Here is a 56716-nt window from a genome sequence, read left to right as displayed (position 1 = left end):
GGGCCGCCCGTCCTGCATGCGGCGCACGAGCCAATATTCGCGCGGATGGGTGGAATGGGTGCCGTGAACCGCGCCGGGCCTCAAGATCGTGACCGGTTTTCGGGAATGATCGAGCAGCGTGCGCTCAAGCGCGGCCTTGCGGGTGGCATAGGTGGCCGGGCCGGGTTCGACGATTGGCTGCGTTTCGGAAATGGGATCGGGAAGTTCGGGGAAGCCCCTCACCTCCGCATCATCGAGCGAACGGCCGGAATGGTCCCGATAGACGCCCGACGAGGAGACGACGACGAATTGTCCGACCGCATCCTGAATTTCCAGGAGCTGGCGGGCGTGCGCCTCATCGAAGGCCACCACGTCGATGACGGCATCGGCCCCTTCCCCGACGGCTTTCGCGAGCGCGCCGGGCTGATCGCGGTCGATGGTCATGAGACGCGCGCCGAGCCGCGTGAGATCGTCCGGCTGGGCACGGCGGCCCCGCGCCGAGATCGTAACCTGCCATCCGGCATCGAGGAGCTCGGCGGCGATGGCGCGGCCGATCTGCCCCGTTCCCCCGATGATGAGTGCGTGTTTTGCCATCCTGCCTTCCGCTCACCATTATTGATGGTGCACGCCCGGATGGGGCGGACAACCCCGGAATTCTGGACTAAAGACAGCGGCCATGACCGCACTCGACCTTGCCAGCTCGAAGACCGCGCCCGCGCCCTATGCCTCGCGGCGGACCTTCGCTATCATTTCGCATCCGGACGCCGGCAAGACCACGCTGACGGAAAAGCTGCTCCTGGCCGGCGGCGCCATTCGGGCGGCGGGCAGCGTGAAGGCGCGCGGCGAGCGACGGCGGGCGCGCTCGGACTGGATGGACATCGAGCAATCGCGCGGCATTTCCGTCACGTCCTCGGTGATGACGTTCGAACGCGACGGCATCACGTTCAACCTGCTCGACACGCCGGGCCATTCGGACTTCTCGGAAGACACCTACCGCACGCTTTCGGCCGTCGACGCCGCCATCATGGTGATCGACGCGGCGAAGGGCATCGAGGCGCAGACGCGCAAGCTGTTCGAGGTGTGCCGGCTGCGCGACATCCCGATCATCACCTTCATCAACAAGGTGGACCGCGAGGGCCTGGACCCGCTGGAATTGCTGGACGAGATCGCGACCGGGCTGGCACTCGACCTCGCCCCGATGACCTGGCCGATCGGGCTCGGCACCGATTTTCGCGGGCTGATCGACATCGACGGCAAGCGCGCGCTGCTGCCCGACCAGCGCGGCGGCGCGCAGGTGACGGAAGTGGCGTTTTCCGACCCGGCCGAGCTGGAAAAGAGCGCGGGCATCGAGCCCCACATTCTGGGCCCGACGATGGAAGGGCTGGAACTGGCGGAAAGCGCCCTGCCCCGGTTCGATCTGCAGAGCTTCCTCGAAGGGCACCTCTCGCCAGTGTTCTTCGGCAGCGCGCTGAAGGAATTCGGCACCGACCGGCTGCTGGCGGCGCTCGCGCATTTCGCGCCGCCGCCGACCACGCGCCCGGCCTCGGCACGCGAGGTCTCGGCCTCGGAAAACCCGGTGACGGGCTTCGTGTTCAAGGTGCAGGCGAACATGGACCCCAACCACCGCGACCGCGTGGCCTTCGTGCGGCTGTGCTCGGGCAAATTCCGGCGCGGCATGAAGGTGTTCCACGTGCGCGAGAACCGCATGGTGACCATCGCCGCGCCGATCTTCTTCTTCGCGCAGGAACGCGAGACGGCGGACGAGGCCTTGCCGGGCGATATCATCGGCATCCCCAACCATGGCATGCTGCGGGTGGGCGACACCCTGACCGAGGGCGAGCCCCTGCGTTTCGAGGGCATTCCCAACTTCGCGCCGGAAATCCTGCGCCGGGTGATGCTGGAAGACCCCATGAAGGCCAAGCAGCTGACCCGCGCCTTGCAGGACATGGCCGAGGAGGGCGTGACGCAGGTGTTCCGCCCGCTGATCGGCGCGCAATTCATCGTGGGCGTGGTGGGGCCGCTGCAGCTCGACGTGCTCGCCTCGCGCATGGACAAGGAATACAACGTGCCGATCCGCTACGAGGCGGCGCCCTATGTGACGGCGCGCTGGGTGACGGGGGAGAAGGCCGATGTCGAGCGCTTCCAGGAGAGCAACCGCTCCTCGCTGGCCGAGGACCGCGACGGGGCGCTCGTGTTCATGGCCCGCAATTCCTGGGCGCTGGATCAGGCGCGGCAGGACTGGCCCTCCCTGAGTTTCGTGGATACCCGCGAGCGCGGCTGATCAGGCCCAGCGCTCGACGAGGAATTCGACGAAGGCGCGCACGCGCGGGGCCAGCAGCCTGCGGTGCGCGAAGACCGCGTGGATCGGCACCGCCGGACGCTCATATGCGGCGAGCAGCCGCACGAGGCGGCCCGCCGCCATGTGACCGGCGACCTGCCAGCCCGGGACGCGCGCGATGCCCGCGCCGCCCAAGGCCCCCGAAACCAAAGCATCGAGATTGTTGGTTCGCAGGCGGCCGGGGATGGGCACGCGCCGCGTTCCGCCCTGTTCGAAGCGCCAGTCGGCATCCCCTCGCGCATCGGCGAACACGAGGCAATCATGGCCGGCGAGATCGTCCGGGACCTGGGGGGTGCCTTTGCGGGCCAGATAGTCGGGCGAGGCACATACGACACGACGAACCTCGCCCAGCCGGCGGGCGATCAGGTCGGAATCGGGAAGCTCTCCGACCCGGATGGCGAGATCGAGCCCCTCCTCGGCCAGATTCACGGTGCGGTCGACGAGCGTGAGATCGATCGACACATCGGGATAACGGCTCAGGAAATCCGGCAACAGCGGCGCCACGCGCAGCCGGCCGACGAGCGTCGGCGCGCTGATGCTGAGGCGGCCGCCGACACCCGTTCTGTTCGCCCCGAGACTGGCCTCCGCCTCCTCCATCTCGGCCAGGATCTGCCGCGCTTTCTCGTAGAAGATGAGCCCCTCCTCGGTCGGCGCGAGGCGGCGGCTGGTGCGCGTCAGGAGGCGGGTGCCGAGATGCTCTTCCAGCGCCGCGAGCTTGCGGCTTGCGGCGGGCAGCGTCAGACCCATGGTCCGCGCGGCCGCCGACAGGGAGCCGTTGTCGAGCGCACGGACAAAGACGCTCATGGCTTGCAGCCGGTCCATTCGCCATCGATCCTTGCAAAAAATGAAAGCAGGCTTGCGACAGGAGCGGATTTACGCCGCGCCCGCAACCTGACGATATGCCGGGCATGACACACACCGCTTCCACATCCCTCGACCGCGGCACGCTCTGGATCATGGCCGCCGCGACCGGGCTCGTGGTCGCCAACAATTATTACAACCAGCCGCTTCTGGTGGAATTCGCCAAGACGTTCGGCGTGGCGGAAGCGGCGGCCGGGCCGATCGCGGTGCTGACGCAGGCGGGCTATGCGCTGGGGCTTCTGGTGTTCGTGCCGCTGGGCGACAAGATCGAACGCCGCAAGCTGATCCGCATCATGCTGGTGGCTTCGGCCTTCGCCCTGCTCGCCATGGCGCTGGCTCCATCGCTCGCGTGGCTCAGCGTGGCGGCCTTCCTCGTCGGCTTCACCAGCATCGTGCCGCAATTGCTGACGCCGTTCGCCGCGCATCTCGCGGGGCCGACGCAGCGCGGACATGCGGTGGGCACGGTGATGTTCGGCCTGTTGTGCGGTATCCTGCTGTCGCGCACCGTGTCGGGCTTCGTGGGCGCGCATTTCGGCTGGCGGACGATGTATGTCATCGCCACGCTGATCATGGTGGCGCTGGTGCTGATCCTGCATGCGCGGCTGCCGAAGGACGAGCCGGCCTTTCGGGGCAGCTATGGCAGCCTGATGGCCTCGCTGTGGACGATGCTGCGGACGGAACGCGTGGTGCGGGAAACCTCGGCCATCGGGGCGCTGCATTTCGGCGCCTTCAGCGCGTTCTGGACCACCCTTGCCTTCCACCTCCACGCAATGCCGCAGCAATATGGCAGCGATGTCGCGGGGTTGTTCGGGCTGGTGGGCGTGCTGGGGGCGAGCGTTGCCTCCTATGCCGGCAAGCTGGCCGACCGGCAGAGCCCTCGCATCGCCGTGCTGGCCGCGAGCATCGTCAATGTGGTGGGCTTCGCCATCTTCGCGGGCTTCGGCGGGTCGCTGTGGGGGCTCGCGCTCGGCGTCATCGTGCTCGACCTCGCAATGCAGGCCGGACACGTCTCCAACATGACGCGCAATATGGGCGTGAACCCGGAAGGCATGAGCCGCACCAACACGCTCTATATGTGCATCCGCTTCACCGGCGGCGCCCTGGGGTCGGCCTTCGGCGCGCAGGCCTGGCATTTGTGGGGCTGGCTCGGCGTGTGCGGCACGGGGGCCTTGCTGTGCGTGCTGGCGATCGGCGTTCTGTTCCTGCCCGGCAGCAAAGCGGAGCCGGCCTGAACCAGGCTGTCATCAAGACTGCATCCGCGATTGCGTATCGTCTCGTTTTGGAACACGATTCAATATGCGGGCGGCAGGGGCCGCTCCTCGTTCCGGATGGAGCTCACGGTGAGTGTGGCGCTGGTTGCCTGCGTGCTTCTCGTCCTCGGTCAGATCCTCAGCGTGTCGCTGGCCGATTGGCGGCTCCATCGACAAAGCCGCTCGCTCGGCACCTCCCGCCGCGCCGGGCCGGTCAGCGTGGTGGTTCCGCTGCGGGGCATCGAGACCTTCTCGCGCGATACGCTGAACGCGGCCTTCGGCCTCGATTATCCGGATTATGAACTGATCTTCTGCGTGGCGCGGGCCGACGACCCCATCATCGGGCTGGTGGAGCGCGCGATCGCCGCCAATCCCGGCGTGCCGGCGCGCATCCTGACCGGCGACGACCCGATCAGCGCCAACCCGAAGCTCAACAATTGCGTGAAGGGCTGGGACGCGGCGCGGCACGACTGGATCGTGCTGGCCGATTCCAACGTGCTGATGCCGCCGGACTACATCCAGCGCCTGATGGCGTCGTGGCGCGCGGACACCGGCCTCGTCTGCTCGCCGCCGCTGGGCTCGCAGCCGCAGAATTTCTGGGCGGAGGTGGAATGCACGTTCCTCAACACGCTGCAGGCACGCTGGCAATACACCGCCGAAAGCCTCGGCATCGGCTTCGCGCAAGGCAAGAGCATGCTGTGGCGGCGCGCGCTGCTGGAGGCGCATGGCGGCATCCGGGCGCTGGCCGCGGACATCGCCGAGGATGCGGCGGCGACCAAGATCGTCCGCCGGGCGGGTTTTCGCGTGCATCTGGCCGACACCGCGTTCGAGCAGCCGCTGGGCGCGCGATCGGCCAGGCAGGTGTGGCTGCGGCAATTGCGCTGGGCGCGCCTGCGCCGCGTAACCTTCGCCCCCGTCTACGCACCCGAGATCCTGACCGGCGCGGCCGTGCCCATGGCGATCGCGGCGCTGGCCGCCTCCACCGCGAGCGCGGAGGCGGCTGTGGCGGGCGCGCTGATCGTGATGGTGCTGTTCCACGCCACCGAAATGCTGTTGGCGCGCCGTGCGGGCTGGCATGTGAGTTGGCGCACGCCGTTCGCGCTCATCATGCGCGACGCCTTGCTGCCGGCCTTGTGGATCGGCGGCTGGGTTGGCGGCACGGTGGTGTGGCACGACCAGGCGATACAGGTGAAGAAGAACAGCCTGAAGGAGACGCCCTCGGCCGCCTGAACCTGCTCAGGCGAAGCGGCGGGAGGCGTCGATCGTCAGGCCGAGACCGACCGAGCCGAAGATATCGCCCTCGACGATGCGGGCATCCGGCACGCCGGCCACGATGGCGCTGCGGACATGGGCGAGGCGCGTCGAGCCGCCTGTCAGGAACAGCGCATCGACATCGGCGGCGGTGATGCCGGCCTGGGCGAGGCAGCGCGCGATGCGGGCACCGATTCGGCCGGCAAGCTCGGCGGTGTTTTCGAACAATTCGTCGCGGCTGAAGGCGACATCGAGACCGCGCTCGATCCAGTTCATGGGAATCTCGGCCTGCGGCGCATCGGTCAGCGCGATCTTGGCACGCTCGACCTCGCCCGCGAGCGTATGGCCGCGCCGCTCCTCGATGACGGTGACGAGGCGTTCCAGGCGATCGGGATCGCGCGCCTCGCGCTGGACCTGACGGATCTCGGTGAGCCGCTTCGGATCGTAAAGCCGGTTGATGCTGTGCCACGAGGCGAGATCGTGGAAATAGCTCGACGGCACGTCGAGATCGGCGCGCTTCATGGCGCTGCCATAGCCCAGAAGCGGCATGACCTGACGCAGCGACAGGTGCCGGTCGAAATCCGTGCCGCCAATGCGCACGCCGTCATTGGCCAGGATATCGGCCGCGCGGTCGGGCAGGTTGCGGCGCTCGGGGCCGAGGCGGACGATGGAAAAGTCGGACGTTCCGCCGCCGATGTCGGCGATCAGGGCCAGTTCCTCGTGATCGACCTGGCGCTCGTAATCGAGCGCGGCGGCGATCGGCTCGTACTGGAACAGCACGTCGCGGAAGCCGACCTCGCCCGCGATCTCGCTAAGGGCGGTTTCAGCGCGGGCATCGCCGTCCGGATTGTCGTCGACAAAATGGACCGGGCGACCGTGGACGACCTGCGTGACCTCGCCACCAGCGGCGTGCTCGGCCCGCACCTTCACGTGGCGCAGGAAATCCACGATGACCTGCCGGAACGGCGCACGCTGGCGACCGATCTGGGCCATCTCGTCGAGCAGCGAGGAACCGAGAACGGATTTGATGCTGCGGAACAGCCGGCCCTCCTGCCCCTCGACATAGGCGTCGATGGCGGCGCGTCCGATGACGGGCGCGTGCACCGGGCTGTAGAAGATGGCGCTCGGCACGGTGAGATGGGCACCCTCCAGCGCGAGCAGATGCGGCGCCGCGCCCGGCGTGATGCCGAGCGTGGTGTTGGAGGTTCCGAAATCGAGGCCGCAGGCGGTCATCGCGGTTGCCTTTGTTCGCGCACAAAAAAGCCCGTCGGCCCCGGTGTCATCCGGGTCCGCACGGTTCGTTCTGTTCTCTGATCCCGCCCGGACGTGCCGGAGAGGAGCGCTCAGCCCCGGCCGCGTGCCTTGCGGGCGGCGTAGCGCGCATCGCGCTTGGCCTTGAGCGTGGCCTCATCGGCCATCACACGCGCGGCCATGGAGGCGAGCGAGGATTCCTTGGCCTTCGCCTCGGCGGCGGCGGCTTCCTCGGCGGCCTGACGCTCGAGTTCGAGCTGGGCCTCACGCTCGGCACGCTCGCGGGCGCGCTGCTCTTCGATCAGGCGCTGCTCTTCGGCGCGCTTGGCGGCCTTCTCGGCCTCACGCTTCTCGCGGGCTTCCGCGACGGCGCGGCGCTCGGCGAGCTTCTTCTGCATTTCGGGATCGTCCTCGGTGGGACGCTTCTTGAACTTGTCCAGCAGCGCCTTGCGGGCTTCTGCGGCGGCACTCTGACGGTCAGCAAATGTATCGGTTACTTTGGCCAAGTTGAATTCCAGCTGCGAATGTTGACGTATGCCGTGCTAAGGAGATCGCGGATTTGATCCCGCCCCTCGCGAAGCGGCTGTTTCACCACTCCGATTCACGATCAGGGCCGTGACATAACGTGTCTTGACTCAAATTTCGAGGGCTACGGCCCTACAGAACGGTAATCTCGGCTCGAATATGGCATTTCCCTCGACTCATCCCGCCCTCGCCCATGCGTTGGCGAACCACGGCTATTCCGACCCCACGCCGGTGCAGGCCGCCGTACTCGATAACGATGCGCGCGGACGCGACATTCTCGTTTCGGCGCAGACCGGCTCCGGCAAGACGGTGGCCTACGGCCTCGCGCTCGGCGACACGCTGCTCGACGCCGAGGCGGAGCGGCTGCCCTATGCCGCCGAACCGCTGGCGCTGATCGTGGCGCCGACCCGCGAACTCGCCCTTCAGGTGGCGCGCGAGCTGGAATGGCTCTACGCGGACGCCGGCTCACGCATCGCAACCTGCGTCGGCGGCATGGACCCCAAGACGGAACGCCGCCGACTGGCGGGCGGCGCGCACATCGTGGTGGGTACGCCCGGCCGCCTGCGCGACCATATCGAGCGCGGCGGGCTCGACGTCTCGCACCTGCGCGCCGTGGTGCTGGACGAGGCCGACGAGATGCTCGACCTCGGCTTCCGGGAAGACCTCGAATTCATCCTTGAGACCACGCCGCGCGAGCGCCGCACGCTGCTGTTCTCGGCCACCATGCCGCGCACCATCGCGACCATGGCCAAGCGCTACCAGCGCGAGGCGCTGCGCATCGAGGTGGCCGGCGACCGGGGCGGCCATGCCGACATCGAATATCGCGCCATCCGCATCGTGCCGACCGAGGTCGAGCATACGGTGGTGAACCTGCTGCGCCTGACCGACGCGCCGGTGTCGATCGTGTTCGCCAACACGCGCGCTTCCGTGAAGCATCTGCACGCGGCCTTGTTCGAGCGCGGCTTCTCGGTGGTGGGCCTGTCGGGCGAAATGAGCCAGAACGAGCGCAACCACGCGCTCCAGGCCCTGCGTGACGGACGCGCGCGCATCTGCGTGGCGACGGACGTGGCGGCGCGCGGCATCGATCTGCCGGGCGTGGGCCTCGTGATCCACGCCGAGCTGCCGCACGACCCCGAAGTGCTGCAGCACCGCAGCGGACGCACCGGGCGCGCGGGCAACAAGGGCATCAGCGCGATCCTGGTGCCGCTGTCGCGCCGCCGCCGCGCCGAGAGCCTGATGGCCGGCGCGGGCGTGGTGCCCGTGTGGAGCGGCCCGCCGACCGCCGAGGAGATCCGCGCGCTCGACCAGAAACGGCTCATTGCCGACCCGCTGCTGAGCGAGGAGACGTCTGAGGAGGACGTCGAGATGGCGCGCGCGCTGCTGGCCGACCGTTCGCCGGAAGACATCGCCGCCGCGCTCGTGCGGATCTGGCGCTCGCGCCTGCCCGCCCCGGAAGAGGTGTTCGACCCCGGCGAGCGCCGCGACAGCCGCAGCGCGCCCGGCGAGCGGGGACCGCGCGAGGCGCAGTCCAGCCGGGCGGAAGCCTTTGCCGGCAGTTCGTGGTTCGCGATGCGCGTGGGCCGTCGCGACAATGCGGATGCACGCTGGCTGCTGCCCCTGATCTGCCGTCGTGGCAACATCACCCGCCAGGAAGTGGGCGCGATCCGCATCTTCGAGCGCGAGACCAAGTTCGAGGTTTCGGCCGGCGCGGCACAGCGCTTCGCACACGCCGTGCGCAAGATGGGCGAGGACGACATCGAGATCGCACCGATCTCGGGTGCGCCCGAGCGGGGCCAGAGCGATCGGGGTCAGGGCGAGCAGGGACGGGGCGAGCAGGGACGGGCCGAGACGCCGCGCCGCCCGCCGCAGAAGCCCGGTCCGCGCACGCAGAAGCATGCGCGCCACGCCGAGGAGGCGCGCCCCGAACGCCGCGAAAAGCCGAGGCATGATGGCCCCCGGCATGACGGGCCCAAGCACGACCGTCCGAAGCCGGGCGCACCGAAGCGCCCCGGCCCCAAGCCGAAGGCGCCCCGCCGCTGAACTCCGAGGAGCGAGCCATGAGCAAACCCGACCTGCTGATGATCAATCGCGTGCGCGACTTCGTGGAAGGCGCTCTGACGGGGCATTTCAACGTGCACCGCCTGTGGGAGCTGGACGAGGCGGCGCTCTCCGAACTCGCGCCGCGGGTGCGGGCGCTGGCGGGCTTTGGCGGCAAGGTGGACCGGGCCTTCATGGAACGGCTGCCGGAACTGGCGATCATCTCGACCTCCAGCGTGGGCTATGACGGTATCGACGCCCCGGCAGCGGCGGAGCGCGGCGTGGTGGTGACGAACACGCCCGACGTGCTGACCGAGGAAGTGGCCGACCTCACCCTCGGCCTGCTGCTGGCCACGGTGCGCGACATCCCGCGCGCCGAGCGCCATCTGCGCGAGGGGCATTGGCCGTCCGGCCCGTTCCGCCTGACGGCGACCCTGCGCGGGCGGACCGTGGGCATTATCGGCCTCGGCCGCATCGGCAAGGCCATCGCCAAACGCTGCGAAGGCTTCGATCTGCCGATCGCCTATCATGGCCGCCGCCGGCAGGCGGATGTGGACTACACCTATTTCGAATCCTCCATCGAGATGGCGCGCAGCGTCGACATCCTGATCTCCGTCATGCCGGGCGGGGCGGCGACCCAGCACATGGTGGGCGAGGAGATCTTCGAGGCGCTGGGGCCGAACGGCATCTTCATCAATGTGGGGCGCGGTTCCTGCGTGGATGAGAAGGCGCTCATCACGGCCTTGCAGAACGGGACGATCCTGGCGGCCGGGCTCGACGTGTTCGAGCATGAGCCGAACGTGCCGGACGCGCTGCTGGCCCTCGACAACACGGTGCTTCTGCCGCACGTGGCCTCGGCCTCCACCGCGACGCGCGATGCGATGGCGCAGCTGATGGTGGACAATCTCATCGCCTGGGCGGAGGGCCGCGCGCCCGAGACGCCCGTGCCGGAAACGCCCTGGCCACCCCAGCGCTAAGTCGGCGCGAATGCTAAAGCTGAGCACGTATTAGTTACAAATTGAACGCAATAATGAAGGGCAATGTAAGCGGGAACGGGTAATTTTGCCCGTCATCCGGTGGTGCCATGGTCCTAACGCGTTCCTACCCTATGCCCAGAGACGAGCAGGCCCGGCTGGAGGCTCTCGGCTCCTACGCCTTGATGGACACGGCGCCGGAAGAGGAATTCGACCACCTCGTCCGGCTTGCCTCCCAGATATTCCAGGTTCCGACCTCACTTATCTCGCTGATCGAGAACACGCGGCAATTCTTCAAGGCCCGGATCGGCTTCGACGCCTGCGAGACGGGCCGCGACGTGTCTTTCTGCGCCCATGCCATCGTGGGCACAGGCGTGCTGCTGGTGCCCGACGCTACGAAAGACCCGCGCTTCGCCAGCAACGCGCTCGTGACCGGCCCGCCCTTCATCCGCTTCTACGCCGGCGCACCATTGATCACGCCCGACGGCCAGCCGATCGGCAGCCTGTGCGTCATCGACGTTGTGCCGCGCGACGACTTCACCCGGGAAAAGGCCGAGATGCTGGTGGGCCTGGCCGGGCTGGTGATGGACCGCCTGGAAATGCGCCGCCTGCGTCTGGAACAGGCGATCTCCACCTCACGGTTCGCCAACATCTCTTCGACCTCACCCGACGCCATCGTCTGTGCGGACCACAACGGGACGGTGACTTTCTGGAACAGTGCGGCCGAGACCTTGTTCGGCTTTTCCGCGCAGGAAGCCGTGGGCGGCACGATCGACATCATCGTTCCTCCCGGAAGCCGAGGCGGGCACGACCGCGGCATTGCGCGCGTGGCGGCCGGGGCGAAGCCGACCCTGATCGGCAAGACCATCGAACTGACGGCGATGCACAAGAACGGGCGCACCTTCCCGATCGAGCTTTCGCTGTCGATGTGGAACGACAATGACGGCCCGGGCTTCGGCGCCATCATGCGCGACATCACCTGGCGCCGCGAAAACGAGGACCGCCTGAGCCGCCTCGCCCATCGCGACGCGCTGACCGACCTGCCCAACCGCGCAGCCCTGTTCAACCGGCTGCAGGAAACGATCGCTCACGGGACGAATGCCGGCGTGCTGCTGCTCGACCTTTCCGGGTTCAAGGCGATCAACGATCTGCAGGGCCATGATTGGGGCGACCAGGTGCTGCGCGAAGTGGCGGACCGCCTGCGCCAGGCGGTGCCCGACGAGCAGATGGTGGCCCGCATCGGGGGCGATGAATTCATCGTGCTTGCGGACGGCGAGGCCGACCCCCATGCCCTGCGGGCGCTGGGCGAACGGCTTCTGGCTGCCGTCCGCAGCCCCATCAACAAGGGCGGACGCTCGGCGCGGCTGTCTGCCTCCATCGGTATTGCCCTGCTGCCCCAGCACGGGGAATCGGCCGAAGGGCTGCTCAGCAATGTCGATCTCGCGCTGCTGGAAGCGAAACGGATGTCGGGACCCGCGTGCCGCGTGTTCCATCCCGAGATGCGGGACGCGGCACGCGAGCGCCAGATCCTGGAGGAGCAGCTGGCGCAGGCGCTGGAGCGCGACCAGTTCGAGCTGTTCTATCAGCCGCAGGTCCGCCTCTCCGACAACCGCATCGTCGGCGCGGAGGCGCTGCTGCGCTGGCGCCACCCGGTGCATGGTCTGATGACGCCGGGGGCGTTCATCCACGTGCTGGACGGCCTCTCGATTGCCGGGGATGTCGGCAATTGGGCGATCCGGACCGCCTGCCGCCAGGCGGCCGCATGGCGTGCCATGGGGGTCAAAGATTTCCGCGTCGCGGTCAATCTGTTCGGTGCGCAGTTCGCGCGCGGCGATCTGATCGAGGTGGTGGACGGGGCGTTGGCGCAAGCGGGCCTGCCCGACGATGGCCTGGAGATCGAGATCACCGAGAACATCGTGCTGCGGCATCAGGAGAGCATGCGGGAAACGCTGCGCGAACTGGCCGACCGCGCGATCTCGCTGGCCTTCGACGATTTCGGAACGGGCTTCGCCTCGCTCAGCCAGCTCAAGCTGTTTCCTCTGTCGAAGCTGAAGATCGACCGGGAATTTGTGGACGGCATGTGCCGGGCACGGGGCGACGCCGCCGTGGTGCAGGCGGTGATCGATCTGGCCGACAGCTTCGGCTATTCTGTGGTGGCAGAGGGCGTGGAATCGCTCACCCAGCACGACGCGCTGGTGGCCGCCGGCTGCACGATCGGCCAGGGCTATCTCTATGGCCGCCCGATGGATGCCGAGCAATTCGGGCGCCGTCTCCTTGAATGGCCGCAGGTGGCGTAGGCTCCATCTTCGGCCGGCAACAAGGTGCCGGCTTCGCCGAACCTTCCCCCACGGTGAAGGGCATTACGTCGCTGCGGCCGTTGTTTCCGCCCATTGTCGCCGGAGCCGGCTATACTGGCGCGGTGCGCGACAGACGAGGATTTGGAATTTCGGCATGACGCAAACGGACGCCCTTTCCGGCGGCGAGGAAAAGCCGGTCATCATCGAGGACAGCCCGGACCGCGAATGGCCGCGCCTGTCGCCGCTGCACACCGGCGTGCGCGGCCGCTGCCCGCGTTGCGGCCAGGGCCATCTGTTTGCCGACCATTTCATCAAGCTGGCCCGCAAATGCGAGGTGTGCGGCCTCGATTATTCGTTCGCCGACCCCGCCGACGGGCCGGCCTTCTTCGTGATGATGTTCTTCTGCGTGCCGCCGGCCTTTCTCGGTGTGTATCTCGAAGTGGCCTACAACCTGCCCTATTGGCAGAACGCCGCCATCACCGTGCCCTTCATGCTGCTGGCATGCCTGCTGCCGCTGCGGCCGCTTAAGGGTTGGCTGGTGGCGAGCCAGTTCTTCTTCAAGGCGCAGGAAGGCCGCCTGATCTACCTCGACCCGGACACCGGGACGGTGACGGCCGTGAAGGACGCGAAGGCCGACGCCTGAAACCCTACGCCGGAGGATGACGACATGGCCGAAATCCTCGACACCCGCATTGTGCATGACGGCTGGTGCCGCCTGCTGATCGCACGGCTGCGGCTGGCGGACGGGACGAGTTTCGGCCGAGAGATCGAAGACCACGGCCCGGCCGTGGCGGTGCTGCCCTACGATTCCGTGCGCAAGACCGCGCTGCTGGTGCGGCAGATGCGGGCGCCCGTGCTCTACGCCTCCGGGCAGACGGACGTTCTCGAAGTGCCGGCGGGGATCGCCGACCATGGAAGCGCCGAGGATTCGGCGCGGGCGGAGGCGCTGGAGGAACTGGGCCTGCGGCTTGGCGCGATCGAGCATGTGGCCGATGTCTGGTCGATGCCCGGCATATCGACCGAGCGGATGAGCCTGTACCTCGCGGCCTTCATCCCGGACGACCGGGTGGGGCCGGGCGGCGGCGTGGCGAGCGAGAACGAGCGCATCTCGATCGTGGAGGTTCCGCTGCGGGAGCTGGCCACCCTGCCCGCGTCCGGGGAAACCGGCGACATGAAGACCCTGGTGCTGACGCTCGCTCTCATGACGCGCCGGCCCGATCTGTTCGCCTGAACGGCGAGACCACCGGATCGACGTGCTTTTCCCCAATCGAGTTGAGAGCCGAGTCAGCATGCAGCGCTGGGGCAAACGTCGCAGCATGCATTAGATGCATATCTGACCTTTATTTCTCGCATTATGAATTCATTTTGAAGACAGAAATGTGCCTAAGGCGGTTTTCATGCCCCTTTTCAGGTATTTCGGCCATTGCATGCTCGATTTTGGGCAGGCATGTTGTCGCAGTCTGAATTCATTTTAAGAGGTTTCTCCTTGCTGACATTGGACATCGCTCGCCGCCTCGTCGATGGCGCTCTGGAACAGGCCGAAACCCGCGGCCTGAAGCCCATCGCCATCATCGTTCTGGACGCCCGTGGCTGCCTGCGCGCGAGCGCGGTGCAGGACAATGCCAGCCTGCTGCGCGCCGAAGTGGCCCACGGCAAGGCTTATGGCGCGCTGGCGCTGGGCATGGGCTCGCGAGCGATCTTCGAACGCGCCAAGGACCAGGCCTACTTCGTCGACGCCGTGAACACGCTGGCGCAGGGCCGCATCGTGCCCGTGCCCGGCGGCGTGCTGATCCGCTCGGCCGAGGGCGAATTGCTGGGCGCGCTCGGCATCAGCGGCGACACCTCGGACAATGACGAGGCGTCCGCCAAGGCCGCGATCGAAGGCGTGGGCCTGACGGCCGATGCGGGCTGAGAGCCCGCACCTGACCGACATCTCTTTCGGCGGCCGGCCGATGGCCGCCTCAACCTGCCTGGAGGGCTCATCGTGAAAGTTGGCATTGTTGGAGTGGGCGCGGTCGGCGCCTCGATCGCGATGACCCTGACGCTGCGCAGCGTGGCGCAGGACGTGGTGCTGATCGACACCAATGAAGCGCGCGCCAAGGGCCTCGCCACCGACATGATCTACGGCATGCCGCTCGTATCCTCGACGCGGGTGCGCAAGGGCGGCTATGGCGACCTCAAGGGCGCGGGCCTCGTGATCGTGGCGGCCGGCATCAACGAGAAGGCCGGCGGCGCGACCGACCGCAGCGACCCCCTGGGCCGCCTGCGCCTGCTGAAGACCAACGCCGAGATCTTCGCCGCCATCATTCCGCGCATCGTGGACGCCGCGCCCGAGGCGGTGATCCTGATCGCCACCAATCCGCCGGAGCCGCTTGTCGAGATCGCCCGGCGCCATGCCGGCCACGACCGCGTGCTGAGCAGCAGCACCGCGCTCGACACGCTGCGCTTCCGGGTGCATCTGGCCGGCCGGCTGGACATGAACCCGAACGCGGTGGACGCCTATGTGGTGGGCGAGCACGGCACCAACAGCGTGCTGCTGTGGTCGTCGGCCCGCGTCGGCGCGACGCCCGTGCTGGATATCCTGGCCGAGCGCAACATCGACCGCACCGCCTTCCGCCAGCAGGTGGAGAACGACGTTCGCTTCGCCAACATCTCCATCATCGAGGGATTGGGCGCGAGCCAGTACGGCATCGGCATCGTGGCCGCACGGCTGGCCGAGGTGATCCTGCGCGATGAGCGCATCGTGCTGCCGGTTGGCTCGCACCTGGCGAAATTCGGCGTGACCCTCTCCTTCCCCAGCGTGGTGGGGCGGCAGGGCGTGGCCGACGTGCTGGTGCCCGAGATGTCGGACGAGGAGAATGCGGCGCTGGAGCGCTGCGCGGCCCGCCTGCGGGAAACGGTGGAGCCCTATCTCGCAGCGGCGACCGCCTGACGCCTGACGCGTGGACCAATTGTGAAGCCCCGGCCATTCGCCGGGGCTTTTTTGATGAGCTCGCGACGAAAGGCTTAGCCCCGCCTGCCGCCGATGGCCGGCCAATTTCCGTGAATATAAATTTGCAGATTCATGCGCCACGCGGGAATAATTCAGCTGAGATCAAGCCGGCCTTCAGGCTTCTCCGGTCCAGCGATACGCAATTCAACCAGATAGAAATGTATTCGCGTTCTGCACGCGCATAAGGGAAGGCCGCTCCATTTCCAGGATTGCTCTCGCGAACGCGCCGATATTTGGGTTGGTCTTGGATCTGCAATAATCGAGAACTTACGGATTTCGAGCGGAATCGTTCCGTCATCCAATTGCAATCCAGATGTCATTCCGACGTCGCGAGTCCTGCCGATATCGCTGCTCCTAGCTAAGGGAGCCGCGAATATGACGCCTCAATCGTTGGAGCTGGCCGGGATCGGCAAGAGCTTCGGCGCGGACGACGTGCTGAAGGGCATCGATCTGTCGATCCGTGCCGGCGAATTCCTGTCGCTGGTGGGGATGTCGGGCTGCGGAAAATCCACTCTGCTGAGGATCATCGCCGGGCTTGAGACGCCCGATCGCGGCACCGTCTCGATCGGCGGGGAGGATGTCACCCATCGCCATCCGAGCGACCGCAACCTCGCGATGGTTTTCCAGTCCTACGCGCTCTATCCGCATATGAGCGTGCGGCAGAACATTGCGACGCCGCTGCGCATGCGCCGGCTGCCCCTCACCGCACGCCTGCCGCTGGTCGGGCGGATGGTGCCCGGCCTGTCCGGGACGCGGGCGGACATCGACCGGGCGGTCGAGCAGGCCGCGCAGGTTCTGCACATCACGCCCCTTCTCGACCGGCGCCCGGCCGAGCTTTCCGGCGGGCAGCGCCAGCGCGTGGCGCTGGCCCGTGCGCTGGTGCGCGAACCGGCCGCCTTCCTGATGGACGAGCCGCTTTCGAACCTCGACGCCAAGCTGCGCGCCCATATGCGCGAGGAGTTGGCGCTGCTGCACAAAAGGCTGGGCGCGACGTTCGTGTACGTCACGCACGACCAGATCGAGGCGATGACCATGTCGGACCGCATCGCCCTGATGGATGGCGGGCGCATCCTGCAGCTCGGCACGCCGACGGAACTTTACGAGAGCCCCGCCTCCCTGGGCGTCGCGCGCTTCATCGGCACGCCGGCCATCAACCTGCTGCCGGCCGAGATCGGGCCCGCGGGCCATGTGCGGGTGCTGGGCCAGGCGCAGGACATCCATGTGGATGCGCGCCATGCGGGAGCGGCGACGCTCGGCATCCGGCCGGAGGATTTCCGCTTCGTGAACGACGGGATTTCCGCACGCCTCGTCCGCAGCGAGCTGCACGGCGCGGACCGCTACGTGACGTTCGACTTGCTGGGCGGCGACACGTCGAAGCTCGTTCTGCGGCTCGCGGCCGGCGAGGACCTGCCGGTGAATGCGGAGGGGATCGCCTCGCTCGGCTTCGTTTCCCGGCGCGCCCATCTCTTCGGCGCGGACGGCCTGCGGATCAGCGGCGAGACCAGCCAGCGGGCGGCGGCATGAGCGTCGCCAGCCTTCCCATGGAAGCGGAGGTGGAAACGCGTTCGCGAACGATCTCCTACCGCCGGCGCATGGTGGTGACCGGGTTCGCCTTCGCGGCACCGGCCGCGCTTCTGCTGCTGGCCACCTACATCGTGCCGATGGTGGTGCTGGCGGCCTTTTCCATCACCGATTACCAGCTCGGCGCTTTGTCGTTCGGCTTTGTCGGGCTGAAGAATTTCAGCGACGCCTTCGCCGACCCGGTGTTCATGCGGGCGCTGCGCAACACCCTGCTCTATGCGGCCATCGTCATTCCCTTCGGCGTGGCGCTCGGCCTCGGCACCGCCTTGCTGGTGCATGGCACCCGCCGCAGCCGGGCGTTCTGGGAGATGGCCTATTTCCTGCCCGTGACGGCGACGCTGGTGGCCATGGCGACGGTGTTTCAATTCCTGCTGCACCCGTCGATCGGCCCCGTGAACGCGGCGTTCCGGGCACTCGGCCTCGAGCCCCTCTACTTCCTCTCGGATCCTGTGCTGCTGATCCCGACGCTCGCCCTGATGGGTGTGTGGCAGGTGCTGGGGTTCAACATGGTGCTGTTCCTCGCGGGCCTGACCAACATCCCGCGAGACCTCTACGAGGCCGCCCGGCTGGACGGCGCAAAGAGCCCCATCGACCGCTTCCTTACCGTGACCTGGCCGATGCTGGGCCCGACCACAATGTTCGTCGTGGTGACCACCTCGATCTCGGCGCTGAAGGTGTTCGAGACGGTCGCGGTCATCACCAAGGGGCGGACCGGCTCCGAGACCATGCTGTTCGCGCTGTATCTCGAGGGCTTCGAATATTCGAACACCGGCTATGCCGCCGCGCTGACCCTGATCTTCCTCGCGCTCGTGCTGGTGCTGTCGATCGGCCAGACGCTGCATCTCGACCGGAAGGTTCATTATTGATGGCGAAGCTCGGCCGATACGTTCCGCATCTCGTGCTCGCGCTCGGCGCGGTGCTGATGCTGCTGCCGTTCTACTGGATGGTGCTGACGTCGATCCGGGGACCCGGCGAGATCTTCGACATCTCGCTCCTGCCCGCACTGCCCGGCGCGGACGCGGTGGACAATTATTCCCGCGCATCGAGCCAGGTGCCGATGGCCCGCTTCATGCTGAACGGCGTGATCGTGTGCCTCGGCATCCTCATCGTCCAGGTGGTGACCTCGGTGCCCGCCGCCTATGCGCTGGCCAAGCTGCCGTTTCCCGGCCGCAAGCTGCTGCTGACCCTCGTCATCGCGGCGCTGTGCGTGCCGATGCAGTCCCTGGCGCTGCCGCTCTATGTGGGGCTGGCGCAGACCGGGCTGCTGAACACCTATTTCGCGATGATGGCGCCGTTCTTCCTGTCGGTGTTCGCCATCTTCCTGTTCCGCCAGGCGTTTCGCAGCTACCCGGACGAGATCATCGAGGCCGCGCGCATGGACGGCTTCTCGGAGATGGAGATTTGCTGGCGGCTGGTGCTGCGCGGCGCGCTGCCTTCTCTGGCCGCCTTCTCGGTGTTCTCGATCGTGGCGCACTGGAACGACCTCTATTGGCCGATGATCGTGGTTTCGGACACCAATCTCGCACCGCCGCCGCTGGGGATGCTGCTGTTCTCGGACGTGGAATCCGGCGCGAATTACGGCGCGCTCATGGCCGGGGCCACCCTCATCACCGCGCCCATGGTGCTCTGCTTCCTGCTGGCGCGCCGCCATTTCATCGCCGGCATCACCATGACCGGGGTCAAGTAGCCCCCCGGCCCCCATCAGGACCCACCAGGAGAGATCCATGTCGCTGTCGAAACGCTTCATGGCCGGCGCCTTCGCGCTTGGCCTCACATTGCCGGGAACGGCCATGGCCCAGCAGATCGAGCTGCAGGTGCTCTACAATCTGCCGGGCTTCACCAAGTTCCATCAGCCGCTGGCCGACCAGTTCATGAAGGACAATCCGGACATCAAGATCAACTTCCTGGCCCCGGCCGCCGGCTACAATGAGGGCCAGCAGCAGGTGATGCGCGCCGCCGTGACCGGCAAGCTGCCCGACGTCTATTTCTCGGGCTACAATCTGACGGCGGAACTCGTCCACACGCTCGTGCCGCGCAAGCAGATCACCGACCTGGCGCCCTTCATCGAGGCCGAGGGCGGACAGGCCTTCCTCGACGCCAATTACGCGCCGAAAATGGCGGCGCTGGGCCAGATCGACGGCAAGCAATACGGCCTGCCGGTCAACGCCTCCTCACCCATCATGTTCATCAATGCCGACCTCGTGCGCCGCGCCGGCGGCGACCCGGACAACATGCCCGACACCTTCGCCGGGCTGATCGAGCTGGCGGAAAAAATCGACGCGCTGGACCCCGGCATTGCCGGCATGGGCTACGACATCGGCGGTTGGCCGGACGACTGGATGTGGCAATCGCTGATCTTCCAGCAGGGCGGCAAGCTGGTGGACGAGAAGACCGGCAAAGTGGGCTTCGACAACGAGATCGGCCTCAACGCCCTGAAGCTGACGCGCGAATTCGTGACGCGCGGCGGCCAGGAAATGCTGGATTGGGACCAGTCGCGCCAGCAATTCGGCGCTGGCCGCACGGGCTTCATCTTCTCCACGCCCGCCCATGTGCAGACGGTGGAAGCCCTCGTGGGCGACCGCTTCAAGCTGACGACCTCGACCTTCCCGATCGAGGACAAGACCAATGGCGGCGTGCCGACCGGCGGCAATTCCGCAGTGATCCTGACGCAGGATACGACCAAGCAGCAGGCGGCCTGGAAATATCTGAAATGGATCACCGGCCCGCAGGCGCAGAACCAGATCGTGCGCATCACCGGCTATCTGCCCACCAACAAGCTGGCGACCGGCCCGGACTATCTGGCGCCCTATTACGCCGAGCACCCGAACGTGGCGACGGCCGCCAAGCAGGCTGACCGCTCGCTGCCGTGGGCCGGCTATCCGGGCGGCAATTCCGTGCGCATCTGGCGCACCCAGCGCGACATCATCGGCACGGTGATGCGCGGACAGGTGACGCCGGAAGAGGGCCTGAAGCAGATCGTCGAACAGACCAACGCGCTGATGCGCTGAGGCCTGACAGCACAGCAATCATGGGGGTGCGGGCCGGTGCCCGCACCCCCCTTTTTTATCCGTGGAGTTTTGTCTTGAAGATCATCCAGATCACCGACACCCACCTCGTACAGTCCGGGCGGGTGGTGAACGGTGTCGACCCCGAACAGCAATTGCGCCGCGCCGTGGACGATGTGCTGGCCCATCACGGCGATGCCGATTTGATGGTGGTGACGGGCGACCTCTGCAATGACGGCGAGCCCGAGGCCTATGCGCTGCTGCGCGAAATCCTCTCGGCCGTTCCCTTCCCCGTGCGCCTGATGCTGGGCAACCATGACCGGCGGCCGCCTTTCGTCGCGGCGTTTCCCGACCATCCGCGCGACGCGAACGGCTATATCCAGTCCTGGCTCGACACCGCCTTCGGCCGGCTGATCTTTCTCGACAGCCACGAGGCGGGCGTGATCGGCGGGATCTATGGCGCGGACCGGCTGGCCTGGCTCGACGAGGCGCTGGAGGGGGCCGGCGCGCTTCCGGTGACGGTCTTCATCCACCATCCGCCGGTCTATGACGGCATCGGCCATTTCCTGAAGATCGGCCTGCACGATGACGGGGCGATCCTGCGCCGGCTGGCCGCGCACACACAAGGGGTGCGCCACATCGTGTTCGGCCACATCCACATCTCGCTGGCCGGCACGAGCACCGAGGGGATCGCGTTCAGCTCAGGACAAGCCTGCTCGCACCGCTTCATCACCGATCTCGAGGCGCGCGATCCGTGGTGGACGGGCGGCCATCCCTGCTACCGCATCCTGTTCATCGACGAGCACGGCTTCCGCGCCTATGGGGCCGAGGTGGGACAGGAGCCCACCGAGCGGGCTCCTGTCTGCGAAGGGCCGTAATCAGGCCGGGGAGAGGATGGGGCCGGCATTGCCGGCGGCCTGCGCGGCGGGCTGCGAGGCGCCCTCTTCTCCCGAGCGCAGCGCGATGGTCTGGTGCGCCCAGCGCCGGGCCATGCTGCCCTGATGGGTGACGAGGACCACAGCCGCCTCGGCTTCCGCGGCTGCGTCGGCAATGACGCCCATCACCTGCTTCTGCGTGACGGGATCGAGCCGCGACGTGGGCTCGTCGGCCAGGATGAGAGCCGGGCGCAGGGCCAGAAGGCGCGCCAGCGCGATGCGCTGAAGCTCGCCACCCGAGACCGACGCGGGACGCCGCTGCAGCAAATCCGGCGACAAGCTCAGCCGTTCGAGGAGACCTGCGATCCGCTCCGGCGGGAGGCGGTGCCGCGCTTCGAGATCCTTCAGCCCCACGGCCAGGGGAATGCGCGCGGGAAAGGCGGCGGGCGGATCCTGGTAGAGCTTCTGCACGGCGAATTTCTCCCGCGCGCGGCCGACGCGCTCCACGCCGCCGGACACGGGCGGAAGGAGGCCGGCGATGGTGTCGAGCAGCGTGGTCTTGCCAAGTCCGCTCGGCCCCGTGACGGCCAGCCGGCCGCCTTCCGGAACGGTGAAATCGAGGCCGCCAAGCAGAGCGCGGCCGTAGCGGCCGATCGCCAGATCACGCCCGACCAGGACGGGCGGCCGCGCGCCCGTGAGCTCGGGAACTTGCGGCCAGTTCGTGGGGGCGGCGTCCACCAGTTCGCGGCCATAGGCGCTTTGCGGGGCGGTGAGGACGGTTTCGGCCGGCCCCTGCTCCACCACGGCGCCCGAGCGCAGGATCATGGCATGGCCACCCAGCGCGCGGGCCACCGCGACGTCATGGGTGATGACGATGAGAATGCCGCCGGCACGGGCGAAATTGCCCAGGAGGCGCACCACGTCATCGCGCCGCGCCTCGTCGAGGCCCTTGGTGGGCTCGTCGGCCAGCAGCACGCCGGCCCCGGCCGCCGTCGCCGCGGCGAAAGCGATGCGCTGCGCCATGCCACCGGACAACACGCCGGGGAGGCAGACTCCCGCATCGGCGAGGCCGAGGCCGGAAAGATCGCCCCTCGCACGCTCATGGGCGTTGTCCCATTGCCGCCCGGCGACGAAGGCATGGGTCTCGGCGATCTGCTCGCCCGCGCGCATCACGGGATCGAGAGCCCGCCACGGCTCCTGCGGGAGCATGGCGATGCGCCGGCCCCACAGCTTCTCGCGCCGTCGGCGGGAGAGCGTGTCGAGCCGCTCGCCGTCGAGCTGCACCGCGCCCGTCGCGGCGAGGGCCGCCGGCAGCGCGCCCATGACCGCCTGCGCGAGAAGGCTCTTGCCCGCGCCCGTCTCGCCCAGGATGACGAGGGGGGCGCCCGGCTCCACCCGGAAATCGATGGGGCCGACGAGCTTCTTCGTGCCCACGCGGACGGTGAGATCGGAAACGGTGAGCGTCATTCGAATTCTCCCCGTCCGGCCGCAAGGCGCAGGCAGGCCACGGTGAAGGCGAGGCACAGGATGGGAGCCGCCAGCGCCCAGGGCGCGTCGATCCAGGAGGGCAGCAGCTCCGCCATCATCAGCCCCCATTCCGGGGTGGGCGGGCGCAGGCCGACCGCGATGAAGCCGAGCGTGGCGAGCGCGGTGACGACCGTGGCCGCGCCGAAGGCGGCAAGGGTGAGGATCTGGCCCGACAGATCGGGCCACAGATGACGCCTGACGACATGCACTATGCCGAGCCCCATGAGGCCGGCCGCCTCGATGGCGGGTGCCTTGCGCAGAACGAGCGTGCGCGCCCGCGTGACCCGGAAGAATTCGACCCACAAAGTCAGCGACAGGCCGATATAGAGCGTCCACCAGCTGTCCGGGCTGACGGCGGCGAGCAGCAGCACCAGCAACAGGCCGGGAATGGCGAGCACGCCGTCCGCGAGCGAATTCAGCACACGGTCGAGGAGGCCGCCGCGCCAGCCCGCGATCATGCCCAGGATGACGCCGGTGGAGGCGGCGGTGAAGACGGCCAGGGCCGCCATGCTGAGCGTGAGGCGGGCGCCGGAGACGAGACGCGCCAGAAGATCGCGCCCGAGATGATCGGTACCCAGCAGATGGCCGGGCGTTCCCGGAGGGACCAGCATTACAGCCAGGTTGGAGCGCGCGGGATCGTGGTCGATCACGAGCGGGCCGAAGATTGCGACGATGGCGAGGAAGACGAGCCCCGCAAGTCCGAAGATGCGAAGAGGTGTCATGTGCGGCTGCGCGGATCGATGGAACGGGAGGCCAGATCGACGAAGAGCGTGATCAGGACGAAGCCGAGGCCGAGCGTCAGCGCCGTGCCCTGAAGCATCGGCACATCGCGCTCGAACACGGCGTGGGTGAGCGCGTGGCCGATGCCCGGCCAGGCGAACACGCTCTCGACGACCACGACTCCCTCGAACAGGAGAGCCGCCTGCACGCCGAGATAGGAAATGACCGGAACGGCGGCGTTCGGCACCGCGTGGCGCCAGAAGGCCTGCGCCTGCGACAGGCCCTTGAGCCGGGCGAACTGAAACGATTCACTGGCCGCCGCATCCGCCACAGCCGTGCGCACGACCCTGAGCAAAACCGAGGCCAGGATGATCCCGAGCGTGAGGCCCGGCAGCAGGAGATGCGTCGAATGGGCGTGTCCGGCGGCCGGCAGCCAGTTCAGCTCGGCCGCGAAGATGAGAATGAGCACCACGCCGAGAAGAAAGGCCGGCACGGAGCGCACGCTGATGCACAGGAACGCCGTCATCCGATCGACGCCGCCGCCGGGGCGCAGGCCGGCCAGCGCACCGAGCGGGAAGGAAATGGCCATGGCGATGAGAAGCGCCACGACGGACAGGACGATGGTGCTGGCCAGCTGGTCGCCGATGGCCTGGCTGATGGGCTCGCCCGTGACGAGCGAATTGCCGAGATCGAAGCGCAGGATCTGCCCGAACCAATCGAGCAGGCGCACGATGGGAGCCCGATCGAGCCCCAGTTCCTGGCGCACGGCATCGGCCGCCGCGGCGGTGACGGAATCATATCCGAACCGGCCCGCCGCGATGCGATAGGCGGCATCGCCCGGCAGGCTTTCCATCATGGCGAAGCCCACCGACCCGACGATGAGGGCCACGACGAGCGCCTGCAGGATGCGGGACAGGACGATGCCGGCGAGGCCGCTGGTGGGCGGGCCTGAAGCGATGCGCGCGCTCATTTCGACCAGCTCATGGCAGCGAGCCCATAATTCATCTCCAGCGGATCGACGACGACGCCTTCGAGCTTCGAATTGTGCGCGATTGTGTGCTGGTAATAGGCGATCGGCAGGACGGGCAATTCGTTCTGCACCGATTGCGTGACGAGGCGGATGGCCGCGATCCGATCGTCCGGATTGCCCGAGCGCGAGGCCTTCGTGAGCGCGGCCGCGACGTCGGGCGCGGACCAGTTCATGGCGCCCCAATCGCCGCCGCCCTCGCCGAAATCGTCGAGCACGTTGACGAAGGGATCCGGCGTCAGCGCGTAATTGCGGGCGTAGAGTCCCATTTCCAGCGTGCCGTCGCGATGGCCCGACGGGATATCGGAGGAATTGCCGACGGAGACTTTCACCTCGATGCCGAGCTGCCGCCATTGGTCCTGAAGCACGGTGGCGATGATGGGCAGTTCCGGCCGGTTGGGGAAGGTGCGCAGGGTGACGCTGAAGCGTGCTCCGTCTTTCTGGAGTACGCCGTCCTTGCCGGGCGTCCAGCCGAGGCCGGCCAGAAGCCGCTTGGCCTCCTCGGGATCGTAGCCATAGGGGGCGAGCGCGGGATCGTGCCAATCCGGCAGGGCGTTCGGGAAAAGCTGGGTGGCTTCCGCCTGCGGGAACCGCATGACCCCCTTGGCGATGGCCGCGCGGTCGACGGCGAGGCTCAGCGCGCGCCGGGCATCGAGATCGCGCATCGCCGGATGAGCGAGATTCATCTTCAGCGTGATGATGCGCGGCACCGACATGACCTGGGTCTTGATGGCGTCGAGCTTCGACAGCTGATCGTAGCTCGAGGGATCGAGCGTGAAGACGATGTCGGCATCACCGCTGCGGGCCGTCAGCGAGCGGGTTTCGCTGCGGTGGGCCGACAGATAGGTGGCGGTCTCGATGGCCGGCTTCGGCCCCCAATAATCGGCGAAACGCGCGACCGACAGCGACAGGGGGCGCTCGACCTTCTCCACCCGGAACGGGCCGGTGCTGAGATATTTGACGACGCGGCCATCCTCGTTGAACGAGGTCGGCGCGAGGATGGTGGTGGCGTAATTGGCGAACAGCGCCGGCAGGACCGCGAACGGCTCCGACAGTTCCACGATGATGGCGCCGCCTTCGGGCCGGATGGCGGTGATGGGCGCGGTATCGAGGATGCCCTGGCGCGCTTTGGCGCGGTTGAGCGAGGCGGACGTGTTTTCGGGCGTAAGCGCCGTGCCGTCGTGGAATTTCACGCCTTCGCGCAGCACGAAGCGCCAGGCGAGCCCGTCCTCGCTGGGCTCCCAGCTCGTGGCGAGCGCGGGGAGCAGATTGCCCTTGGCATCGGCGCCGACCAGGGTTTCGCCGACCTGCATGCGCTGGAAGGTGTAGCCGTCCTGCGAGGGCTCGATGCCGGAGACGTGCCAGGGCGCAACCACGTTCACGGCGGTGCGCGGCTCGGCGCCGGCGACGCTCATCGGACCGAGCCAGCCGAACAGCACGGCGGCCCCGACAAGGAGGGAACGATAGTGACGCATGTTTCTCTTCCGGGTGTGGCGCCCCGCAGGGCATGTCTCGATGGGATCTTGGGCCCGTCTGCTAATGCGCGTTGATGACGCGCCGGTGTCGCATCGGGCGTTCATCGACGTTTTTCACGAGGGTGCAATACCTTAGTCGCAGGGGAGCCGCTTCGGCGTCCAGCGGCGGGCGAGATCCTGCGCAATTTCGATCTGGGCCGCGTCCATCTTGGTGGCGACCGCGTTGCGGATGCGCGTGAAGGTGTCATGCTCCTCGCGGCCGGCACCGGCGGCGGCGAGGTTCAGCCATTTGTGGGACATGATGACGTCAAGCGGAACGCCGCGCCCCTTGTCGAACAGCAAGCCGAGAAGATGCTGCGCGGTGGGTTCGCCCTGCTCGGCGGCGCAGATGTACCAATGGGCCGCCAGCGCGAAATCCTGTGGCACGCCCCGCCCGTATTCGTGGAGATAGCCGAGCTGGCCCTGCGCGAGTGCGTCTCCGGCCCGGGCGCGCTCGACGATGCCGGGCACCGCGATGGCCCGGGCCTCACGCGGAAGGCCGAAGCGGGCCGGTGGATCGGCCGCGCGGACCGCGCTCGCGCCGAGGCCCGCGAGCAGCGCCAGGCCGATGAGGGACAGCCGCATACCGTTTCGAACCGCACCGATCATGACGCAAGCCATCCTGTCTGCAGGCACCAGCCGATCCAGATGGCCGGCGCGAGGAACAAGCCGAAGGGCAGACGGCCCCGACGGCGCAGCCGCCGGCCTGCCGAGCGCTGCCGCAGCACGTAGACGAGCAGCGCCGCCCCGGTGGCGATGTCGATGGCGATGGGCATGACCATCCAGTCGAGCCAGATGCCGGCCGCGAAGGCGAGCTTCACGTCTCCGAACCCCAGCCCCTCGCGCCCGCGCCAGGCGCGGTAGCCGATGCGGATGGCGAGGAAGGCAAGCGCGAGACATCCTCCGCGCAGGACCGCCAGCGCAAGACCTTCCGTCATCGTCCAGCCGGTGGCCGCCGCATAGGCGAGACCGAGCAGGACGGCCGCGATGGTCAGCTCGTCCGGGATGATGAACCGGCGCGCATCCACGACGGCGATGGCCATGACGACGGGCACCAGAGCCGCCGCGAGTAGCCCCGGCAGGCCCGGCGCGAGGGCAAGGCTCCCGGCCATGGCGGCGACGGCCAGCCCGCAGATTGCGATGGGGCCCCGTATCGTCGGCAGGATGGCGCGGATGCCCGGAACGACGGGACGCGATTGCGCGCTCACCGTGTCCGCCCCGGGCCGGACGCGCCGAGCGAGCCCCGCAGCTTCACGCGCAATTCCTCGGCCACGGTGCTGGCGTCGAAGGCGTCGCGGATGATCTGCGGCCGGATGAAGATGATGAGCTCGGTGCGCTGGCCGGAGCGGTTGCGATGCGAGAAGGCGTTGCCGATGCCCGGCAATTTCTCCAGGACCGGCACGCCGCTGCGGCCGCCGCTGTGGCGCTCGCTGATGAGGCCGGCGAGAAGCACGGTCTGACCATCGGCCACCGAGATCGTGCTCTTGACCTTGCGCTGCGAGACGGTGGGCGTCAGCGTGCTGCCGCGCCCGGTATCGGCGACGTTGCTGATCTCCTGCTCGACATCGAGCCGCACCTGGCCGTTGACGTTCACACGCGGCACGACCTTCAGGATGATGCCGGTGTTCTTGTATTCGATGGTGTTGACCACCGTGTTGTTGCTCGACAGCACCGTGGCGCTGCCGGTCGACACGGGCACCTCATCGCCGACCTGAAGCGTGGCGGGCTCATTGTCGACCACGACGAGCGATGGGTTCGACAGCACCTTCACATTCGTCACGTCATGGAGCGCATCGAGGATGAAGCGGGGCTGGTTGCGCGGGCCGGCCAGCAGGTTGAAGCCCGGCACCACCTTGCTGATGACCTGCTCGGACACGGTGTTCGACAGCGTGTTGCCGACCGAGCCGTTGTTGCGCCCAAGGCCGAGATCCTTGCTGGTGAGGTAGAATTGCACGCCGTAGCTGAGGGCGTCGTTCAGCGTGACCTCGGCGACGGTGGCCTCGATCGCCACCTGCAATTGCTGCTGATCGAGCTGCAGCAGGGTGCGCTCGACGATGCGGTATTGGGCCTGGCTGGCATAGATGAGCAGGCTGTTGTTGGCTGCGTCGGCCGTGATGCGCACGCCGGGCAGCATCGGTTCGCCCGAGCCGGAGGAGCCACCGCCGAGATCCGCGGCCTCCTCTTCCACCGGCTCCGCCTCCACGGAGGCGCTGGCCTGCTGGAGACGCGCACCGCCGAGGCGGCTCTCGACGCCCTGCTCCCCACCATTGCTGCTGGTGGTGACGCTCGTTCCGGAGCCCGGAGCGATCCGGCTGGAGGCGTCGTCGAGGCCGGAGCTGCTTCCGCCGGCGAAAAGCTCATTCAGGAGACGCGCCGTCTTGCGGGCATCGCCGTAGCGCATCCGATAGACGCGGACGCCCGTATTCGTGTCGCCACGGTCGAGCCGGCTGATCCAGGTGGCGGCCGTGCGCAGGAGTTCCGGCTTGCGGCTGACCACGAGGATGGAGTTCAGGCGGCCGATGGCCTGGAACTTGACGAGGTTCTGGCTGAGGCCGCCCTCGCCGGAATCGAGCAGGTTTTCGAGCTCGGCGATGAGCGGATCGGGCGCGCTGTTGCGGACCGGGTAGATGCCGACCGATTGGCCGCGCATCCAGTCGGCGTCGAATTGCAGGACGGTGTCGATGGCGGTGCGCCGTTCGGCGGCCGTGCCCTGGACGAGCAGGATGTTGCGCTGGGGATCGGACCGGACCGCGCCGTTGCGCGTGGCGAAGCTGTCCAGCAGCGGCATCAGCGCCTGCGCGGAGGTATGACGCAGGGACACGACCGACAGGCCGTAGCCCGGCTCAACCCGGCCATTGACGTCGATGCCGCCATTGCCGCCGGCCTCCGCGAGGGGGACGAGCCGGTAGCCGCCCGCATCCTTCAGCAGCGCCACATTGCTGGTGCGCAGCGCGTTCTCCAGCACGAAGAGCAAATCCTTCTTCGGCACGGGGCGACCCGAACCGAGGCTGATCGTGCCCTGCACGCGAGGATCGATCAGGTAGGCCGTGCCAAGGATATCGCCGAGCACCACCTTGGTGACGGAGACGAGAGGCGCGTTCTCGAAATTGAGGTTGTAGCCCTCGCCATCGGCGCCGGCCGCGGCCGAGATGCCGGCCGGGACCGGACCTCCGGTGGAGGCGTAGGCCATGCTGGTGGATTGATATTCGACGGCCGTGCGGTCATCGGCCAAAGCGGGACCCGCGCCGATGCCACGCGGCTCACGCGGCGACAGATCGAGGCCGCGCACGGCGCCCAGCACGCCGGGCCCGTTGGGATCGGCCGCATTGCGCGCGGTGCACGCACCGAGGACGGACGCCGTGAGAAACAGGCCGGCAAAGGTTAACACGCCCGGCCCAAATCCCGGCCAGATCAGCCGTTGCTTCCCCATATTCACACAGCCCCGGCACCGAACCCAGCCGCGAGGCCGGACCCGACACCGCCCCCAATACGCGCGACGATCCTCCACCCTTAGCGACCCTGTGTGACACATTTATTGGAGGCGATACGACAACGGGAAAGTGTGTGTTTTCACACACATGAGAATGAAGCGGCCGTTCGCCGGAACGTCATCCAAACGCCGCAAAACCTTCATCGACCGGGGTGAATATGCCGGCGACGCGAACGTCCGGGCGGCCGGGATGCCGAAGCCCCGCCGGCGACGGGTTCGGACGGCTCGTCCCCGGTGTGCGCCGGGCGTGATCCGCAAAAAGTTAACGCAGGAAAGCGCGGGCATCGCTCCCGCGAGGCGGCCGTGATTCAATGAACATCCACAGGGCCGACGACTTCATGGGCTTCCTGGCCCAGGCCGGCGCGTCGGTTCCGGACGCGGCGGATGCGCGCCTGGGCCTGCGGGCGGTGTGGGAAAAGACCGGCCTCGCCTCGGGCGATTTCGCCGATGTCGTCGCGTCCTTCCACGGCCTGCCCCGCATCCGCCTTGCCGAATTGATGAATGCCGAGCCGGCGATCGTGGGCTTCTCGCCGCGCTTCCTGCGCGAGATGGGCGTGCTGCCGTTCCGAATGGCCCAGGGCGGGCTGTGCCTGGCCGTGGCCGATCCCACCGACCAGGCGGCCCAGCGCGCGGCGGAGATCGTGCTCGAAGCGCCGGTCGCCCTGGCGATCGCCTCGTTCGAAGACCTCGCGACCGCGATCGCCGCGCGGCTGGGCGATGGCGAAGCCGGCGTGGGTGAACCCGAAGCCGGCACGCCGGAACCGCTGGTCGAGGACCTCGAGAATTTGCGGGATCTGGCCAGCGGGGCGCCGGTGGTGCGCGCGGTCAACGACCTTCTCGAAAAGGCGATGGAGTTGCGCGCCAGCGACATCCATATCGGCCCCTTCCGCAACGGGCTCGAAGTGCGTATGCGGGTGGACGGGCTGCTGCGGCCGGTAGCCGCTCCCGCCGGGGTGCTGCCGCGGGCCGTGATCTCCCGCATCAAGATCCTTGCGGGGCTGGACATCGCCGAGCGCCGACTGCCGCAGGACGGCGCGGCGCGGCTTCGCCTCAGCCGCGACGACCTCGACGTGCGCGTGGCGATCATGCCCACGCAGCACGGGGAAGCGGCCGTCATCCGCCTTCTGCCGCGCGACCGGGGCCTGCTGTCGGTGGAGAAACTGGGCCTGCGCCCGCACGACCGCGCGACCTTGGCCGAACTCCTCACCTTGCCCCACGGCATGATCGCCGTGACGGGGCCGACCGGCAGCGGCAAGACCACGACGCTCGCCACCATATTGTCGGCGCTGAACGAACCGACCCGCAAGATCCTGACCATCGAGGACCCGGTCGAATACGAGATCCGGGGCATCTATCAATCGCAGGTCAAACCCTCGATCGGCCTGACCTTTGCGACGGCGCTGCGCGCCTTCGTGCGCCACGATCCGGACGTCATCATGGTGGGCGAGGTGCGCGATCCGGAAACCGCGCATGTGGCGGTGCACGCCGCCCTGACCGGGCATCTGGTGCTGACCACGCTGCACACCGAGACAGCCGCCGCCGCCGTGCCGCGCCTGCTCGATCTCGGCGTCGAGGGCTTCCTGCTGAAATCCACCCTGCGGGCGGTCATCGCCCAGCGGCTGGTGCGCCAATTGTGCGAGCGCTGCCGCACCGCGCGGGTGCTGAGCGCGGCCGATCTCGCCGCTGATCCGCGCTATGAGGCGGTGGGCTTCGAGGCCGGCGAGACGATCTACGAACCGTGCGGCTGCGAACGCTGCGGCGGGGCGGGCTATCGCGGCCGCGTGGGGGTGTTCGAGATCCTCGTCCTCACCGAGGAATTGCGGGAATTGGTGGAGGCGGCCTCGGGCGGAACGACGCTCGACCGCGCGGCCATCGCCGCCGGCATGACGACGATGTTTGATGACGGCATGGCGAAGTGCCGGGCGGGCATCACCTCGCCCGCCGAAATCCTGCGCGTCACCACGTTGCGCTGACGGCGATGGCGATGTTCACCTACCGCGCTTTGACGCAGAGCGGCGAAATGGTCAGCGGATCGCTGCAGGCGGCCAGCGCCCAGGAAGTCGCGCGGCGCATCGAGTTCCTCGGCATGGTGCCGGTGGAGATGCGGCCGGCGCTTGCCGAAAAAACGGGCTCCGCGTTCGGCCTCTCCTTCGGCGGCACGCCGAAACCCGCCGACGTGACCCTGTTCACGCGCGATCTCGCCCTTCTGCTGCGCGCCGGCGCACGGCTGAACGACGCGCTGGAATTGCTGGCCGACGATGCCGATCTCGGCCGCATGAAGCGCGTGGTCGGGCGCATTCGCGGCGACGTGCTGGCGGGCGGCACCTTCGCCGAGGCGGTGACGGCGCATCCGACGCTGTTTCCGCCCGTCTATGTGGCGCTGGTGCGCGTGGGCGAGGCATCCGGCACGCTGGACCGGACGCTGGAACTGCTGGCGGCCGAACGCACACGGGCCGAGGAGATGCGGCGCAAGCTGATGGAGGCGCTGCAATATCCCGCCTTCGTGCTGTTCGCGGCCGGCGGCGTGCTGGTCTTCTTCCTGCTGTTCGTGCTGCCGCAATTCTCCACCGTGCTGCGCGACATGGGCGCGGAGCTCGATGCCTCCGTGGAGGCGCTGCTCGATCTCTCCGACCTGGCGCAGGCGCACACGACGGAGCTTGGCGTGATGGCGGTTCTCGTTCCGCTCGTCCTCGTGCTCGTGCTGCGACGTCCGGGAGCGCGGGCCGGCCTCGTGGCCATGCTGGCGCGCCTGCCCTTGGTGCGCACGATCTTCACCTATCGCCGCTCGGCGGTGTTCTGCCGCAATCTCGGCATCCTGCTCGGCAACGGCGTGACGCTGAGCAATGCGCTGCGCATCGTGGTCGACGTGATGTCGGCGGGCGACGATGCCTCCGCCTGGTCGGAAGCCTCCGACAAGGTGCGGCACGGCGCGCGGCTGTCGGAGGCGTTCGCCGCGAATTCTGTGCTGCCGCCCATGGCCATCCGCATGCTGCGGCTGGGCGAGGAAACCGGGCAGCTGGCCGTGCTGTCGGGGCGCATCGCCGATTTCTACGAGGAAAAGCTGCAGCGTTCGCTCGCGCGCGTCGTCGCGATCATCGGGCCGCTCGCCATCGTCACCATCAGCGTCGTCGTGGGGGGATTGATCGTCTCCGTCATGACCGCGCTGCTCTCGGTCAGCCAAAGCATCGGATGAGACATTGATCACCCATCGGACTTTTCGCGCCCCTGCCCGCTTCAGCCGCACACTGCGACGCCGGCAGGCCGGCTACACGCTCGTCGAGCTTCTCGTCGTCATCACGATCATCGGCCTGATCGTCGCGCTCGTGGGGCCGCGCGTGCTGGGCTATCTCGGGGATTCCAAGGTGAAGACCGCGAAGATCCAGATCCAGGGCTTCACCAGCGCGCTCGACCTCTATTACCTCGACACCGGCCGCTACCCCTCGTCTTCCGAGGGACTGAACGCGCTGGTGCAGCGCGGCGCCGGCACCACGACCTGGAACGGGCCCTACCTCAAGGGCGGCTCGGTGCCGCTCGACCCGTGGGGCCGGCCCTACGTCTACCGCACGCCGAGCGAGCACGGCCCCTACGACATCGTCTCGCGCGGGTCCGACGGGCAGGAGGGCGGCACGGGCGACGCCGCCGACATCGTGAGCTGGGCGCGCTGACCATGCCCGCCCGGCACGGACGCCTTTCCATCGATTTGGATTCAGAAGCGGGCTTCACCCTGCTGGAAATGGTGTGCGTGCTGGCCATCGTGGCGCTTCTGGCGTCGCTCGTTCTGCCGGCGATGCCGCTCGGCACGTCGCGCCAGAGGTTGCAGGCGTATGCGCTGGAAACGGCATCCCTCCTGAAGGCCGACCGCAGCGCCGCCATCCGCCGCCGCGTGCCGCTGGCGACGCGCGTGGACGTGGGTGGGCGCGTCGTGCGCTCGGCCGCCAGCGGGCGGACGGTGCGGCTGCCGAAGGATGTGAGATTGCGCGCCGTGCTGCCCCGCCAGTGCGCCGAACAACCCGCCGCTTCGGGCATCAATTTCTTCCCCTCCGGCATGTCGTGCGGCGGCACGTTGATGCTGGCCAAGGGCGGCGCGGGCTACGAGGTGCGGGTGAACTGGCTGACCGGAGGGGTGGACATTGTGCCCGCGCGCGGCTGAGGCTCGCCGCCATGAGCGCGGCTTCACCATCATCGAGGTGCTGGTCTCGCTGGCCGTGATGGCGGCGATGGCGGGCGCGATCGCCGCGCTGTCCGCATCCAATGCCCGCGCCTCCCGCGCACTCGATGACCGGGTGGCCCTGGCGCAGACGGCGCGCGCGGTGGAAACGGGCATCCCGCCCCGCGCGGCTCTCCGTCCGGGTGGGCTGGACGGCGAGATCGCTGGGCACCTTTGGCAGATGCAGGTGCGTCCGATGGCGGCGGACGTCACGGCGAAGAACGCGCCATGGGTGCCGAGGAGCGTGTCGATCCGCGTGCGCGCCCCCTCCGGAGCGGTGATGGTGCTGGACACGGTGCGGCTGGTGCGGAGCGGCTCGCAATGAGAGCGCGCGCGGCCCCTGACGCCGGATTCTCGCTGATCGAGGCGCTGGTCGCGACCGCGTTGATGGGGCTCGTGCTCAGCGGCCTTGCCCTTCTCACCGGGCAATGGCTTCCGAACTGGCAGCGCGGGCTGGGACGCGTGCAGGCGGGCGAGATGGCCGGCCTTGCGATCGACCGGATCGCCGCCGACCTCGCGGCCGCCGAATTCGTGCCGGCGCACCGGGAAACCCGCAAGCCCCTGTTCGAAGGCGACGAACGCTCCGTGACATTCGTGCGCACCGCGCTGGGGCCCAATGACCGTCCCGGATTGCAGATCGTGCGGCTGGCGGAATCCGACCGCGTGCGCGATCCCGGGCTGATGCGCAGCACCGCCGCGTTCGTGCCGCGCGATGCTGACGGGCCGTCGCCGGGCCTTGTCGCGCCGGTCGAGGTTCTGAAAGCGCCGATGCGCGTGCTCTTTTCCTATGCCGGACGCGACGGCGTGTGGCGCAGCGCCTGGCGCGAGCAGGACGCGCTGCCACGCGCGATCCGCCTTGTGATACGCGACGGCCGTTCGGGCCGGACGCTGGGCACCTCGACCGCCGTGACGGTGCGGGCCGAACTGCCGGCCGATTGCGTGGCCGACGAGACGAAGGAAGGCTGCGGCACCGAACGGCGCACGCCCGATGCGGCCAATGGAGGGACGTCGCAATGAGCCGCGCCCGCGATGGCTTCATCCTGGTAACCGTATTGTGGGTCCTCGGCGCGCTGGCGGCGCTCGTCTCGGTCTACACGGCCTACCTTTCCGTGACCGCGCAGGCGGCCGCCGTGCGCGACGACAGCCTTTCCGCGAACGGGCTGTTTACCGCAGGCCTCGAACTGGCGGCGTTGCAGATCGTCTCCGTGCCGGAAACGGAACGTCCGATGTCGGGCACGCTCGCCTTTCGGCTGGGATCGGCGGAGATCAGCGCCTCGTTTCGCAACGAGACCGCGCGCATCGACCTCAACACCGCGCCGCCCGACTTGATGGCCGGCCTGTTCGCGGCTCTCGGGGCGAATGAGGATGACGCGAAGACCTATGCCGCACGGATATTGGCCTTCCGGACGCCGGCCCAGGCGTCTTCCGGAGACGGCGAGGCGGCGCTGTATCGGCAGGCCGGGCTGGACCACGGGCCACGCGGCGGTCCGTTCGTGCACGCCGACGAACTCTGGCTGGTGCGGGACCTGCCGCCTCGGCTGGTCGAGGCGGCGCTGCCCCATGTCACGATCTACAGCGGTGCGCCGACCATCGCGCCGGCCATTGCCGATCCCCTCGTGCGGGCGGCCGTGCCGGCTCCGGCGGGTGGATCAACGCCGGACGCGTCCGCCGCTCCGGCGGTTCCGGCCGCGACGAGCGATGCGGTGCGGGTGACGCTCTCGGTGGCGTTCCGGGATGGTGGACGCCGCGCGGCCGAGGCCGTGATCCTGGTGCGGGATTTCGGCGACGATCCCTACCGCGTCCTGTCCTGGCGCGAGGACGGCGCTTTCGAGGGGATGTCGCAGATGGAGGCCGGACGATGAGCGTGCAGCGGATCGTGGACGGCTTTTCCGCCTGGCTCGACCTCGTGGCCGAGACATTATCCGCCGCGTTGCGGGGCCTGAAAGCAGGGCGGCCCGTGCGATTGACAGAGGTGGAGGACGGATTCCGCCTGCCCGGCGAGGATGCGCGACCGGGCCCGCTGGACGGCGCGGCGGGAGACCATGTGCGTGGACGCGATGTCGATCTCATCCTGCTTCCACGCCAGTTCCTGCTCAGGCCGCTGGAGCTGCCGCGCCAGGCCGGCGACTTTCTCGACGGCATCGTGCGGTCGCAGATCGACCGGCTGACGCCGTGGACCGCCAGCGAGGCGGTGTTCGGCTGGACCGCGCCGCAACCCTCCGGGCAGGACCGCATCGAGATCATGGTGGCGGCGACGTCGCGCAGCCGGATCGCGCCGCAGCTGCGGACGCTGACCGCGCTCGGCGCACGTTCCATCCGCGTGTTCATGCAGCCCGATGCGGACGAGGCTCCGATCAGGGTGCATGAACAGGCTGCGGAAAGCGCATTCGGGGCCGCGCGCTTGCGGGCGGCGCTGTTTGCGACGGTGATCGCGCTGACATTGGCAGCGACATTGTCCACGCTGGCATCGCAATTCCTCGGGGCGCGGTATGCGGGCGACATCGAGGCGATGGAGGCCGAGATCGGCACGCAGCGCCGGCTCCTGACCGCCGCACGCGACGGGGCGGAGACCAGCGGCTTACGCCTGCTGGAACGCCGCAAGCATGCGGAGCCCGCGACGGTGCAGGTGCTCGACGCGCTCGCGCGGGCCCTGCCCGACCACAGCCACGCCACCGAGATTTCGCTGCGCGACGGCACGCTGCGGGTGGCGGGCCTCTCGGATGACGCGCCGGCACTGATCGGGCTGATCGAGCAATCGCCGCGCTTTTCCCGCGCTTCCTTCGCCGCGCCGACGACCCGCATGCCCGACAGCACGGCCGAGCGCTTCCAGATCGAGGCGAAGATCCGGCCTTCCGAGGAAGCACGATGACGCCCGTCTCCCGTCCCGGACCGTCGCGGCTGGCCGGACCGGCGGCGGTCGCGGCCTTCCTTGCGTTCGTGCTGGTGCTCATGGCCGTCACCGCCGATGCGCTGGGGGGCCTTTTCGCGCAGCGGACCGCCCTTTCTGAGACGGAGGAGATGCTGGAACGATTGCGCGAGCGGCGCGCTCCGGCCGGGGGCGGCATGGATGCGGTCGGCGCGCCGGAGGGCTCGCCCTTTCTGGAGGGGCCGAGCGCGAACGTGGCCGCGGCGGCGCTGGTGCAGCGCATCGCGGCCGCCGTGGAACGCGCCTCCGGACGGCTGACCTCCTCGCAGGTGGACCTCGATGGCTCCGAACCGGGAGACGGCTATCTGCGGGTGAGCGTCACTGTCGAGATCGAGCAGGCGGGCCTCGCCGGCATGCTGCACGACATCGAGGCGGGCATGCCCTTTTTGTTCGTCGAGGCGCTCGACCTGCAAACCACTGAACGGGGGGAGCGGGATGGCGACGGCACCCCGATGCGGGCGCAGCTGACATTGGCGGGACGCTGGGAAGGTGCGAAATGAACGGGCCGCGCACGCTTGCCGCTCTCATGCTGATGTCGGTCCTCGCGCCGGAAGCTTGGGCGCAGGCCGCCGAACCGGGCAATCCGCTGTGGGCGGTGCCGCTCGACCGGCTGGACGCGCTGAACGAGCGGCCCCTGTTTTCACCCTCGCGCCGCCCACCCCCGACGCGCGACGTGGAAGCAAGTGCGCCTCCCCCGCCGCCACCGCCACCCAGCGCGCCGGCCCGGCCGTCGCTGGAGCTGACGGGGATTCTGGCGAATGGGGGCGACGGTTTCGGCCTGTTCGTCGACACGGGAACGCAAGCCGACGTGACCCTGCGCGTGGGCCAGATCCATGCCGGCTGGCGGCTGGATTCCATCTCGGACCGGGCGGCTGTCCTGCGACAGGACGATCTGGAGAGCCGGCTCGAGCTTCCCCGGCCCGACACGTCCGCAATGCCGGTGGATGCGGGCGAGACCGGGCCCAAACCCGGCGACGAGCCAATCTTCTATCCCGAGCACTGATCGTTCGCAGCACGACAAGGCCAGTCATCCGGCGGTCATGCGCCGAGGCGAAAGTGCCGCCGCAACACGCAAATTGCGTGGTTTTTCTCTCGAACAACACAGGTGCCGTCGTGAGTCAGAGCCAGGTCATCGGATTGTTTCCGACACCCGTCGTGCGGGTGTCGGGCCTGATCGACAGCGATCTGGTGGAGAAGCTGGCGCGTGAGATCGGGGGCGCGGAACAGAGCGAACGCAATGCTTTCTCGGAGCAGCTGTCGCATTCGCCGATCTCGGGAATGGACAATCCGCTGTTCGCCCGGATCGGCGAGGCCGTGCTGCCGAGCATCGCGCAATTCGGCGAGGTGCTGTTCGGCGAGGCGCTGAACTGGCAGATCAAGGAGATCTGGAGCAACGTGCTGGAGACCGGCGGGCGGCAGGCCATCCACACCCACGCCAACAGTTTCATCTCCGGCGTGGTGTATCTGACGGCGTCGCACCCTTCCGCCAACCTCGTGTTCCACAAGAGCCTCGGCGGCACGAACTACATCTTCAGCAACCACCACAAGAACGCGAGCGTGAATGCCTACAACGGCAGCAAATGGGCGATGCCGGAAACGCTGCCCGGCGATCTCGTGATGTTTCCAAGCTATCTGCTGCACGAAGTGCCCGTGAACCAGGGCCCGCGCCGCATGTCGATCGCCTTCAACGCCCTGCCCGATCGCCTCGAAAACTTCGGCTACGCCGTTCGGTTCTCGTGAGCCGCGAAAGGAGACATCACATGCGCTTTCGTGTTTTCCTCGCCGGCTTTTTCGCGGCGCTCGTCATGACGGCTTCGGGCGGGGCCTTCGCCCAATGCACGTTCGATCAATCCTCGCCGTCGGCCAACGATGTGATCCAGGACGCGCAGCCGGACATGTATCTGCAATTCATGCCGGGCATCGATCTGCAGGAGGTTCGCATCGTCGATCTGAACATGCAGGAATATGCGACGAATTGGACACCGACCGGCGAGGACGAGGTGTTCCGCACCGATTTCCGGCCCGAAAAGCCCCTGCCGCCCGGTTCCTATCTGATCGAATGGACCGGCGACCACCGCCGGGGTGGCCATATCGACAGCGGATCGGTGTACTTCACCGTGGCCGGCGGCGACACGCCCGCCGGGCAGACCAAGATCAAGCCGGCGGTAGGGTCAACAATAAGCTCCGCGCCTCGGACCGGGCCGGGCTCACTCTATCCAACATTTCTAGGAGCTGGCGCGCCGCCGCCCGGTCGCTGACCGCGAGCCGACGCGCCATCATCATCAGGGGCTGGTAGGCCGGATCGAAATCCGGGCTGATCGCCACCAGATCGAACAGGCGCGGCGCAAGGGCCGAGATCAGATCGCCCCCCGCCGGCTTTGCGAGCGCCCGCACGCCGAGCTCCAGATAAAGATCCCGCGCACGCCAATAGGCTGCGAGGCGGCGGGCGTCGTCATCACTTCCGGCGAGCAGGGATTGCGGCCCCGCCTGAAGCGCGTTCAACAGGGTGACGAGGCGCTCGCCCGGCGTTTCGCGGGCGGCATAGGCCAGACGCGGCGCTTCTGAGGCCACGAAGGGCCGGTCGTCAGTGTTCAACCGGCCCGTCCCTGCGAAGCCGCGCAATTCGGCAGGGCCCGCGACATGGAGGCCGAACAGGGACAGGCTGTCCTTCAGATCGAGCTGGGCAAGCCGCGCCCGCAGACCCGCATCCTTTACCCGTGCCTCCATCCAGCCGGCTTCGTAAGCGCGCGGCTCGACGCGACCGACCAGCGCGATCAGCGGCGTCTCCACGCTGAGCTGGGCCAGATAGGCGCTCGATTCCGGGAAGACATCGAGGAAGGTGCGGGTGATGACGCGCAGGGTCTCGATGTCGAGCTGGTGCAGCGGCAGCCATTGGGTGAACAGGCCTCCAGGCGCGAGGCGTTCGCGGATGGCGGCGAAGTGCTCCCGGGCGTAAAGCGCGCCGGCGCCATCCACCGACGGATGGTAGAGATCGGCGACGATCACGTCATAGGCCTCGCCCGGCGCCTGAACGAAGCGGCGGGCATCGGCGATGTGGATGCGAAGATCGGGGTTCTTGCCGAGCTGGGGCGCGGAGCGCTCGAACAGCGGGAAGGACTGCACGACCTCGGGGATCAGTTCGACGCCGTCCGACACGAGGCCCGGGTGATCGCCCGCGGCCGACAAGGTGGCGCCTGTGCCGAGGCCGAGGAACAGGGCGCGCTTCGGATCGGGGTGCAGCAACAGGGGAATGTGTGCCTCGCGATGATCGGACCGGATCGAGGCGCTGCCGCCCATGCGAAAATGGTTGTTGACCTGGAGATGCCGCTCGCCCGCGGCGTTGCTGATGACGCTGACGGAGGCCATCACGCCGTCGCGGTGCCAGACCATGTCTCCGCCCGGCGGCGTCCAGACGAAACGCAGCGACAGGGGCGACAGCGCCAGAGCCAGGGCCGACGCCGCGATGAGGCCGCCGGCCACGAGCGTGGGGCGGCGAAGGCCGGGCAGGACGAGAAGGTAGCCGGCGACGATAAGAGCGAAGGCCAGCTTGGTGCCGATGAGCGGGATCAGCACCGGACCGAACAGGACGGGCGCCAGCGCGGCACCGGCCATGTTGACGGCCAGTGCCGTGCCGACGCCGCCGATGCGGTTGCTGGCCGATTGGGCGAGTTGTGTAAACAAGGCGCCCATTGCGATGGTGGGCGGCAGGAAGGCCAGAGCGGCGATGCCGAATTCAGCGCCGAGTCGGCCGTTCATCGTGGCCGGGAGCGCGTCCTTCATTGCGTCGAGCAGAATGTCCGACATCGACAGGAGCACGGCTCCGCCCGCGCAGGTGAGGGCCGCGAGAGTGGCCAGCGTGCTGGTGCGGACGGCGCCGTCCCCTTTTCCGGCGAACCGGCTGTGCAGGGCCGCGCCAATGGCGGTTCCCGCGAGATAGACCGCCAGCAGAATGGCGAAGGTGTAGACGGTGTTTTCGAGGATCTGGCTGACGATGCGGATCGTCAGAACTTCATAGCCGATGCCGAGAAGGCCGGTGACGAAGAGCGGCGCGAGGACGCCCGCCTCATGGCCCGAGGACCTCACAGGAGGGAGCGGCGCGCGCGCCTCCCCCTCGCCGAACCACAAGGCACTGGCGCAGAGGAGATTGACCACCGCGCACAAAGTGAGCGTGCCGGACAGGCCGAGCGCGGGGATGATGAAGAAGGTGGTGGCGAGCGTACCGGCGACCGCGCCGATCGTGTTGGCGGCATAGACGCGGCCGACCGCGCGGCCCGGCAGATAGGCCGCGAGCACCGCTTCCAGCGCCGGCAGCGTGCCGCCCATGGCGAGTGTCGCCGGCAAGAGCACCACGAAGGGAAGCGCGAACGCGACGATCCAGCGATGGGCCGGCGCGGCGTCGACGGGCGAGAGATAGGGAACGAGATCGCCGATCAGCGGCGACAGGGGAATGAGAGCGAGCGCCCACACGCCGATGACGAGTTCGAGCACCGCGTACCAGCGAGCCGGATGGGCGCTACGGGCGATGCGGCGACCTGGCGTCAGGCTGCCGAGCGCGATGCCCGCGAACAGGGCCGAGACCACACCCAGTACGGCGATGAATTCATGGCCGAGCGAAACGGCCAGCATCTTGGTCCAAGCCACCTCATAGCCAAGGCCGGCAAAGCCGGAAAACGTCGCGATGGCGATGATGGCGAGCCGCCGGTCGGCGCCAAACGCGCGGGCCGGAACGGCGGAAATGTCGGACATGGAAAACCTGCTCTTCAACAAAACAGACCGGGAGCCAGAGGCCCCCGGTCCATCACTTCAGATCACACATCCTTGCGAAGGGGATGTGTCAGTGCGATCAGCGCAGCTGCTCGGCCATCTTGACGTTGTTCTCGACCAGCAGCGGCGGCTGGCCCTGAACGCGGATGAAGATGGGGTTGGTGTAGAACCAGAGGTCAGCCCAGGCGGCCACGTCGTAGCTGGAGATCTTGCCGCCGTTGCGCACCATCATGTGCGACGGGCAGGCCGCGTCCAGGCACGGCACGAACGGACCCTGCGACAGGTTCTCCGGGTCCCAATCGTTCAGCGGATTGCCCTGGGCATCCGTTTCGACCGGGGTGCTCGGCGGCAGGTTGGAACCGCGAACACGGATGTACTGGCTGTTCTGCACGTTCGGGATCGTGACGACCATGGTGCGCTTGTTGCCGCTTACCTGCCAGTTCGACTGGTTGAACGTGGCAAGGATGCCGGCCGACGGGTTCGTCGCATTCGTGTAATTGGCATCGGTGGGCGCGATCGGGCCCGTGATGTTGCCACGAATGAAATCGACGTGACGCAGCGTGGGCCGGTTGAGCGGCTCCTGGATACCAATCTGGGCCAGCGACGGATTGTTGAAGCTGTACGGAGAATGGTTCGGACCGGTCGGCAGGTTGACCTCGAGCGTGAGGCGAACCGTACGACCGCGCGGAACGACGAGCGTCTGGCCCATCTTGGCCGTGCCCGCCGCGCCGTAACCGACGACTTCGGCCTTGTAGGTCAGCTCACCGGTGATGAGGTCGCCCGTGGTGGAGTAGGAATTACCCCCGCGCACGCCATCGACCACGGCCTGCGGACGCAGCTGCGAGGCCGAAGCCGGACGCGGCACCCACAGCTTCTGGAACTCGCCGGGATAGAAGTCCGCGGTCGTTTCCTTTTCGTAGATGCTGAACGCACCACGATTGTGCCAGTCGGACGAGGCGTAGAAGAACCAGTTGCGGCCTTCACCCAGAAGAGCGTCCCACACGCCGCCGATCTTGGCGCCGTAGATGCCGGTGCCGCCGAACGTCGTCACGCCGACCGAATCGCAGCCCGAACCGCAGAAATTGGCGCGGTATTCGCCACGATTGTTGCTGGCCTGATGGCCCGGCTGGGTCTCGAAGCCCACGGCCACCGTCGGACCCGCATTGTTGAAGTCGCGGAAGTGCTCGACGTTGAAGCCGCGATTTCCGTTCGGATCGAACACGCCCGCGCGCTCGGTGTGTGCCGGCACGTAATAGCTGTCCAGCGGGTAGTTCTGCTGGAGCCAGCGAACGGACGGGACGGCCTTGTTGTTGTGGTTGATGACACCGGAATTGGCGCCGGACGCGTTGGCGATCTTGCCGGTCCAATTGTGCTCCGGTCCACCGCCGGAGGTGTCGGTGTCGCTGCGGTCGAAGCGGTATTCGAATTCGGCGAGGCCGCTCGCATCACCGGTGTCGCCGCCGAAATTCTGCGGGCGCTGGTTGCCGATCACGGTCATGCTGACGTGCTCGTGGCCGGGGGCGTTGGTCTCGACGCCGGCATAGAGCATGGGCGAATTCAGCTCGCGAGCGAGGCGGACGAGCTCCGGATAGACGAGGTCTTCCGTGCTCTGCCAACGCCACATGGAGCGATGGCCGCCGGAGGTGACGACATTGCCCTTGATCGGGGTGGCGGGCTCTTCGTCCAGGAACTTGCCGGCCGTGCCGTTATTGGAGCCATTGCCTTCCGGATCGTCCACACGGCAATCGCGCGGGCTGCTGCCGCCATGGTCGGCCGCGCCGAGCCATTCCAGGCCGTAGTTCTCGATCGACTTCTTGACCAGCGTCTCGACCGAGGAACGGCCGTCCGAGCAGGGCGTGTGGTTGTGGAAGTCGCCTGCCATATAGCTGTCGGCAGCAGACGGCGTGGACGAAATAGACACCGCTCCGGCTGCCGCAGCCAGGATCGATGCGCCCGTAATCAATTGATGGGCGGCGTTCTTCATGTGTACCCCCGATGAGATAGAACCCAATGGCGAGGTCACTAGCCGGGTTGTGTGACTGCCCGCTGTCAGTTCTGTGAAAGACGCCAGACAGTTAGAGCCATCGACTAAGGTAGGAGGCCGGGGCCGCTCCTCCCTCGCGCCGCCACGATGCTGCCGCACTTCGGAATGCGATTGTCATGCGCACGACATTCCACGAGCTTAGTTGACCTGCCCGGGGCGCCGGGCGGTCACGTCCGGCCTTTAGTATGGGTTGGGGAATTACGTGGTGGAATCAAAGAGTGCGCAGCCTGATGCCGGCGCGGCCGGCGCCGGGCGCGAGCAGACGCAAACGCCGCGCCGTGCCTGGTCGATCGGGCAAATGGCCCGCGAACCGCTGCTTCAGTTCCTGGTAATCGGCGCCATCATCTTCGCGGTTCATGCCGTGGTGACGCCCTCGGTCAGCGCGGAGCGCCTGATCGAGGTGACCCCGGAGATTCGCCAGTCGATCATCGACACCTTCAAGCGCGCCCATGAAGGCCGCGAGCCGGCCGAGGACGAACTCGCCGGGCTGATCGATGTATGGGTGCTGAACGAGATCACCTTCCGGGAGGCGCTGTCGCAGGGGCTCGACAAGGGCGACGAGATGATTCGCGACCGCGTCACCCACAAGATGCGCCTGCTGATCTTCAACGGCGTGGACGTGCAGGAGCCGACCCGCGAGGATCTCGAGACCTGGTACGAGAAGCACCGCGTCCGCTACGACGTGCCGGACCTCGTGAGCTTCATCGAAGTGCCCTTCACCGGCCCGGATGCCGAGGCGGAGGCCCGCCGCGTGCTGGAGGATATCAAGGCCGAGCGCGAGCCGGAAGACATCCAGAACCGCGCGCACCTGTTCGCGGAGCGCCCGCGCCTGACGCTCGTGCCCTCGTTCGGACAGGATTTCGTCGACCGGCTGGTCACGCTGGAGGTCGGCGACTGGCAGGTGATGGAATCGAAGGACGGCTGGCACATCGTGCGGCTCGACACCTTCAAGCCCGGCCGCGCGGTTCCCCTGTCGGAGGTGGATTCGCAGGTCACGCAGAGCTGGAAGGACGAGCGCCGGCGCATTCTCGCCATCGCCGCGACGCGCGACCTCGGCACCAATTACGTGATCCGCCGGTAGTGATGATGAAATCGCCTCTTCACAGGCTTCAGCGGGCGGCTCTCGCCGTGCTGGCGGTTCTCGCCGTGCTGACGACCTTTGTGCCCGCACGCGCGCATGAGGCCAGCATGGCCGTGATGACGCTGCGCGAGGTGGCCCCAGGCCGCTTCATCGGCCAGTGGACGATGCCGCCGGTCGACATGACACTTCAGCCAATCTTTCCCGAGCATTGCACCTGGGACCCGCCGCAGCTCGATTGCGGGGAACGCGGGTTCGCCGGGCGGCTGAGCTTCATGGAGCTGGGCAAAAGCCAGTCCGTGGCCACCATCCGCGTCATTCCCCGCGAGGGCGAGATGCAGGCCTACACGGTGAGCGCCGCCAAGCCGGTGGTGACGGTGGCGCAGAACCCCGGCACCAATCTCGCGGTGTGGATGGATCTGGCCGAGACCTACATCAATCTCGGCATCGACCACATCCTGCTCGGCATCGACCATCTTCTCTTCGTGCTCGGGCTGATCTGGCTGGTGGGCCGCAATTGGCAATTGGTGCGCGTCATCACCGCCTTCACCGTCGGGCACAGCCTTTCGCTGGCGGCGGCGACCTTTGGCATCGTGGGCATTCCCGAGCAACCGCTGAATGCCGCGATCGCACTCAGCATCGTGTTCGTGGGCGTCGAGATCGTGAAGCTCCAGCGGGGCGAGGCCGGCCTGACCGCGCGCTATCCGTGGAGCGTGGCCTTCGGCTTCGGGCTTCTGCACGGCATCGGCTTCGCCACCGCGCTGACGACGCTCGGCATTCCGCAGAGCACCCTTCCGATCGCGCTGCTGTTCTTCAATGTGGGCGTCGAGATCGGGCAGCTCGCTTTCGTGGCCGCGGTGCTGGTCCTGATCTGGGCACACCGGCAGACGCAATCGCTGCTGCCGCGCTGGGGCGCGGTTCTGCCGGCCTATGTGATCGGCAGCGTCGCCTCGTTCTGGTTCCTGGGCCGGCTGTAGTCCGGATTTGAGAAAGACCCTGTCGTCATGACGTTCGTGCCTTCGAAAGCGAGCCTTGCGCTCGCCCCCCTGCTCGCCGCCTTGTCGCTGACGCCCACTTTGGCCCATACCGGGGTGCACATGGCCGGTGGCCTTTCGAGCGGCTTCCTGCACCCGCTGACCGGCCCGGACCATCTGGTGGCCATGGTGGCCGTGGGTCTGTGGGGCGCGCAGCTCGGCCGCCCCGCGATCTGGGTGCTGCCCATCACCTTCCCGCTCGTCATGGCGCTCGGCGGCATCATCGGCACGTCGGGCGTCGAGCTTCCGGCGGTGGAACTCATCATCGCCTTTTCCGGCCTCGCACTTGGCGCGCTGGTGGCGCTGAATGTGCGGCCGGCGCTGGGGATCGCGGCGGCGCTCGTGGCGCTGTTCGCAATCTTCCACGGCTATGCACATGGCCGCGAACTGCCGGAAGCCGCCGATCCGGTGGCCTATGCCGTGGGCTTCGTGACCGCGACGGGCCTCCTCCATCTCGGCGGCATCCTCATCGGGGCGCTCATCACGCGGCCCGGCGGCGCGATGGCCGTGCGGGCTTGCGGCGCGTTGATCGGCTGCGTGGGCCTCTACTTCATCCTGGCGACGATGGGAGTGACGGGGTGAGACGTTTTCTCCGACTCGCGGCCATTGCGGGCCTGCTCATCGGCCTGCCGGGAACCGCGCACGCCCATCTCGTGGATACGCGCCTTGGCGATTTCTACGGCGGCGCGCTGCATCCCCTGACGGATCTCCAGCAGATACTGCCCTGGATCGCGCTGGCGGCGCTCTCGGCCTTTCAGGGGCCGAAACGCGCGCGCTGGGTGATACTCGCCTTTCCGCTGGCGCTGCTGGCCGGATGCGTCGCCGCGCTCGTTCTGCCGAAACCGCCCTTCATGGCGGTGTTCGACCTGTCGCTCGTGGCGCTGACGGGCCTTGCGCTGGCGGCGGCGATCTCGCTTCCCCTGCCCGCGCTGCTCGTCCTGACGATCGCGACAGGCATCTTGCACGGCTATGAGAACGCGGACGCCATGACGGGCGACACCGACCGCCTGCTGTTCTTTTCCGGCGTGGCGATAACCGGCTATGCGGCGGTGACGCTGCTGACGGCAGTAGCTACGGCCTTCCTGCGGGGAAGCGGGGATTGGCGGCCCATCGCCCTGCGGGCCAGCGGAAGCTGGGTGGCGGCCGTAGGCATCATGGTGCTGGGCCTGCAATTCGCTATGCCGGCCGCAAGCTGACCGCTGATTTATCGCGATGAGTGCCCGGACGGCCGCCGAAAGGTGGCCGTTTTGCTTTGCGCTGAAGGGTGCTGTCTTGCAGGTGGCGATCGAGCTTCGGCCTGCCCTGCCAGATTGTGCCCACCGGGCGCGCTCTCCACGATGCCAAGGCCCGCATCGCGGCATAGGGTTTCGGCGGCGTCCATATTCTGACCTTGGACGCTGCGGGTCGAACGAAAAAAGCCCCGGTTTCGGAAACCGGGGCTTTCGAGGCCAGGATGGATGAGCCGACCCCCATACCGGGCCGGCTCGTTCCCCTTGGCTCAGAAGTGGAAGTTGATGCCGCCCTTGACGACATGCAGCTGATCTTCGATCTCGCCGGCGGCGGTGAAGGTGCCAAAGCCGTCGAAGAACTCGAAGTCCACATCGTCTTCGAACTTGATGTAATTGTACTCGATCTTGGCCGAGACATTGCGGCTGAAGGCGAATTCGAGACCGCCGCCGACCGTCCAGCCGATGCGGGTGTCTTCGAAGGTCTCGGTGGCGACGCCACCGTCAACAGCGCCGGCGGTGTATTCGGCCAGACCGAAGGCAGCGCCGCCCTTGACGAAGACCAAAGCGCGATCGAACGCGACGCCGGCGCGGCCGGTGACGGTTCCGAGGGCCTTGTATTCGGTGGTGCAGGAATCATCCAGCGCGAGGCAGGCATCGGCGAACTCGCCGGCGACGGTGCCGTCGCCGCTGATGTCGGCCCAGGTGCCTTCGGCTTCGATACCGAACACGAAATTGTTGACCTGCGTGTTGAAACCGAGCGTAAGGCCGACCAGGCCGCCGTCGATGTCATATTCCGGGCTCTCGACGGCATCGCCGAAACCCGAAACGAAATCGTTGAACGTGCTGTCGCCCGTGGCGAAGCCGCCATGGACACCGGCGTAGAAGCCGCTCCAGTTGAATGCCTCGGCCTCGACGACCGGCGCCAAAGGTGCTTCCACCATGACCGGCAGATCAGCGGCCTGAGCCGCGCCGACGGACATGATCGCCAGCAGAACATTGGTAAGGATCAAACGCTTGTGCATCTCGCACCCCCTTTTTTAAACCCGGGGCGTTGATACCGAAACAATGTGTCATCTACTGCATCCATTTTACCACAATGGAGCCTTCCAAAACCGTCATCATATTGACAAATAAGGATTATATAGCCTCGCCTATTGTCCGGAAGTGCGCGCTCCGCCGATTTGCGGCGGCGATGTCGATCCCCTGTTTTGCCGGCGTCAAAGAGGACCGGCATAGACCTCGGTGGATTGCAGGCGCGCGACGTCCTCACGCGGCGGCGCGCCGAACAGACGGCGATATTCGCGGCTGAACTGGGACGGGCTGTCATAGCCGACCGCGAACCCCGCCGCGCCTGCGCTCGTACCGTCCGCCAGCATCAGCCGCCGCGCCTCCTGAAGACGCAATTGCTTCTGATATTCCAGCGGCGTCATGCGCGTGATCGCCTTGAAATGGGCGTGGAGCGATGACGAACTCATGCCCGCCGAGGCGGCGATCTCCTCGATCCGAAGCTGCGTGTTGAAGCCATTGCGGATGGTCGCAATGGCGCGGCTGACCTGGTTCAGATGGCTGTCGGCCGATGCCATGCTGCGCAGCACCGGACCGTGCGGCCCGGTCAGCAGACGGTAGAAGATCTCGCGCTCGATCAGGGGCGCGAGCACGGGGATGCTCTCCGGACGATCGAGCAGCCTGACGAGACGGCACGCGGCATCAATCAGATCGGGATCGCCGGGATAGACCGCGAGCACCGGCAGATCGCCGATCGGGGCCCCGCGCGGCTCGGCCACCAGCAGATCGGCGAGCGTCGAGAAATCGAGATCGATCTTGCAGCAAAGATAAGGCGCGTCCGGGCTCGCCTCCCGCACATGGCCGACCAGCGGCAGGTCGACCGAGACGAGGAGATAGCTTGACGCATCATAGACAACGCTGTGATCGCCGAGCGAGACGCGCTTCGACCCCTGGGCGATCAGGCAAAGCGAGGCCTCATACACCGCCGGCACCGGCGTGCTGGGCTGGTCGGCCCGAATGAGCGACAGACGCGGAACCGCATTGCCCGCCAGGCCTTCGGCCGGCCCGTGGCGGAGGATGAGCTGCGCCAGCTCGGCTATCTTCTCCATGCCGCCTTGATCCACGAAGGCACGCGCTATCGCAAGCCTCGCCTATCCGATTTGGAGGATCGTGCAATCTCTTCGGCCGATCGCGCTACCGCCCGGATGCGCCGCGAGACCATGCTGAGCCCCGTCATCCAGACCAAAAGGAACTTATCATGGCAGGGATCAGCGAGAAGGTCGTGCTCATCACAGGCGCGTCGAGCGGGATCGGCGAGGCAAGCGTGCGCGAGCTCGCCGCGGCGGGCGCACGCCTGTTCATCGGCGCGCGGCGCGGCGAACGGCTGAAGGCGCTCGCGGACGAACTCGGCGAACGGGTCGCCTGGCGCGAACTCGACGTGACCGACGCGGCGAGCTTCGACGCCTTCGCCCATGCCGCGGAGGCGCGGTTCGGACGAATCGACGTGCTCGTCAACAATGCCGGCGTGATGCCGCTGTCACCTCTGAGCGCGCTGAAGCGCGACGAGTGGAAGCGGATGATCGACGTCAATATTCATGGCGTGCTGAACGGGATCGGCGCGGTGTTGCCGCGCTTCATCGCGCAGCGCAGCGGGCATGTCGTGAACGTCGCCTCGGTCGGCGCGCACCTCGTGCTGCCGACGGCTGCTGTCTATTGCGGCACGAAATACGCCGTGTGGGCGATCACCGAAGGGTTGCGGCAGGAGCACGACGATATCCGCTCCACCATCATCTCGCCCGGCGTGACCGCGACCGAACTGGGCGACGACATCAGCGACCCGGCGGTGGCGGCGGCCCTGAAGGAATGGCGGCAGAAATCGCTCTCGCCCGACGCGATCGCCCGCGCGATCCGTTATGCGCTCGAACAGCCCGAGGGCGTCGATATCAACGAGGTGATCGTGCGGCCGACCGCCGCCAATATGTAGGCCTGTTCCCTCCGACGGAACGGCAAGCCCGACGTGTGATATCCGGCAGGCGTCTGAAACGCCTGCCGGGGATCGGATCAGCTTGCCGCGGCGGCGTCCATCCAGTCCTTGTGGCGGCTTTCATCGGCATAGGCCCTCTGGAAAAAGGCCCTCGCCTCCGCCGATGCGGCCTCGTTCTTCGCCGCGTGATCGTAGGCCATCTTGGTTTCGATCTCGTTCGTGGACATCGCCTTGAGAATTGTCCGATCGCCGATCAGGGCCGCAAGGGCGACCTTGCCCGTGGTCAGATATTCCTTGAGATCGCCCTCCTGCGGGGCCTCGACACCGAGACTGGCCGCCAGGCGAGTGAGCTCGGCGACATGGCTGTCATGGTCAGCCTTGAATTCGGCGACCTTTGCCTTGGAGGCCGGATCCTCAAGTTTATCGATGGTGGATTGATAGGCGGCGATCGCGTCGTGCTCGAGGATGAGAAGGTTCTGCACGAGCTTCTCAAAGGTCGATTCCGTTCCGACTGTCGTAACCATTGTTCCTCCTTCAGGTCTCGCAAACGCAATGCCCGCCGCGAGAAAGCGTTCCGCTTTGCCTCAAGCCGCACGCTTCGCCCGATGAGCCTCGATGCACATGCGGGCAGGCGGACGCGCTCGCCCCGACAAACCGCGCATCCGCACGCCGCGACGACGGAATCAGGCAGGCATGGGAGATTGCTGTGAATGGAGTGCGGAAGGGAGGCTGAAGCCTCAGACCTTTAACCGCTGTGATTGCGAGGAGATAAATGGCGCGCCGCACCGGGTGATGAAGAGAACTATGTCTCCTCCATAGCCCTCTAAGGCCCTCCTTTTTTGCAAAAGGGGCGGCTCAATCCCCTCGAATACGGCCTCGCCCCCGGCAACTGGACGATCATGCTTGCCGGCATCAGCAATTAGGCTGGCCGTGACGGTATGGACGTGTGGGACTCACGTTGGGGGATCGTCGTCACGGTCTTCATCTAAACGGCGGGAGGGGGCCGGAGGAGACCGGCCGCTATTAGCACCAGAACACGAAAAGCGGACATTGTCATCGGCTGCCCCCAACGTCCCGAGGTGACCCTTCTCAGACTTCTGGAATGTCTGCTCCCAGACCGAAGGCGGGTTACGCAACTGTTGATACTGGCTAGTAATGAGTGGTCAGCACAACCTAGGTGGTAAGCGAACTCGCCAAGCAGAGGTTAGGCGTGAAATAGCCCCGGAAAGCTCCGGACACGATCTCTCTCTTGGATAAGAGTTAGGAGTAGTGTCGTGTCTATGACTGGTAGCAATCCGACAATTGAGGTCCTGAACGGGCCGGAGCGCCGACGGCGATGGACGACGGCTGAGAAGCTGGCGATGGTCGATGAGACCTATGCGCCGGACGTGACGGTGAGCCTGGTGGCGCGGCGCAATGGCGTTCAGCCCAATCAGCTCTTCCACTGGCGCAAGCTCGCGGCTCAGGGTGCACTGACGGCGACGGCCGCCGAGAGCGAAGTCGTGGCAGCGTCCGAGTATCGCGCGCTCCAGAACCAGGTGCGCGAGTTGCAGCGTCTGCTCGGCAAGAAGACGATGGAGACCGAGATCCTGAAGGACGCGCTTGAATTGGCGGCGGGCTCAAAAAAACAAATGTTGCGGTCGCTGTCGTGGCCGAAGGATGGTTCGCGATGAAGGCGGTTTGCGAGACGCTTGGCGTCGCTCGGTCCAACATCGCCGAACGTTTAAAGGGGCGCGGATCGGGCCGACGCGGCCGTCCTCCAGAGCCCGATGGCGAATTGGTCGCCGGGATCAAGGAGGTCATCAAAGACCTGCCGACTTATGGCTACCGGCGGGTTCACGCCGTGCTGCGCAGGAAGGCACGCGCCGCGGGAACGCCGGTGCCCAACCACAAGCGGGTCTACCGTGTCATGAAGCTGCATGGCCTGCTGCTGGCCTGTCATGCGGGAGGTCATGAAGAGCGCCGTCATGACGGCCGCGTCGCCGTCGACCGCTCAAACCTGCGTTGGTGTTCCGACGGCTTCGAGATCGGTTGTGACAATGGCGAGAAGGTGCGTGTCGCCTTCGCGCTCGATTGTTGCGACCGCGAGGCCATCGCCCATGTCGCCACAACAGAGGGTATCAAGGGCAAAGACGTGCGCGATCTCATCATCACCGCCGTCGAAAGCCGCTTTGGTCAGATCAACCGCTTGTCCGAAACGATCGAATGGCTCAGCGATAACGGATCGGGATACATTGCTCACGAGACCAGAACGATGGCCCGCGACATAGGGCTGGAGCCGAGGACGACGCCGGTCCGCAGCCCGCAGTCGAACGGAATGGCCGAGGCATTCGTCAAGACGATGAAACGCGACTACGTCCGCGTCTCGCCGCTACCCGACGCCAGAACCGTGATGAAAACGCTGCCTTTGTGGATCGAACACTACAACAGCCTTCATCCGCACAAGGCACTCGGCTATCGTTCTCCCCGCGAGTTCATCGCAGATCAAACCCAACCCTGATCGTGTCCGATCATTCGGGGGCAACAACAAGGCGAGTACTCGCCACAGCTCAGTGCCGCAACGCCGGCGTGCTGCAATCTGGTCGGCCAGACGGTGACCTGATTGGCGGCCATGCCATCAGCATACACCAGCGCCGCCAGCCGCACCAACGATCTCCGCCGATAACGGGATAAGTTCATGCAGCAACCGTCAGTCCGCAATGCCGACATAGAGCCCGCGCACTGCGGAGGACCGACCAACGATGGCAAGTATGATGCCGGTATAGGGATGTCGGGAGCGCCTAAGTATGTCCTGTATGCTTAGGAAATCATCTTGTGAAGGCAATGGAAACGGTTCGGGATGAGTGTGCCAGTCGCCCACGTAGTGCAGGCGACGCTGGTAGAGCCTATAGATCTCCGGTCGTTCCAAGCACCGGCTGGGATGAAAAGGGCACAATGTTCCTTGACGACAAAGGTATGGTACGATACCGTACCGATTTGATTTTACGACCTTAACGGAGGATTGAGGCGCAGAATGGAAGCTTACAGAACGAGGAGAGGTGCCGAGCGACTCTGCGCACTGCGACAGACGGCCGCTAACATGTTCCTCGAACAGGGCTACGAGGCCGTCTCGCTGGATACGCTGATCGCCAGCGTGGGCGGCTCACGCCGCAATATCTACGACTATTTCGGCGGTAAGGAAGGTCTTTTCATTGAAGCGGTGACGGAGTGCTGCGCCGAACTCGCGGCTCCCCTGGAGCGGCTCGACATCCATGGCTCCGATCCGCGAGACGCGCTGGTCCTGTTCGGCCGCAAGACGCTGGAGACCGTGGTGCAGCCCCGCACCCTCGCGCTGCATCGACTGATGATCGCCGAGGGGCAGCGGTTTCCCGAACTGTCGCGCTCGATCTGGCATGCTGGGCATGACAGTGCGACGCTGCTGCTTTCCCGCTGGTTCGAGGACAGGCAGCACGACGGACAGTTTCGGGCGGATATGCCCGCCGCGACGCTGGCCGCCCAATACATCAGCCTGGCCGTGACCACACCGCAGTTGCGCTGTTTGGTCGGCGTGGGCGCGCCTTTAAGACCCGCCGAAATCTCGAAAATCGTCGATAACGCCGTCACCGTGTTCCTTGATGGCGCGCTGACCAGAAAGGACTGAATTCCGCATGCCTGGACTCAACTGGCCGTTAATCCTTCGATGGTTGTTTGCCGCCTTCTTCGTCTTCGGGGGCTTTGGGAACATTTTCGCTTCCGGGGCCATCCTCGCCGACTATGCACGGTGGGGATATCCCGGCTGGTTCCACTATGTCACCGGCTTGCTCGAACTTTCGGTCGCCGGACTTGTGATCGTGTGGCCGCGTAACGTGTATGGCCCGATTCTCGGCGGCCTTGTGATGCTCGCCGCCGCGGGTACAGTCATCCTGCATGGCGAATATTCGCATGCGATCGCGCCTCTGATCGTGTTCGGCTTCTGTCTTCTCGTTTCCTGGCTGACGGCCCGCCCGCGCGCGGGCGCGCGGGCTTGAGAGCCGGTGCAGCGCCATTCGCATGGATGCGGTCGAAACTCGTTCTTTCCGTGGTTACGTGCCGCTGGAGGCGCGCGACACCGATGAACGATCCGTATCTTGGCGTCGAGAGACGGCATCAAACTGGTGTTCACCGAGGTGCAGATGCCGAGAAGATGGATGGCATCAAGCTCGCCCTCCATGTCGGCTATCTCGCGCGGTGCAAGCCGCCCACGCCGACGCCATTGCCGCCAGCGCAGAGGACATCCATCCACTTGGCCCCGCAACACAGGACGATCCGCGCTACTACGCTTCTCAGGCGCGGGGCCTGGCTGGGTACAGCCTCTAATTCCTGTTCAAGAGCTGGCAACATTGAAGTTCCAGGTCCCGAACGAAGCGCACATCGTTCAACAAGGGCTTCGGCGACCTGCTGGTAAAGATGCTTAGTTAGTGCCGCCGATACCGCTAACGCCGCCTTCTCCTGATCCTGCATATAGATGACATTTAGGGATGCTGACGTGCAGCGATATCATTCACGCGGATCATCGGCTCCCGTTAGCCCGTTCTTCCAACTCGGGACCGTTACTGCCGAGCGTCCGATCAGCGGGAAAAACCCGGATTGAAGATGCCGAACCAGCGCGGATAATCGCCGTTTCGGTCGGCGTAGCGGTGGCCTTTTACCTCATCAACGAGGATTTCGCCCTCCGGCGTGTCGCCGGCTTCAAGCCGGGAGATCACCGCGGCGATAAACGCGTCGAGCGGCATCGCATGCGGGTCGGTCAGCTGATGCGCGCCGCTGAGTTCGCTTTGAACATACGGCGGCACTAGCTCCAGCACCTCGATCCCCGCCGGTTGGAGTTGGACGCGCAGTGACTGGATCCACGAGTGCAGGAAGGCTTTCGAGGCGCAGTAGGTCGGGAAATTGTTGCGTGGCACGAAGGCCAGGCCGGAACTGGTCGTCATCACCGTGGCATTCGGCTTGTCCTTGATCAGCGGCAGGAAGGCCGCCGTGGCGTGGACGACGCTCATGATGTTCGTCTCGACGATGTCGCGGGTCGTGGCGATATCCGTTTCGCCAGGCGTCAGCTTTTCCTGGCGGGAAATCCCGGCATTGTTGATGAGGACGTTGAGTTCGGGTTCCTCATCCGCAAGGCGTTCAGCCAGAGCTGTGACCGCGTTCGCATCGCGCACGTCGAGCGCGATGCCGCGCATGCCCGGATGGTTGGCGGTGATTTCGTCCAGCCGCTCCTGACGGCGGCCCGCGATGATGACGCGGTTGCCGCGAGCATGAAACGCTTCGGCAAGGGCGCGGCCAATGCCGCTGGTAGCGCCGGTGATCAGGATCGTATTGCCTGTCATTTTCATGATTTTTCCTTTATCAAGCGCCGAAGGCGGGCTTCAGCACGGTTTCGCACCAGGTGCGGAAGCTGGTCGGGCTGGCCGTCTTTGTGGTCCGGGGGACGCCGAGATCGAGGCCCTTCGCCTTGGCGCGCGCCATATCGGTCATGCCGGCGGCCATTGCGGGCGTGAAGCCGCGCTTGACGAACATGGCGTCATAGGCCTCGAAGGCGATGTTGGTGCAGACGATCTTGCGGCCCAGCACCTCGCTCATGACGTCAGCCATTTGGTCGAAGGAGATGTTTTCCGGTCCCAGAACCGGCACTTCCTCCTGCCCTTCCCACGTGTCATCCAGAAGGAAGCGCGCCGCGGTCGACGCGATGTCGCTGACCGAGCAGGCGGGAAGCTCCAGATCGCCTGGGATCGGCATGAAGAACATGCCCTTTTCGTGCATGACCGGAACCTGCCACAGAAGATTGTCCATGAAGGATGGGAGCGCCAAGGCGCGGAAATGTGCGCCCGTCGAGGCCAGAAGATCATCCATCGCGAGCGAACCCGTCACATAGCCGGCTTCATCCGCATAGGGCGTTCCGCGGCCAAGCGCGGTGATGCCGACGACGTGGCCGACACGGTGGGCTTTGATGGCTTGCGCGGCCGGACGGGTGAAGCCGACATAGGCTTCTTCGACGGAAGGTGCCTTCGGATCGGCCGGGCAGAGCCAAAAGAGATGGGTCGCGCCTTTCAGCGCTCGGTCGAGGACGTCGGCATCCCCATGGCTGCCTTCAATAACATCCACGCGCGCACGAACAGCGTCGGGCAACTTCGAAGCATCGCGCACGATGACGCGGACGGGTGCTTCCTTTTCCAGAAGAAGCGGGAGAAGTGCATCTCCGATCCTGCTGGTGGGTGCAGTGACAACGATCATAACCAGTATCTTTCTCAGCTTTCGAGCCCGCAGCGACGGTCGCTTCTCATGGCCCAGTCGAATTTCCCGCAGCAGAGATAGTCGGTTCCAAGCGGACGATCTATTTTGTAAGATCCGCATTTCCTCTTCGATCGTCCGGAATTCATATGGATCCGCTGTCAGACCTGCTTGCCCTCCTCAAACCCTCCGCCACTGTCTCTTCGGGCTTCGATGCCGGGGGTGCATGGTGCGTCCGCTTTGGCGACCAAGGGGGGCAGATCAAATGCTACGCCATTCTGCGTGGCGAGTGCTGGCTCCATGTAGACGGGGTTAAGACGCCGATACGGTTGCGGGAGGGGGAAGCTTTCGTGCTGCCGCGCGGGCTGTCTTTCCTGATGGGCAGCGACCTGTCGGCAGAACCGATGGAAGCCGGCGCCTTGTTTCCCCCGGCACGGGCGGGAGGTCAGGTTGTGCTGGGATCTGGAGGCGAATTTGCTCTGGTGGGGGCGCGTTTCGCCGTTGCGGGTGGACCATCCGGAATGCTGCGCGACTTGTTACCGCCCGTCCTGCATCTACAGAAAGAGTCCGAGAAAGGAGCTCTTCGCTGGTCGGTGGAGCGGATGATGCAGGAACTGAGCGAGACTTTGCCCGGCGCGCGGCTGATGGCGCAGGACCTGGCCCATATGATTTTGCTGCAGGCATTGCGAGCGTATCTCGACAATT

At 66.8% G+C, this 56716-nt stretch carries 55 protein-coding genes (2 of these 55 only partly in view); 36 read left to right on the top strand and 19 right to left on the bottom strand.

Going from position 1 to position 56716, the window contains the following annotated elements:
• Positions 1-573, bottom strand: partial view of an NAD(P)H-binding protein gene (locus ACQ6S1_RS12295; protein ID WP_445041505.1) — the 5' portion only. Its footprint begins 444 nt before the window's first position; the window shows 573 of its 1017 coding nt (coding positions 1-573); it begins with the start codon at positions 571-573; its stop codon lies off the left edge, out of view.
• A gap of 82 nt (positions 574-655) precedes the next feature.
• Here ACQ6S1_RS12295 and ACQ6S1_RS12290 point away from each other — a divergent pair, with 82 nt between their 5' ends.
• The gene (locus ACQ6S1_RS12290; protein WP_445041504.1) at positions 656-2260 is read left to right on the top strand and encodes a peptide chain release factor 3; all 1605 of its coding nucleotides are present in this window, start codon (positions 656-658) and stop codon (positions 2258-2260) included.
• Here the strand turns inward: ACQ6S1_RS12290 and ACQ6S1_RS12285 are convergent, their stop codons facing one another.
• Positions 2261-3139 carry a LysR family transcriptional regulator gene (locus tag ACQ6S1_RS12285; protein ID WP_445041503.1) on the bottom strand — a complete coding sequence of 293 codons (879 nt, stop codon included), beginning with the start codon at positions 3137-3139 and terminating at the stop codon, positions 2261-2263. It lies immediately after the preceding gene.
• Positions 3140-3225: 86 nt separating this feature from the next.
• On the opposite strand from ACQ6S1_RS12285, the gene ACQ6S1_RS12280 reads away from it, so the two are divergent.
• Together ACQ6S1_RS12280 and ACQ6S1_RS12275 are read left to right on the top strand one after the other, a co-directional pair.
• Positions 3226-4410 carry an MFS transporter gene (locus ACQ6S1_RS12280; RefSeq protein ID WP_445041502.1) on the top strand — a complete coding sequence of 395 codons (1185 nt, stop codon included), beginning with the start codon at positions 3226-3228 and terminating at the stop codon, positions 4408-4410.
• A 108-nt stretch (positions 4411-4518) separates the two neighbouring features.
• Positions 4519-5658 carry a glycosyltransferase gene (locus ACQ6S1_RS12275; RefSeq protein WP_445041501.1) on the top strand — a complete coding sequence of 380 codons (1140 nt, stop codon included), beginning with the start codon at positions 4519-4521 and terminating at the stop codon, positions 5656-5658.
• A gap of 6 nt (positions 5659-5664) precedes the next feature.
• On the opposite strand, the gene ACQ6S1_RS12270 is transcribed toward ACQ6S1_RS12275, so the two are convergent.
• The gene (locus ACQ6S1_RS12270; RefSeq protein ID WP_445041500.1) at positions 5665-6912 is read right to left on the bottom strand and encodes an Hsp70 family protein; all 1248 of its coding nucleotides are present in this window, start codon (positions 6910-6912) and stop codon (positions 5665-5667) included.
• 110 nt (positions 6913-7022) lie between these two features.
• Complete coding sequence (locus tag ACQ6S1_RS12265) at positions 7023-7436, bottom strand: DUF6481 family protein (RefSeq protein WP_445041499.1); 414 nt, start codon at positions 7434-7436, stop codon at positions 7023-7025.
• Positions 7437-7614: 178 nt separating this feature from the next.
• Here ACQ6S1_RS12265 and ACQ6S1_RS12260 point away from each other — a divergent pair, with 178 nt between their 5' ends.
• From ACQ6S1_RS12260 to ACQ6S1_RS12205, 12 genes are all read left to right on the top strand, one after another.
• On the top strand, positions 7615-9495 hold the full coding sequence (locus tag ACQ6S1_RS12260; protein ID WP_445041498.1) for a DEAD/DEAH box helicase: 1881 nt from the start codon (positions 7615-7617) through the stop codon (positions 9493-9495).
• Between the two features lie 17 nt (positions 9496-9512).
• A complete protein-coding gene (locus tag ACQ6S1_RS12255) occupies positions 9513-10469 on the top strand; it encodes a 2-hydroxyacid dehydrogenase (RefSeq protein WP_445041497.1) in 957 nt (318 codons plus the stop codon).
• 131 nt (positions 10470-10600) lie between these two features.
• Positions 10601-12763, top strand: a complete 2163-nt coding sequence (locus ACQ6S1_RS12250; RefSeq protein WP_445041496.1) for a putative bifunctional diguanylate cyclase/phosphodiesterase — start codon at positions 10601-10603, stop codon at positions 12761-12763.
• 154 nt (positions 12764-12917) lie between these two features.
• The gene (locus tag ACQ6S1_RS12245) at positions 12918-13406 is read left to right on the top strand and encodes a DUF983 domain-containing protein (RefSeq protein ID WP_445041495.1); all 489 of its coding nucleotides are present in this window, start codon (positions 12918-12920) and stop codon (positions 13404-13406) included.
• 24 nt (positions 13407-13430) lie between these two features.
• Positions 13431-13994 carry an NUDIX hydrolase gene (locus ACQ6S1_RS12240; protein ID WP_445041494.1) on the top strand — a complete coding sequence of 188 codons (564 nt, stop codon included), beginning with the start codon at positions 13431-13433 and terminating at the stop codon, positions 13992-13994.
• A 255-nt stretch (positions 13995-14249) separates the two neighbouring features.
• Positions 14250-14675 (top strand): GlcG/HbpS family heme-binding protein, encoded by a 426-nt coding sequence (locus tag ACQ6S1_RS12235; RefSeq protein ID WP_445041493.1) that lies wholly within the window; start codon positions 14250-14252, stop codon positions 14673-14675.
• Positions 14676-14747: 72 nt separating this feature from the next.
• Positions 14748-15695, top strand: a complete 948-nt coding sequence (locus ACQ6S1_RS12230) for a lactate/malate family dehydrogenase (protein WP_445041492.1) — start codon at positions 14748-14750, stop codon at positions 15693-15695.
• A gap of 435 nt (positions 15696-16130) precedes the next feature.
• Positions 16131-17279: an ABC transporter ATP-binding protein gene (locus tag ACQ6S1_RS12225; protein ID WP_445041491.1), complete on the top strand. Its 1149-nt coding sequence runs from the start codon at positions 16131-16133 to the stop codon at positions 17277-17279.
• A 68-nt stretch (positions 17280-17347) separates the two neighbouring features.
• A complete protein-coding gene (locus ACQ6S1_RS12220) occupies positions 17348-18202 on the top strand; it encodes a carbohydrate ABC transporter permease (RefSeq protein ID WP_445042015.1) in 855 nt (284 codons plus the stop codon).
• Positions 18202-19023, top strand: coding sequence for a carbohydrate ABC transporter permease (locus tag ACQ6S1_RS12215; RefSeq protein ID WP_445041490.1), 822 nt, complete (start codon positions 18202-18204; stop codon positions 19021-19023). The genes ACQ6S1_RS12220 and ACQ6S1_RS12215 overlap by 1 nt, the downstream gene beginning before the upstream one ends.
• A gap of 37 nt (positions 19024-19060) precedes the next feature.
• Complete coding sequence (locus tag ACQ6S1_RS12210; RefSeq protein WP_445041489.1) at positions 19061-20344, top strand: ABC transporter substrate-binding protein; 1284 nt, start codon at positions 19061-19063, stop codon at positions 20342-20344.
• A gap of 74 nt (positions 20345-20418) precedes the next feature.
• On the top strand, positions 20419-21219 hold the full coding sequence (locus ACQ6S1_RS12205) for a phosphodiesterase (protein WP_445041488.1): 801 nt from the start codon (positions 20419-20421) through the stop codon (positions 21217-21219).
• Here ACQ6S1_RS12205 and ACQ6S1_RS12200 read toward each other — a convergent pair whose 3' ends face one another.
• The 7 genes from ACQ6S1_RS12200 to gspD form a co-directional block, all read right to left on the bottom strand.
• Positions 21220-22683 (bottom strand): ABC transporter ATP-binding protein, encoded by a 1464-nt coding sequence (locus tag ACQ6S1_RS12200; protein WP_445041487.1) that lies wholly within the window; start codon positions 22681-22683, stop codon positions 21220-21222.
• The gene (locus tag ACQ6S1_RS12195; RefSeq protein WP_445041486.1) at positions 22680-23465 is read right to left on the bottom strand and encodes an ABC transporter permease; all 786 of its coding nucleotides are present in this window, start codon (positions 23463-23465) and stop codon (positions 22680-22682) included. Before ACQ6S1_RS12195 ends, ACQ6S1_RS12200 begins: the two co-directional genes overlap by 4 nt.
• Positions 23462-24433, bottom strand: a complete 972-nt coding sequence (locus tag ACQ6S1_RS12190; RefSeq protein WP_445041485.1) for an ABC transporter permease — start codon at positions 24431-24433, stop codon at positions 23462-23464. Before ACQ6S1_RS12190 ends, ACQ6S1_RS12195 begins: the two co-directional genes overlap by 4 nt.
• Positions 24430-25965 carry an ABC transporter substrate-binding protein gene (locus ACQ6S1_RS12185; protein WP_445041484.1) on the bottom strand — a complete coding sequence of 512 codons (1536 nt, stop codon included), beginning with the start codon at positions 25963-25965 and terminating at the stop codon, positions 24430-24432. Before ACQ6S1_RS12185 ends, ACQ6S1_RS12190 begins: the two co-directional genes overlap by 4 nt.
• Before the next feature lie 132 nt (positions 25966-26097).
• Positions 26098-26613 (bottom strand): tetratricopeptide repeat protein, encoded by a 516-nt coding sequence (locus tag ACQ6S1_RS12180; RefSeq protein WP_445041483.1) that lies wholly within the window; start codon positions 26611-26613, stop codon positions 26098-26100.
• A complete protein-coding gene (locus ACQ6S1_RS12175; RefSeq protein ID WP_445041482.1) occupies positions 26610-27212 on the bottom strand; it encodes a prepilin peptidase in 603 nt (200 codons plus the stop codon). The genes ACQ6S1_RS12180 and ACQ6S1_RS12175 overlap by 4 nt, the downstream gene beginning before the upstream one ends.
• Entirely contained in the window at positions 27209-29392 is a 2184-nt protein-coding gene (gene gspD, locus ACQ6S1_RS12170; RefSeq protein WP_445041481.1) for a type II secretion system secretin GspD, read from the bottom strand. Before gspD ends, ACQ6S1_RS12175 begins: the two co-directional genes overlap by 4 nt.
• Positions 29393-29805: 413 nt before the next feature.
• On the opposite strand from gspD, the gene ACQ6S1_RS12165 reads away from it, so the two are divergent.
• The 12 genes from ACQ6S1_RS12165 (at position 29806) to ACQ6S1_RS12110 (ending at position 38885) form a co-directional block, all read left to right on the top strand.
• A complete protein-coding gene (locus ACQ6S1_RS12165; RefSeq protein WP_445041480.1) occupies positions 29806-31467 on the top strand; it encodes a GspE/PulE family protein in 1662 nt (553 codons plus the stop codon).
• A 5-nt stretch (positions 31468-31472) separates the two neighbouring features.
• Positions 31473-32687, top strand: coding sequence for a type II secretion system F family protein (locus ACQ6S1_RS12160; RefSeq protein ID WP_445041479.1), 1215 nt, complete (start codon positions 31473-31475; stop codon positions 32685-32687).
• 52 nt (positions 32688-32739) lie between these two features.
• Complete coding sequence (gspG, locus tag ACQ6S1_RS12155) at positions 32740-33159, top strand: type II secretion system major pseudopilin GspG (protein WP_445042014.1); 420 nt, start codon at positions 32740-32742, stop codon at positions 33157-33159.
• Between the two features lie 2 nt (positions 33160-33161).
• On the top strand, positions 33162-33644 hold the full coding sequence (locus ACQ6S1_RS12150; protein WP_445041478.1) for a prepilin-type N-terminal cleavage/methylation domain-containing protein: 483 nt from the start codon (positions 33162-33164) through the stop codon (positions 33642-33644).
• On the top strand, positions 33625-34026 hold the full coding sequence (locus tag ACQ6S1_RS12145; protein ID WP_445041477.1) for a prepilin-type N-terminal cleavage/methylation domain-containing protein: 402 nt from the start codon (positions 33625-33627) through the stop codon (positions 34024-34026). Before ACQ6S1_RS12150 ends, ACQ6S1_RS12145 begins: the two co-directional genes overlap by 20 nt.
• The gene (locus tag ACQ6S1_RS12140; RefSeq protein WP_445041476.1) at positions 34023-34718 is read left to right on the top strand and encodes a PulJ/GspJ family protein; all 696 of its coding nucleotides are present in this window, start codon (positions 34023-34025) and stop codon (positions 34716-34718) included. The genes ACQ6S1_RS12145 and ACQ6S1_RS12140 overlap by 4 nt, the downstream gene beginning before the upstream one ends.
• Complete coding sequence (locus tag ACQ6S1_RS12135; RefSeq protein WP_445041475.1) at positions 34715-35563, top strand: type II secretion system minor pseudopilin; 849 nt, start codon at positions 34715-34717, stop codon at positions 35561-35563. The genes ACQ6S1_RS12140 and ACQ6S1_RS12135 overlap by 4 nt, the downstream gene beginning before the upstream one ends.
• On the top strand, positions 35560-36570 hold the full coding sequence (locus ACQ6S1_RS12130) for a PilN domain-containing protein (protein ID WP_445041474.1): 1011 nt from the start codon (positions 35560-35562) through the stop codon (positions 36568-36570). The genes ACQ6S1_RS12135 and ACQ6S1_RS12130 overlap by 4 nt, the downstream gene beginning before the upstream one ends.
• Positions 36567-37127, top strand: coding sequence for a type II secretion system protein GspM (gene gspM, locus ACQ6S1_RS12125; RefSeq protein ID WP_445041473.1), 561 nt, complete (start codon positions 36567-36569; stop codon positions 37125-37127). Before ACQ6S1_RS12130 ends, gspM begins: the two co-directional genes overlap by 4 nt.
• Complete coding sequence (locus ACQ6S1_RS12120) at positions 37124-37630, top strand: hypothetical protein (RefSeq protein ID WP_445041472.1); 507 nt, start codon at positions 37124-37126, stop codon at positions 37628-37630. Before gspM ends, ACQ6S1_RS12120 begins: the two co-directional genes overlap by 4 nt.
• A gap of 110 nt (positions 37631-37740) precedes the next feature.
• The gene (locus ACQ6S1_RS12115; protein ID WP_445041471.1) at positions 37741-38367 is read left to right on the top strand and encodes a TIGR02466 family protein; all 627 of its coding nucleotides are present in this window, start codon (positions 37741-37743) and stop codon (positions 38365-38367) included.
• 20 nt (positions 38368-38387) lie between these two features.
• Positions 38388-38885, top strand: a complete 498-nt coding sequence (locus ACQ6S1_RS12110) for a copper resistance protein CopC (RefSeq protein ID WP_445041470.1) — start codon at positions 38388-38390, stop codon at positions 38883-38885.
• Here the strand turns inward: ACQ6S1_RS12110 and ACQ6S1_RS12105 are convergent.
• Both ACQ6S1_RS12105 and ACQ6S1_RS12100 read right to left on the bottom strand, forming a co-directional pair.
• Positions 38782-41373, bottom strand: coding sequence for a spermine/spermidine synthase domain-containing protein (locus ACQ6S1_RS12105; protein ID WP_445041469.1), 2592 nt, complete (start codon positions 41371-41373; stop codon positions 38782-38784). The genes ACQ6S1_RS12110 and ACQ6S1_RS12105 overlap by 104 nt on opposite strands.
• 97 nt (positions 41374-41470) lie before the next feature.
• Positions 41471-43375 (bottom strand): hypothetical protein, encoded by a 1905-nt coding sequence (locus ACQ6S1_RS12100; protein ID WP_445041468.1) that lies wholly within the window; start codon positions 43373-43375, stop codon positions 41471-41473.
• Positions 43376-43640: 265 nt separating this feature from the next.
• Here ACQ6S1_RS12100 and ACQ6S1_RS12095 point away from each other — a divergent pair, with 265 nt between their 5' ends.
• From ACQ6S1_RS12095 to ACQ6S1_RS12080, 4 genes are read left to right on the top strand one after another with little or no spacing between them, the layout of a single operon-like run.
• Positions 43641-44516: a peptidylprolyl isomerase gene (locus ACQ6S1_RS12095; protein WP_445041467.1), complete on the top strand. Its 876-nt coding sequence runs from the start codon at positions 43641-43643 to the stop codon at positions 44514-44516.
• Positions 44517-44518: 2 nt separating this feature from the next.
• Positions 44519-45490, top strand: coding sequence for a HupE/UreJ family protein (locus ACQ6S1_RS12090; RefSeq protein ID WP_445041466.1), 972 nt, complete (start codon positions 44519-44521; stop codon positions 45488-45490).
• 27 nt (positions 45491-45517) lie between these two features.
• Positions 45518-46129, top strand: a complete 612-nt coding sequence (locus ACQ6S1_RS12085; RefSeq protein WP_445041465.1) for a HupE/UreJ family protein — start codon at positions 45518-45520, stop codon at positions 46127-46129.
• Entirely contained in the window at positions 46126-46743 is a 618-nt protein-coding gene (locus ACQ6S1_RS12080; protein ID WP_445041464.1) for a HupE/UreJ family protein, read from the top strand. Before ACQ6S1_RS12085 ends, ACQ6S1_RS12080 begins: the two co-directional genes overlap by 4 nt.
• Before the next feature lie 302 nt (positions 46744-47045).
• Here ACQ6S1_RS12080 and ACQ6S1_RS12075 read toward each other — a convergent pair whose 3' ends face one another.
• Together ACQ6S1_RS12075 and ACQ6S1_RS12070 are read right to left on the bottom strand one after the other, a co-directional pair.
• Positions 47046-47798, bottom strand: coding sequence for an outer membrane protein (locus ACQ6S1_RS12075; RefSeq protein ID WP_445041463.1), 753 nt, complete (start codon positions 47796-47798; stop codon positions 47046-47048).
• Positions 47799-47993: 195 nt separating this feature from the next.
• Positions 47994-48890 (bottom strand): AraC family transcriptional regulator, encoded by an 897-nt coding sequence (locus tag ACQ6S1_RS12070; protein WP_445041462.1) that lies wholly within the window; start codon positions 48888-48890, stop codon positions 47994-47996.
• A 149-nt stretch (positions 48891-49039) separates the two neighbouring features.
• On the opposite strand from ACQ6S1_RS12070, the gene ACQ6S1_RS12065 reads away from it, so the two are divergent.
• Positions 49040-49765: an SDR family oxidoreductase gene (locus ACQ6S1_RS12065; RefSeq protein ID WP_445041461.1), complete on the top strand. Its 726-nt coding sequence runs from the start codon at positions 49040-49042 to the stop codon at positions 49763-49765.
• Between the two features lie 77 nt (positions 49766-49842).
• Here ACQ6S1_RS12065 and ACQ6S1_RS12060 read toward each other — a convergent pair whose 3' ends face one another.
• Positions 49843-50289 carry a DUF2383 domain-containing protein gene (locus ACQ6S1_RS12060; protein ID WP_445041460.1) on the bottom strand — a complete coding sequence of 149 codons (447 nt, stop codon included), beginning with the start codon at positions 50287-50289 and terminating at the stop codon, positions 49843-49845.
• Between the two features lie 756 nt (positions 50290-51045).
• Here ACQ6S1_RS12060 and ACQ6S1_RS12055 point away from each other — a divergent pair.
• A protein-coding gene (locus ACQ6S1_RS12055) for an IS3 family transposase (protein ID WP_445042013.1) occupies positions 51046-52265 on the top strand; the annotation gives its coding sequence in 2 pieces (ribosomal slippage) (positions 51046-51385 and positions 51385-52265; 1221 coding nt in all).
• Positions 52266-52454: 189 nt separating this feature from the next.
• Here ACQ6S1_RS12055 and ACQ6S1_RS12050 read toward each other — a convergent pair.
• Positions 52455-52730: a Mov34/MPN/PAD-1 family protein gene (locus tag ACQ6S1_RS12050; protein ID WP_445042012.1), complete on the bottom strand. Its 276-nt coding sequence runs from the start codon at positions 52728-52730 to the stop codon at positions 52455-52457.
• Between the two features lie 48 nt (positions 52731-52778).
• Here ACQ6S1_RS12050 and ACQ6S1_RS12045 point away from each other — a divergent pair, with 48 nt between their 5' ends.
• Positions 52779-53405 carry a TetR/AcrR family transcriptional regulator gene (locus ACQ6S1_RS12045; protein WP_445041459.1) on the top strand — a complete coding sequence of 209 codons (627 nt, stop codon included), beginning with the start codon at positions 52779-52781 and terminating at the stop codon, positions 53403-53405.
• 7 nt (positions 53406-53412) lie between these two features.
• A complete protein-coding gene (locus ACQ6S1_RS12040; RefSeq protein WP_445041458.1) occupies positions 53413-53772 on the top strand; it encodes a DoxX family protein in 360 nt (119 codons plus the stop codon).
• A gap of 579 nt (positions 53773-54351) precedes the next feature.
• Here the strand turns inward: ACQ6S1_RS12040 and ACQ6S1_RS12035 are convergent.
• The gene (locus tag ACQ6S1_RS12035; protein WP_445041457.1) at positions 54352-55116 is read right to left on the bottom strand and encodes an SDR family oxidoreductase; all 765 of its coding nucleotides are present in this window, start codon (positions 55114-55116) and stop codon (positions 54352-54354) included.
• Positions 55117-55129: 13 nt separating this feature from the next.
• Entirely contained in the window at positions 55130-56014 is an 885-nt protein-coding gene (locus ACQ6S1_RS12030) for an NAD(P)H-binding protein (RefSeq protein WP_445041456.1), read from the bottom strand.
• Between the two features lie 146 nt (positions 56015-56160).
• Here ACQ6S1_RS12030 and ACQ6S1_RS12025 point away from each other — a divergent pair, with 146 nt between their 5' ends.
• Positions 56161-56716: the 5' portion of an AraC family transcriptional regulator gene (locus ACQ6S1_RS12025; RefSeq protein WP_445041455.1), read on the top strand. The gene runs 386 nt beyond the window's last position; only the first 556 of its 942 coding nucleotides appear in the window; its start codon is at positions 56161-56163; the stop codon falls past the right edge of the window.

It is taken from the genome of Terrihabitans aquatilis, from assembly GCF_052542005.1.
Note: the sequence above shows the minus strand (reverse complement) of the source record. Positions and strands in the feature narration are given on the sequence as shown.

Coding starts and splice junctions, on each gene's coding strand:
- ACQ6S1_RS12280 (WP_445041502.1), top strand. CDS start 3,226: ATGACACACACCGCTTCCACATCCCTCGACCGCGGCACGCTCTGGATC.
- ACQ6S1_RS12250 (WP_445041496.1), top strand. CDS start 10,601: ATGCCCAGAGACGAGCAGGCCCGGCTGGAGGCTCTCGGCTCCTACGCC.
- ACQ6S1_RS12065 (WP_445041461.1), top strand. CDS start 49,040: ATGGCAGGGATCAGCGAGAAGGTCGTGCTCATCACAGGCGCGTCGAGC.
- ACQ6S1_RS12200 (WP_445041487.1), bottom strand. CDS start 22,683: ATGACGCTCACCGTTTCCGATCTCACCGTCCGCGTGGGCACGAAGAAG.
- ACQ6S1_RS12180 (WP_445041483.1), bottom strand. CDS start 26,613: ATGATCGGTGCGGTTCGAAACGGTATGCGGCTGTCCCTCATCGGCCTG.
- ACQ6S1_RS12105 (WP_445041469.1), bottom strand. CDS start 41,373: ATGTCCGACATTTCCGCCGTTCCGGCCCGCGCGTTTGGCGCCGACCGG.
- ACQ6S1_RS12165 (WP_445041480.1), top strand. CDS start 29,806: ATGAACATCCACAGGGCCGACGACTTCATGGGCTTCCTGGCCCAGGCC.
- ACQ6S1_RS12085 (WP_445041465.1), top strand. CDS start 45,518: ATGACGTTCGTGCCTTCGAAAGCGAGCCTTGCGCTCGCCCCCCTGCTC.
- ACQ6S1_RS12045 (WP_445041459.1), top strand. CDS start 52,779: ATGGAAGCTTACAGAACGAGGAGAGGTGCCGAGCGACTCTGCGCACTG.
- ACQ6S1_RS12225 (WP_445041491.1), top strand. CDS start 16,131: ATGACGCCTCAATCGTTGGAGCTGGCCGGGATCGGCAAGAGCTTCGGC.
- ACQ6S1_RS12185 (WP_445041484.1), bottom strand. CDS start 25,965: ATGCGTCACTATCGTTCCCTCCTTGTCGGGGCCGCCGTGCTGTTCGGC.
- ACQ6S1_RS12240 (WP_445041494.1), top strand. CDS start 13,431: ATGGCCGAAATCCTCGACACCCGCATTGTGCATGACGGCTGGTGCCGC.
- ACQ6S1_RS12220 (WP_445042015.1), top strand. CDS start 17,348: ATGGTGGTGACCGGGTTCGCCTTCGCGGCACCGGCCGCGCTTCTGCTG.
- ACQ6S1_RS12255 (WP_445041497.1), top strand. CDS start 9,513: ATGAGCAAACCCGACCTGCTGATGATCAATCGCGTGCGCGACTTCGTG.
- ACQ6S1_RS12100 (WP_445041468.1), bottom strand. CDS start 43,375: ATGAAGAACGCCGCCCATCAATTGATTACGGGCGCATCGATCCTGGCT.
- ACQ6S1_RS12130 (WP_445041474.1), top strand. CDS start 35,560: ATGAGCGTGCAGCGGATCGTGGACGGCTTTTCCGCCTGGCTCGACCTC.
- ACQ6S1_RS12035 (WP_445041457.1), bottom strand. CDS start 55,116: ATGAAAATGACAGGCAATACGATCCTGATCACCGGCGCTACCAGCGGC.
- gspM (WP_445041473.1), top strand. CDS start 36,567: ATGACGCCCGTCTCCCGTCCCGGACCGTCGCGGCTGGCCGGACCGGCG.
- ACQ6S1_RS12070 (WP_445041462.1), bottom strand. CDS start 48,890: ATGGAGAAGATAGCCGAGCTGGCGCAGCTCATCCTCCGCCACGGGCCG.
- ACQ6S1_RS12040 (WP_445041458.1), top strand. CDS start 53,413: ATGCCTGGACTCAACTGGCCGTTAATCCTTCGATGGTTGTTTGCCGCC.
- ACQ6S1_RS12285 (WP_445041503.1), bottom strand. CDS start 3,139: ATGGACCGGCTGCAAGCCATGAGCGTCTTTGTCCGTGCGCTCGACAAC.
- ACQ6S1_RS12135 (WP_445041475.1), top strand. CDS start 34,715: ATGAGCCGCGCCCGCGATGGCTTCATCCTGGTAACCGTATTGTGGGTC.
- ACQ6S1_RS12195 (WP_445041486.1), bottom strand. CDS start 23,465: ATGACACCTCTTCGCATCTTCGGACTTGCGGGGCTCGTCTTCCTCGCC.
- ACQ6S1_RS12290 (WP_445041504.1), top strand. CDS start 656: ATGACCGCACTCGACCTTGCCAGCTCGAAGACCGCGCCCGCGCCCTAT.
- ACQ6S1_RS12075 (WP_445041463.1), bottom strand. CDS start 47,798: ATGCACAAGCGTTTGATCCTTACCAATGTTCTGCTGGCGATCATGTCC.
- ACQ6S1_RS12150 (WP_445041478.1), top strand. CDS start 33,162: ATGCCCGCCCGGCACGGACGCCTTTCCATCGATTTGGATTCAGAAGCG.
- ACQ6S1_RS12260 (WP_445041498.1), top strand. CDS start 7,615: ATGGCATTTCCCTCGACTCATCCCGCCCTCGCCCATGCGTTGGCGAAC.
- ACQ6S1_RS12210 (WP_445041489.1), top strand. CDS start 19,061: ATGTCGCTGTCGAAACGCTTCATGGCCGGCGCCTTCGCGCTTGGCCTC.
- ACQ6S1_RS12215 (WP_445041490.1), top strand. CDS start 18,202: ATGGCGAAGCTCGGCCGATACGTTCCGCATCTCGTGCTCGCGCTCGGC.
- ACQ6S1_RS12110 (WP_445041470.1), top strand. CDS start 38,388: ATGCGCTTTCGTGTTTTCCTCGCCGGCTTTTTCGCGGCGCTCGTCATG.
- ACQ6S1_RS12245 (WP_445041495.1), top strand. CDS start 12,918: ATGACGCAAACGGACGCCCTTTCCGGCGGCGAGGAAAAGCCGGTCATC.
- ACQ6S1_RS12120 (WP_445041472.1), top strand. CDS start 37,124: ATGAACGGGCCGCGCACGCTTGCCGCTCTCATGCTGATGTCGGTCCTC.
- ACQ6S1_RS12190 (WP_445041485.1), bottom strand. CDS start 24,433: ATGAGCGCGCGCATCGCTTCAGGCCCGCCCACCAGCGGCCTCGCCGGC.
- ACQ6S1_RS12140 (WP_445041476.1), top strand. CDS start 34,023: ATGAGAGCGCGCGCGGCCCCTGACGCCGGATTCTCGCTGATCGAGGCG.
- ACQ6S1_RS12030 (WP_445041456.1), bottom strand. CDS start 56,014: ATGATCGTTGTCACTGCACCCACCAGCAGGATCGGAGATGCACTTCTC.
- ACQ6S1_RS12160 (WP_445041479.1), top strand. CDS start 31,473: ATGGCGATGTTCACCTACCGCGCTTTGACGCAGAGCGGCGAAATGGTC.
- ACQ6S1_RS12060 (WP_445041460.1), bottom strand. CDS start 50,289: ATGGTTACGACAGTCGGAACGGAATCGACCTTTGAGAAGCTCGTGCAG.
- ACQ6S1_RS12090 (WP_445041466.1), top strand. CDS start 44,519: ATGATGAAATCGCCTCTTCACAGGCTTCAGCGGGCGGCTCTCGCCGTG.
- ACQ6S1_RS12270 (WP_445041500.1), bottom strand. CDS start 6,912: ATGACCGCCTGCGGCCTCGATTTCGGAACCTCCAACACCACGCTCGGC.